Annotated in this window: 57 protein-coding genes (2 of these 57 only partly in view); 19 read left to right on the forward strand and 38 right to left on the reverse strand. The window is 58.8% G+C overall.

Annotated features, from left to right (window positions below):
- The 13 genes from NYR50_RS13510 to phnG all read right to left on the reverse strand — a co-directional run.
- Positions 1-477, reverse strand: the 5' end (the start) of a protein-coding gene (locus NYR50_RS13510; protein ID WP_006309991.1) for an alpha-D-ribose 1-methylphosphonate 5-triphosphate diphosphatase. The gene continues 660 nt to the left of window position 1, outside the view; only the first 477 of its 1,137 coding nucleotides appear in the window; it begins with the start codon at positions 475-477; the stop codon falls past the left edge of the window.
- Positions 474-1,172, reverse strand: coding sequence for a DUF1045 domain-containing protein (locus tag NYR50_RS13515; protein ID WP_418136269.1), 699 nt, complete (start codon positions 1,170-1,172; stop codon positions 474-476). The genes NYR50_RS13510 and NYR50_RS13515 overlap by 4 nt, the downstream gene beginning before the upstream one ends.
- 274 nt (positions 1,173-1,446) lie before the next feature.
- The gene (phnE, locus tag NYR50_RS13520) at positions 1,447-2,796 is read right to left on the reverse strand and encodes a phosphonate ABC transporter, permease protein PhnE (protein WP_006309993.1); all 1,350 of its coding nucleotides are present in this window, start codon (positions 2,794-2,796) and stop codon (positions 1,447-1,449) included.
- The gene (gene phnE / locus NYR50_RS13525; protein WP_418136270.1) at positions 2,796-3,782 is read right to left on the reverse strand and encodes a phosphonate ABC transporter, permease protein PhnE; all 987 of its coding nucleotides are present in this window, start codon (positions 3,780-3,782) and stop codon (positions 2,796-2,798) included. The genes phnE (NYR50_RS13520) and phnE (NYR50_RS13525) overlap by 1 nt, the downstream gene beginning before the upstream one ends.
- Positions 3,783-3,852: 70 nt before the next feature.
- Positions 3,853-4,758 carry a phosphonate ABC transporter substrate-binding protein gene (gene phnD, locus NYR50_RS13530; protein WP_418136271.1) on the reverse strand — a complete coding sequence of 302 codons (906 nt, stop codon included), beginning with the start codon at positions 4,756-4,758 and terminating at the stop codon, positions 3,853-3,855.
- A gap of 85 nt (positions 4,759-4,843) precedes the next feature.
- A complete protein-coding gene (phnC, locus tag NYR50_RS13535) occupies positions 4,844-5,704 on the reverse strand; it encodes a phosphonate ABC transporter ATP-binding protein (RefSeq protein ID WP_418136272.1) in 861 nt (286 codons plus the stop codon).
- 237 nt (positions 5,705-5,941) lie between these two features.
- Positions 5,942-6,559: a DapH/DapD/GlmU-related protein gene (locus NYR50_RS13540; RefSeq protein WP_418136273.1), complete on the reverse strand. Its 618-nt coding sequence runs from the start codon at positions 6,557-6,559 to the stop codon at positions 5,942-5,944.
- Entirely contained in the window at positions 6,556-7,263 is a 708-nt protein-coding gene (gene phnL / locus NYR50_RS13545; RefSeq protein WP_418136274.1) for a phosphonate C-P lyase system protein PhnL, read from the reverse strand. The genes NYR50_RS13540 and phnL overlap by 4 nt, the downstream gene beginning before the upstream one ends.
- Before the next feature lie 4 nt (positions 7,264-7,267).
- Complete coding sequence (phnK, locus tag NYR50_RS13550) at positions 7,268-8,044, reverse strand: phosphonate C-P lyase system protein PhnK (protein WP_418136275.1); 777 nt, start codon at positions 8,042-8,044, stop codon at positions 7,268-7,270.
- Complete coding sequence (locus tag NYR50_RS13555; RefSeq protein ID WP_006310001.1) at positions 8,041-8,943, reverse strand: alpha-D-ribose 1-methylphosphonate 5-phosphate C-P-lyase PhnJ; 903 nt, start codon at positions 8,941-8,943, stop codon at positions 8,041-8,043. Before NYR50_RS13555 ends, phnK begins: the two co-directional genes overlap by 4 nt.
- A gap of 133 nt (positions 8,944-9,076) precedes the next feature.
- The gene (locus NYR50_RS13560; protein ID WP_418136276.1) at positions 9,077-10,186 is read right to left on the reverse strand and encodes a carbon-phosphorus lyase complex subunit PhnI; all 1,110 of its coding nucleotides are present in this window, start codon (positions 10,184-10,186) and stop codon (positions 9,077-9,079) included.
- Position 10,187: 1 nt separating this feature from the next.
- Positions 10,188-10,796, reverse strand: a complete 609-nt coding sequence (gene phnH / locus NYR50_RS13565; protein WP_418136277.1) for a phosphonate C-P lyase system protein PhnH — start codon at positions 10,794-10,796, stop codon at positions 10,188-10,190.
- Complete coding sequence (gene phnG / locus NYR50_RS13570; RefSeq protein WP_174006468.1) at positions 10,796-11,257, reverse strand: phosphonate C-P lyase system protein PhnG; 462 nt, start codon at positions 11,255-11,257, stop codon at positions 10,796-10,798. Before phnG ends, phnH begins: the two co-directional genes overlap by 1 nt.
- A gap of 82 nt (positions 11,258-11,339) precedes the next feature.
- Here phnG and phnF point away from each other — a divergent pair, with 82 nt between their 5' ends.
- Positions 11,340-12,077 (forward strand): phosphonate metabolism transcriptional regulator PhnF, encoded by a 738-nt coding sequence (phnF, locus tag NYR50_RS13575; protein ID WP_418136278.1) that lies wholly within the window; start codon positions 11,340-11,342, stop codon positions 12,075-12,077.
- Positions 12,078-12,086: 9 nt separating this feature from the next.
- On the opposite strand, the gene dapB is transcribed toward phnF, so the two are convergent.
- The 4 genes from dapB to mepA all read right to left on the reverse strand — a co-directional run bounded on the left by dapB (position 12,087) and on the right by mepA (position 15,643).
- Positions 12,087-12,914, reverse strand: coding sequence for a 4-hydroxy-tetrahydrodipicolinate reductase (dapB, locus tag NYR50_RS13580; RefSeq protein ID WP_418137307.1), 828 nt, complete (start codon positions 12,912-12,914; stop codon positions 12,087-12,089).
- Between the two features lie 140 nt (positions 12,915-13,054).
- Positions 13,055-14,077 (reverse strand): glucokinase, encoded by a 1,023-nt coding sequence (locus NYR50_RS13585; RefSeq protein ID WP_418136279.1) that lies wholly within the window; start codon positions 14,075-14,077, stop codon positions 13,055-13,057.
- A 27-nt stretch (positions 14,078-14,104) separates the two neighbouring features.
- Entirely contained in the window at positions 14,105-14,488 is a 384-nt protein-coding gene (locus tag NYR50_RS13590) for a methylglyoxal synthase (protein WP_174006482.1), read from the reverse strand.
- 99 nt (positions 14,489-14,587) lie between these two features.
- Complete coding sequence (mepA, locus tag NYR50_RS13595; RefSeq protein ID WP_418136280.1) at positions 14,588-15,643, reverse strand: penicillin-insensitive murein endopeptidase; 1,056 nt, start codon at positions 15,641-15,643, stop codon at positions 14,588-14,590.
- 202 nt (positions 15,644-15,845) lie between these two features.
- Here mepA and NYR50_RS13600 point away from each other — a divergent pair, with 202 nt between their 5' ends.
- The 7 genes from NYR50_RS13600 to NYR50_RS13630 all read left to right on the forward strand — a co-directional run bounded on the left by NYR50_RS13600 (position 15,846) and on the right by NYR50_RS13630 (position 25,901).
- The gene (locus NYR50_RS13600; protein WP_418136281.1) at positions 15,846-17,690 is read left to right on the forward strand and encodes an extracellular solute-binding protein; all 1,845 of its coding nucleotides are present in this window, start codon (positions 15,846-15,848) and stop codon (positions 17,688-17,690) included.
- Positions 17,691-17,831: 141 nt separating this feature from the next.
- Positions 17,832-18,926: a microcin C ABC transporter permease YejB gene (locus NYR50_RS13605; RefSeq protein WP_080811168.1), complete on the forward strand. Its 1,095-nt coding sequence runs from the start codon at positions 17,832-17,834 to the stop codon at positions 18,924-18,926.
- Between the two features lie 29 nt (positions 18,927-18,955).
- Entirely contained in the window at positions 18,956-20,071 is a 1,116-nt protein-coding gene (locus NYR50_RS13610) for an ABC transporter permease (RefSeq protein ID WP_373371958.1), read from the forward strand.
- Between the two features lie 5 nt (positions 20,072-20,076).
- Complete coding sequence (locus tag NYR50_RS13615; protein ID WP_418136282.1) at positions 20,077-21,717, forward strand: ABC transporter ATP-binding protein; 1,641 nt, start codon at positions 20,077-20,079, stop codon at positions 21,715-21,717.
- A gap of 99 nt (positions 21,718-21,816) precedes the next feature.
- On the forward strand, positions 21,817-23,064 hold the full coding sequence (locus NYR50_RS13620; protein WP_418136283.1) for an NAD(P)/FAD-dependent oxidoreductase: 1,248 nt from the start codon (positions 21,817-21,819) through the stop codon (positions 23,062-23,064).
- Positions 23,065-23,236: 172 nt separating this feature from the next.
- Positions 23,237-24,598 (forward strand): glutamine synthetase family protein, encoded by a 1,362-nt coding sequence (locus NYR50_RS13625; protein ID WP_174006506.1) that lies wholly within the window; start codon positions 23,237-23,239, stop codon positions 24,596-24,598.
- Between the two features lies 1 nt (position 24,599).
- Positions 24,600-25,901: an NAD(P)/FAD-dependent oxidoreductase gene (locus tag NYR50_RS13630; RefSeq protein WP_418136284.1), complete on the forward strand. Its 1,302-nt coding sequence runs from the start codon at positions 24,600-24,602 to the stop codon at positions 25,899-25,901.
- Here NYR50_RS13630 and NYR50_RS13635 read toward each other — a convergent pair.
- The 7 genes from NYR50_RS13635 to rirA form a co-directional block, all read right to left on the reverse strand.
- On the reverse strand, positions 25,898-26,386 hold the full coding sequence (locus tag NYR50_RS13635; protein WP_174007583.1) for a gluconokinase: 489 nt from the start codon (positions 26,384-26,386) through the stop codon (positions 25,898-25,900). The genes NYR50_RS13630 and NYR50_RS13635 overlap by 4 nt on opposite strands.
- 108 nt (positions 26,387-26,494) lie before the next feature.
- Positions 26,495-27,235: an ABC transporter permease gene (locus NYR50_RS13640; protein WP_418136285.1), complete on the reverse strand. Its 741-nt coding sequence runs from the start codon at positions 27,233-27,235 to the stop codon at positions 26,495-26,497.
- Positions 27,232-28,170 carry an ABC transporter ATP-binding protein gene (locus NYR50_RS13645; protein WP_418136286.1) on the reverse strand — a complete coding sequence of 313 codons (939 nt, stop codon included), beginning with the start codon at positions 28,168-28,170 and terminating at the stop codon, positions 27,232-27,234. The genes NYR50_RS13640 and NYR50_RS13645 overlap by 4 nt, the downstream gene beginning before the upstream one ends.
- Complete coding sequence (locus NYR50_RS13650) at positions 28,167-29,333, reverse strand: ABC transporter permease (RefSeq protein WP_418136287.1); 1,167 nt, start codon at positions 29,331-29,333, stop codon at positions 28,167-28,169. The genes NYR50_RS13645 and NYR50_RS13650 overlap by 4 nt, the downstream gene beginning before the upstream one ends.
- An 83-nt stretch (positions 29,334-29,416) precedes the next feature.
- Positions 29,417-30,328 carry an ABC transporter substrate-binding protein gene (locus tag NYR50_RS13655; RefSeq protein WP_418136288.1) on the reverse strand — a complete coding sequence of 304 codons (912 nt, stop codon included), beginning with the start codon at positions 30,326-30,328 and terminating at the stop codon, positions 29,417-29,419.
- A gap of 146 nt (positions 30,329-30,474) precedes the next feature.
- Positions 30,475-31,521 carry an AbrB family transcriptional regulator gene (locus NYR50_RS13660; RefSeq protein ID WP_418136289.1) on the reverse strand — a complete coding sequence of 349 codons (1,047 nt, stop codon included), beginning with the start codon at positions 31,519-31,521 and terminating at the stop codon, positions 30,475-30,477.
- Between the two features lie 168 nt (positions 31,522-31,689).
- Positions 31,690-32,160, reverse strand: a complete 471-nt coding sequence (gene rirA, locus NYR50_RS13665) for an iron-responsive transcriptional regulator RirA (protein WP_006310047.1) — start codon at positions 32,158-32,160, stop codon at positions 31,690-31,692.
- Positions 32,161-32,333: 173 nt separating this feature from the next.
- Between rirA and NYR50_RS13670 the strand changes: the two genes are divergently transcribed.
- The gene (locus tag NYR50_RS13670; protein ID WP_418136290.1) at positions 32,334-33,383 is read left to right on the forward strand and encodes a Fe(3+) ABC transporter substrate-binding protein; all 1,050 of its coding nucleotides are present in this window, start codon (positions 32,334-32,336) and stop codon (positions 33,381-33,383) included.
- Between the two features lie 24 nt (positions 33,384-33,407).
- On the opposite strand, the gene NYR50_RS13675 is transcribed toward NYR50_RS13670, so the two are convergent.
- The 3 genes from NYR50_RS13675 to NYR50_RS13685 form a co-directional block, all read right to left on the reverse strand.
- Complete coding sequence (locus NYR50_RS13675) at positions 33,408-34,478, reverse strand: M48 family metallopeptidase (RefSeq protein WP_418136291.1); 1,071 nt, start codon at positions 34,476-34,478, stop codon at positions 33,408-33,410.
- On the reverse strand, positions 34,468-35,538 hold the full coding sequence (locus tag NYR50_RS13680) for a YjgN family protein (RefSeq protein WP_418136292.1): 1,071 nt from the start codon (positions 35,536-35,538) through the stop codon (positions 34,468-34,470). Before NYR50_RS13680 ends, NYR50_RS13675 begins: the two co-directional genes overlap by 11 nt.
- 228 nt (positions 35,539-35,766) lie before the next feature.
- A complete protein-coding gene (locus NYR50_RS13685) occupies positions 35,767-37,263 on the reverse strand; it encodes a CoA-acylating methylmalonate-semialdehyde dehydrogenase (RefSeq protein ID WP_418136293.1) in 1,497 nt (498 codons plus the stop codon).
- A 198-nt stretch (positions 37,264-37,461) separates the two neighbouring features.
- On the opposite strand from NYR50_RS13685, the gene NYR50_RS13690 reads away from it, so the two are divergent.
- From NYR50_RS13690 to pncB, 8 genes are all read left to right on the forward strand, one after another.
- Positions 37,462-37,752, forward strand: coding sequence for a putative quinol monooxygenase (locus NYR50_RS13690; protein WP_035256082.1), 291 nt, complete (start codon positions 37,462-37,464; stop codon positions 37,750-37,752).
- Positions 37,749-38,630: a LysR family transcriptional regulator gene (locus tag NYR50_RS13695; RefSeq protein ID WP_010970728.1), complete on the forward strand. Its 882-nt coding sequence runs from the start codon at positions 37,749-37,751 to the stop codon at positions 38,628-38,630. The genes NYR50_RS13690 and NYR50_RS13695 overlap by 4 nt, the downstream gene beginning before the upstream one ends.
- Before the next feature lie 116 nt (positions 38,631-38,746).
- Positions 38,747-39,673, forward strand: coding sequence for a DMT family transporter (locus tag NYR50_RS13700; protein ID WP_174019720.1), 927 nt, complete (start codon positions 38,747-38,749; stop codon positions 39,671-39,673).
- A gap of 291 nt (positions 39,674-39,964) precedes the next feature.
- Positions 39,965-41,071: a DUF475 domain-containing protein gene (locus NYR50_RS13705; protein ID WP_174006530.1), complete on the forward strand. Its 1,107-nt coding sequence runs from the start codon at positions 39,965-39,967 to the stop codon at positions 41,069-41,071.
- Positions 41,072-41,433: 362 nt separating this feature from the next.
- Positions 41,434-41,778: a MarR family transcriptional regulator gene (locus NYR50_RS13710; RefSeq protein WP_174007585.1), complete on the forward strand. Its 345-nt coding sequence runs from the start codon at positions 41,434-41,436 to the stop codon at positions 41,776-41,778.
- Between the two features lie 18 nt (positions 41,779-41,796).
- Positions 41,797-42,648, forward strand: a complete 852-nt coding sequence (locus NYR50_RS13715) for a C40 family peptidase (RefSeq protein ID WP_418136294.1) — start codon at positions 41,797-41,799, stop codon at positions 42,646-42,648.
- 95 nt (positions 42,649-42,743) lie between these two features.
- The gene (locus NYR50_RS13720) at positions 42,744-43,103 is read left to right on the forward strand and encodes a hypothetical protein (protein ID WP_418136295.1); all 360 of its coding nucleotides are present in this window, start codon (positions 42,744-42,746) and stop codon (positions 43,101-43,103) included.
- Between the two features lie 191 nt (positions 43,104-43,294).
- On the forward strand, positions 43,295-44,599 hold the full coding sequence (gene pncB / locus NYR50_RS13725) for a nicotinate phosphoribosyltransferase (RefSeq protein WP_092770165.1): 1,305 nt from the start codon (positions 43,295-43,297) through the stop codon (positions 44,597-44,599).
- 58 nt (positions 44,600-44,657) lie between these two features.
- Here the strand turns inward: pncB and NYR50_RS13730 are convergent, their stop codons facing one another.
- Positions 44,658-46,052, reverse strand: coding sequence for a leucyl aminopeptidase family protein (locus NYR50_RS13730; RefSeq protein WP_418136296.1), 1,395 nt, complete (start codon positions 46,050-46,052; stop codon positions 44,658-44,660).
- A gap of 256 nt (positions 46,053-46,308) precedes the next feature.
- Here NYR50_RS13730 and NYR50_RS13735 point away from each other — a divergent pair, with 256 nt between their 5' ends.
- Positions 46,309-47,019: a tetratricopeptide repeat protein gene (locus tag NYR50_RS13735; protein ID WP_174007587.1), complete on the forward strand. Its 711-nt coding sequence runs from the start codon at positions 46,309-46,311 to the stop codon at positions 47,017-47,019.
- Between the two features lie 81 nt (positions 47,020-47,100).
- On the opposite strand, the gene NYR50_RS13740 is transcribed toward NYR50_RS13735, so the two are convergent.
- The 10 genes from NYR50_RS13740 to NYR50_RS13785 all read right to left on the reverse strand — a co-directional run bounded on the left by NYR50_RS13740 (position 47,101) and on the right by NYR50_RS13785 (position 56,451).
- Positions 47,101-48,087, reverse strand: a complete 987-nt coding sequence (locus tag NYR50_RS13740; RefSeq protein WP_418136297.1) for a type II secretion system F family protein — start codon at positions 48,085-48,087, stop codon at positions 47,101-47,103.
- A gap of 9 nt (positions 48,088-48,096) precedes the next feature.
- Entirely contained in the window at positions 48,097-49,101 is a 1,005-nt protein-coding gene (locus NYR50_RS13745; protein ID WP_418136298.1) for a type II secretion system F family protein, read from the reverse strand.
- A 15-nt stretch (positions 49,102-49,116) separates the two neighbouring features.
- Positions 49,117-50,592 carry a CpaF family protein gene (locus tag NYR50_RS13750; protein WP_174006549.1) on the reverse strand — a complete coding sequence of 492 codons (1,476 nt, stop codon included), beginning with the start codon at positions 50,590-50,592 and terminating at the stop codon, positions 49,117-49,119.
- A 33-nt stretch (positions 50,593-50,625) separates the two neighbouring features.
- Positions 50,626-51,909, reverse strand: coding sequence for an AAA family ATPase (locus NYR50_RS13755; protein ID WP_418136299.1), 1,284 nt, complete (start codon positions 51,907-51,909; stop codon positions 50,626-50,628).
- 34 nt (positions 51,910-51,943) lie between these two features.
- Positions 51,944-52,636: a CpaD family pilus assembly protein gene (locus NYR50_RS13760; RefSeq protein ID WP_418136300.1), complete on the reverse strand. Its 693-nt coding sequence runs from the start codon at positions 52,634-52,636 to the stop codon at positions 51,944-51,946.
- Positions 52,637-52,692: 56 nt separating this feature from the next.
- Positions 52,693-54,276 carry a type II and III secretion system protein family protein gene (locus NYR50_RS13765; RefSeq protein ID WP_418136301.1) on the reverse strand — a complete coding sequence of 528 codons (1,584 nt, stop codon included), beginning with the start codon at positions 54,274-54,276 and terminating at the stop codon, positions 52,693-52,695.
- Entirely contained in the window at positions 54,273-55,079 is an 807-nt protein-coding gene (gene cpaB / locus NYR50_RS13770) for a Flp pilus assembly protein CpaB (protein ID WP_418136302.1), read from the reverse strand. The genes NYR50_RS13765 and cpaB overlap by 4 nt, the downstream gene beginning before the upstream one ends.
- A 122-nt stretch (positions 55,080-55,201) precedes the next feature.
- Positions 55,202-55,714: an A24 family peptidase gene (locus NYR50_RS13775; RefSeq protein ID WP_418136303.1), complete on the reverse strand. Its 513-nt coding sequence runs from the start codon at positions 55,712-55,714 to the stop codon at positions 55,202-55,204.
- A gap of 124 nt (positions 55,715-55,838) precedes the next feature.
- Complete coding sequence (locus NYR50_RS13780) at positions 55,839-56,027, reverse strand: Flp family type IVb pilin (RefSeq protein WP_418136304.1); 189 nt, start codon at positions 56,025-56,027, stop codon at positions 55,839-55,841.
- A gap of 70 nt (positions 56,028-56,097) precedes the next feature.
- Positions 56,098-56,451, reverse strand: coding sequence for a hypothetical protein (locus NYR50_RS13785; protein ID WP_418136305.1), 354 nt, complete (start codon positions 56,449-56,451; stop codon positions 56,098-56,100).
- A gap of 20 nt (positions 56,452-56,471) precedes the next feature.
- On the opposite strand from NYR50_RS13785, the gene NYR50_RS13790 reads away from it, so the two are divergent.
- On the forward strand, positions 56,472-56,770 hold the 5' portion of the coding sequence (locus NYR50_RS13790; RefSeq protein WP_010970742.1) for a pilus assembly protein N-terminal domain-containing protein. It continues 85 nt past the right edge of the window; the window shows 299 of its 384 coding nt (coding positions 1-299); it begins with the start codon at positions 56,472-56,474; its stop codon lies beyond the right edge, outside the window.

A 56,770-nucleotide genomic window follows, 5' to 3' on the forward strand; every position in this document is an offset into this window, starting at 1 on the left:
CCGCACGCGCGGATCGGTTTCGAAGTCTTCGAAATGCTCAAGCACATCGGCAGAAGCCACTTCGCAGCGCAGATGCAGCAGGTGGTCTGCGCGCAGGCGGTTCTGATCCGCCGCCGCCTCGATGGCATCAGCCATTTCCCGCATTTCGCCCTTTTTGAAACCACCATCCTCATCCGAGCCAAGCCGTAGGCAATCAAAAACGGTGGTGATGCCGGACGATGCAACCTGTGCATCATGGGCCTGAATGGCGGCGATCTTATCCCAGATCACGCCGGGACGTGGTGAGTAGTGCTGTTCAAGATGGTCGGTATGCAGTTCCACCAGACCGGGGATCAGGAAATCGCCTTCGAGGTCTTCTCCGGTTTTGGAAGCGCCTTCGCTGATATCGGCAATCTTGCCATCACGGATCAGAACGGATCCCAGAATAATATCGTCTTCCAGAACGATACGGGCATTGGACAGGGCGTGCTCGGTCATGGGTTCGCATCTTTCTTTGGCTGCTGGCCAAGCGGGTGCCAGCTATGAACGGTAAATGGCGCGCCGCGCGTTTCTTCAATGAACAAAGCGAGGCCGGAAATGGTGAGGGGCCGGTCGGTGAATTCAGCAAACCGGGTCGAGAGAACCTCTTGCATGGCGGGCTGCGCGTCTTCGTCGATACGGCCGGTCAGCGTCATGTGAAAACGGAAGTCGTCCATGACATGCGGATAACCCCAAAGAGAGAGATTTTGTCGCTGGCTTTCCGTCAGCATTTGCGGCCGCCGGCGGGCAATATCGGTCTCGGACAGGGGCGCGCGGAACCGATCGAAGTGATCAACGACCTCCGCGGCAAAATCCTGCAGCGGCTGGTAAACGCGATCCGGGACCAGCGCGAAAAACGGCCCAAGCGCGCCGACGACGACGCGTGGAATCTCGAAGGCGGACTGATTGGCCGCGAAATCTTCGACGGCTGCGAGCAGCTCGGCCTCGCTGTATTTTTCGGCGAGCTCGAAGGGAGCTTTCAGGGTCGCATGAAAACCGTAACGGCGCGGTTCCTCCGTCAAATCGGCATAGTCGTCGTGGTCGTCATGCAACGTGCCGGAAAACGCATTGCGCCCCAGCCAGCGCGACGCTGCTTCGGTCAGCGGATGATCTTTAGCCGGAGAAAAATAGATGGCGTAGCGCACGGCAAGCACTCTTCGGTGTCATGAAAACCAGGGATGAGAAGCTATTTGGCGTGACTCGCCCGCTTCCCGCAAGGTCAGGAGTGCGAGGTAATCGGTTTCCGTGACAGAATGATGATGCAGATGGAAAAAAGCGCATTCGAAACGCGACAAATCCTCCAAAAACGCTGAAGGCGCAGACGGAAATTGTGAGGAGATATGGCCGGCGTAAATCAAGACTGCGTGAGCGTGCGCGGTGCGGGATAACGAACGTCATCGCGACTTTCGTTATCCCGCCCGCTTGGGCCTAGTGCTGTGTTTTACCGATCAGGCGCGAACGCAGCGAATTGGAAATATGGTCGAACAGGAAGACGACGAAGAGAATGAGCAGGACCATATAGGCGACCTTGTCCCAGTCGGCATTGGTCCCCATCGCTTCCAGTAGTTTCAGGCCGATGCCGCCGGCACCCACCGCACCGATGATCGTGGCGGAGCGGGTGTTGCTTTCCCAGAAATACAGCGATTGGGAAATGAAGACCGGCAACACCTGCGGCAACACGCCGAAGCGGTTGACCGCGATCGGGGATGCGCCGACCGACTTGACGCCCTCGCGCTGCTTGTCGTCGACATTTTCCAGCGCCTCGGCATAGACCTTGCCGAGCGCCCCGGTATCGGTGAAGAAGATCGCGGCAATGCCAGGGATCGGTCCGGGGCCGAAGCTGCGGGTGAAGAACAGCGCCCAGATCAGCATGTCGATGGAACGCAGGAAATCGAACAGGCGCTTCATGCCCCAGTTTGCCGCCCTGTTGGCGGTAATGTTGCGCGCGGCGATGAAGGCGAGCGGCAGGGCAACGAGTGTGCCGAACAGCGTGCCGACAAATGCCATCACCAGCGTCTGCATCAGCTTGGACAGGATATCGGCATGTTGCCAGACGCTGTTGTCAAGGAAATCATCGACCATATGGCCGATATTGGAGCGCGCGGGATCGAGCCGCTCTCCCCAGAGCGCGAGAGCCGCAAGCTCGCCATAACCCTTGCCCCAGAATTCCGATTTGGTGTCGAACAGGAAGTTCGCCCATCCAAGGAAGCGGCGCTGTACATAGACCTGGCTGGTGCGGATTTCCGCCTGGCCGGCAAAACCGTAATGCACGAGAACCTTCTTGCCGTCCTGCTGGATTTCGTCGGGCAGGCCCTGCGGCGCGACAACAGCATCGTCGTTGATGATGACGGGGTAGTTCTTGCCGTCGACATAAACGTCCACCCGGGTCGGCGTTATATCGAGGCGGTTTTGTGTGCCCGCATAAACGACGCTGTAACCGCCATCCGGCAGGGGCTGCAGCCAGTCGATCTTCGCATCCGCGGGATATTGACCGCGGCTCGACCATTGCGGCGCGACCTTGCCGTCTTCGAAACGCAGGCGCGGTTGGGCGCGCCAGGAATACCAGTCCTGAATATAGCTGGAAGCGCGATCCCACCGGCCTTGCATGAAAGCCGGGCCGACATTGAAGAAGAAAAAGCAGCCGATGAGATAGGCGGTGGCGACGAGAAGGCCGACGAGCAGACCATATCGTTGCATGAAACTGCGGTTGAACACCTGCGGATGTGCAGCCGTCAGCCTCTCGCGCTCGGCGGTGTTGAGAATGAAGCTGGACGACATCAGGCCGCTCCCCGTCCGAATTCGAAGGATTGTTGGCCGATCAGTCTGCGGCGCAGCCAGCTGGAGAACTGGTCGACGGCGATGATGGTGATCAGCAGAAGGATGATGATGGCGTAGGTCTTCGAGGCGTGATCGTTACCGATCGACAGGCGGAAGACTTCGCCAATGCCGCCGCCGCCCACAGCGCCGATGATGGTGGAGGCGCGCACGTTGATTTCGGCGCGCAGCAGCGCATAGGAGACGAAATTGGGCAGAACCTGCGGCACGATGGCAAAACGCACCCGCTCCAGCCAGTTGGCACCGGCGGCACGTAGGCCTTCATCCGGCTTCATATCGGCATTTTCCACGACTTCGAAGAACAGCTTGCCCAGCGCACCGATCGTATGGACCGAAATCGCGATGATAGCGGCGATCGGTCCGATCGAGAGGATGGCGGTCAGCAACCCGGCGACGACGATTTCGGGAAAGGCGCGCAGCACTTCCATCACCCGGCGCACCACCCAGCGCACGAGACCGGCGCCGACGAGATTGGTGGAGGCAAAGAAGCAGAGCACGAAGGCGAAACTTGTGCCGATGATTGTCGAGACCAGGGCGATATTGAGCGTGATGATCAGCTGGTAGATGAAGTGCGGGATGTAGAAACCGTCGGTGATGTAAACGCGATCCGCGACGTAGTTATATTTCAGCGAACCATCCGCGTAAGGTGACGGCAGGTCGAACATCGCCCGGAAGATTTCGAGCGGACTATCGGGGACGAAGGTCCTCATAAAATCGAAGAAATAGGGCAGGCGCTCGAAAAACTTGCCTGAATTGGCCGCATTGGCGAAATTCAGGGAGGCGGCGAGGATGACGAGAAAGATCACGAGCGAAATGACTGTATAGATCCGTCGTGTCGCAAGCTGCTGTTGATAATGGCGCATGACCGTCCGGGACGATGCGCTCAACCCCTCGGGTGAGAGGGTACCATTGTGCAGTGTGGTCGCCATGCCGCTTTTCCTTTATTGGCAAAAGCGGCGGCGCCGCAAGGCACCGCCGCTTCCGGGTATGATCTGCGGATCAGCCGCCGATAACGGACTTACGGGCATCGATGATCGTCTGGTAGAAGGACGGATCGACCTTGATGTAGGCGGTGTTCTTGCCCTGGGTGAAGCCCTGGAAGCATGCGAGGTCCTTCTTCGGCAATTCCATGAAGAAGTCTTCGACCTTCTGCTTCATCGTGTCGCCGATCTTGTTGGAAACGAGAAGCGGGCCGTTCGGGATCAGCGGCGACTTCCAGACCTGAACGATATCGTCCATGTCCAGATTGCCCTTCTTGACCATCTGGTGAAGGTTGCCACCGGAGTAACCTTCTTCCCACTTGCCAACGCCCGAACCAAAGGTGGTGCCGACATCGAACTTCTTGTCGAGAACGGCGAGAACGAGGTTCTCATGGCCGCCGCCGAAACCGGTTTCGGAGAAGTATTCCTTGACCGGAACGCCGGTCTCCTTCGGGATCGCAACGTTCGGGATCAGGAAACCGGAGGTGGAGTCGGGATCGGCGAAGCCGATCTTCTTGCCCTTGGCATCAGCCAGCGTCTTGATGCCGCTGTCCTTGCGGGCAACCATGATCGTATAATAACCGCTGGAGCCATCAGAGCCGGTGTAGGTCAGGACCGGATCAACGGCCTTGGGGTCTGCGATGGCGATCTTGGCGTAGGAGGATGCGCCCATGGAGGCGATGTCGATGGTGCCGCCGAGCAGGCCCTGGATGACGCCGTTATAGTCCGGCGACGGGAAAACCTGAACTTCGGAAACGCCGGTTGCAGCCTTGAGGCCATCGGCAACGCACTTGGTGTTGCGGATCTGGTCGGCTTCGTTTTCGGAACCGTCGAGACCGATGCGCAGAACCTTGACGTCCTGAGCCATGGCGGAACCGGCCAGAACGCCAAGGGCGACTGCCGAAAGAAGGACTTTCTTCAACATGGACTTTCTCCTGTTTCCCGGCGAGCCGGAGTTTGTTGTGAAATGTTGGCCCTTGACGCGGGCGGAAACGATGCTGAGCGGTTCCTCAGAGCCCGGCCAAAGCCAGCGGTTCGGGACCGGCAGATTGCTGAACCGGGCGCGCGGCAAGCTGCGCGCCGGGAATATTGATGCTGGTCGAGGTCATGGTCTCGTCGATGCCGGAGCCTTGAGAATCGGTTCCGTAAATCTCGGTAACGGCGGTAGCCGTCAGCTCGGCGGGGGTTCCATCAAAGACGACGCGGCCCTGAGACATGCCGATGATGCGTTCGCAATAATTGCGCGCGGTATCCAGCGTGTGCAGGTTGGTGATGACGGTGATGCCTTCGCGCTCGTTGATGTCGCGCAGCGCGTCCATCACGATCTTGGCATTGAGGGGATCGAGCGAAGCGATCGGCTCATCGGCCAGCACCATCTTCGGAGACTGCATCAGTGCGCGGGCAATGGCGACGCGCTGCTGCTGGCCCCCGGAAAGCGTGCCTGCCGCCTGCATGGCCACATGCTCGATGCCGAGGCGCTCCAGCGCGGCGATCGCCATCAGCCGTTCCTCATGGCTGAAGATGTTGAACAGGCTCAGAGCCGTCGAACGGTGGTTGAGGCGGCCGAGCATGACGTTGGTAAGCACGTCGAGGCGCGGCACCAGATTGAACTGCTGGAAGATCATGGCGCAGTCGCGCTGCCAGTTGCGCAGCGCCGCACCCTTCAGTGACGAGACTTCCGTATCGTTGAAATGAATGGAACCCGAAGACGGATCGACGAGGCGGTTGATCATGCGCAGCAGCGTCGATTTGCCGGCGCCCGAGCGTCCGATCACGCCGACCATCTGACCCTGCGGTATCTCGACATCAACGGAATCGACCGCAGTGTGCTTGCCGAAACGGCGCGTGACTTGCTTCAGGTGAAAGCTCATTTCCCCGTCCAATCTTCTTTTGACGGGGTTCGACGTAACAGCGGTGCGTGAAGCGGGAGTGTCAGTTTGATGAAGAAAATATTACATAATTCGCAGATACGACACCCGGGGGTTCGTCGACAAACCTTTCGTCAGGCTTGTCATGTGGTGGAAATCCCGCCTGGCATATCAGGAGCCGACAAGCAGAAATCCCGGGACATGGCCCCGGGACTGCAATTGCTTCAGTATAAGCGGAGTTCACCCGCCATATTTCGCCACGAAATCCTCGGCGGCGAGTGCGCGGAAATCATCCAGCGCGCTGCGCAGCCTCGCATGGTCCCAATCCCACCAATTCAGATCATCCATGCGCTTGCCGAGCTCCGCGGGGAAACGCTCGCGGATCAGCCGGGCGGGCACGCCGCCAACAATTGTGTAGGGCGCAACATCTTTGGAAACGACCGCCCCGGCCCCGATGACTGCACCGTTCCCCACCGTGACGCCGGGCAGGATGGTCGCACCATGGCCGATCCAGACATCGTGGCCGATCACCACCCGTTTGGCGCGGCGCGCGGCAAAGAAGTCCGTCTCGTCTTCGGCGTCGTCCCAGTAGCTGCGGGCGCGATAGGTGAAATGGTGCAATGTGGCCCGCTGCATCGGATGATTGGTGGCGTTGATGCGGACGGAAGCGGCGATGTTGACGAATTTGCCGATGGTGGCGCACCAGATGGCGCCATCTTGCATGACGTAGGAGTAGTCGCCCATCTCGACCTCCTCGAGGCGGCAGCGCTCCGAAATTTCGGTGTAGCGGCCGATCGAAGAATTGGTGACGCGGGAACTTTGATGGATGACGGGTTCGAGACCGACCTTGACACTCATGCCGCTGCCTTTCGGGGCGAGAATTGCGAAACGTCGAGAATGCGGTCAGCCACGGCTTCGCGCACCTCCTCGTCGTGGAAGATGCCGAGCAGGGCCGTGCCTTTCTCTTTTTTCTCCCTGATCATGTCGACCACCACACGCCGGTTGGTGGCGTCGAGCGAGGCAGTCGGCTCGTCGAGAAGCAGGATCGCATGACCGGTGATGAAACCGCGGGCGATATTGACGCGCTGCTGCTCGCCGCCCGAAAAGGTCGCGGGCGGTAGCGACCATAATTCCCGTGGCAGGTTGAGTTTCGAAAGGAGCATGGCTGCCTGCTCACGCGCATCTTCAGCGGCAACCTTGCGCGCCAGAAGCGGCTCGGCAACCACGTCGATGGCCGCGACACGCGGCACCGTGCGCAGGAACTGGCTGACATAACCGATGGTGCGGTGGCGAATATCGAGGATCGTGCGCGGAGAGGCATTGCCCATATCGATGACCTCACCCTGATGGCGGATGAGGATCTGCCCGCTGTCTATGGCGTAATTGCCATAGAGCATTTTCAGGATCGAGCTTTTGCCGATGCCGGAAGGGCCGCCGAGCACGACGCATTCGCCGCCGGAAACGGAGAAATTGACATCGCGGACCACAGGCAACTCAATGCCGTCGCGAAGATGCATGGTGAAGCTTTTGAAGACTTCCGAAACGATAAGAGGCGTCGTCATAGCGTCAAACCTGCAAGATGGAGGAAACAAGCAATTGCGTGTAGGGCTCGCGCGGATCGTCCAGCACCCGGTCGGTGAGGCCGTGTTCGATGACGTCGCCGCCCTTCATCACCATCATGCGATGGGATAACAGCCGCGCCACCGCCAGATCATGGGTAACGACGACGACCGCAAGGCCGAGATCGTTGACGAGACCGCGCACGAGATCGAGCAAACGCGCCTGTACCGAAACATCGAGGCCGCCGGTCGGTTCATCCATGAAGACGAGGCGGGGGGAAGTGACCAGATTGCGGGCAATCTGCAGGCGCTGGCGCATGCCGCCGGAAAAGGCGCGCGGCTGGTCGTCGATACGGTCGGTGCCGATTTCCACCCGCTCCAGCCATTCGCTGGCCGATTGCCTGATATTACCGTAGTGCCGGTTACCCACGGCCATCAGCCGCTCGCCGACATTGGCGCCGGCAGACACCGCCATGCGCAATCCCTCCGCCGGGTTCTGGTGCACGAAACCCCAGTCGGTGCGCATCAGAAAACGCCGTTCGGCCTCGCCCATATGATAGAGATCGCGCACCGAGCCGTCGCGCATGCGATATTCCACGCTGCCCGCCGTTGGCATCAGCCGGGTGGAAATGCAGTTGAGCAGCGTGGTCTTGCCGGAACCGGATTCACCGACGATCGCCAGCACCTCGCCCGGATAAAGCTCGAAGGAGACGTTGCGGCAACCGGCGCGGTCGCCGTAATATTTGGAAACGTCCCGGACTTTCAGAAGCGGTGTGTCGCTCATTCTGCGGCCTCCTTCACATCCGCCAGCAGATGGCCCTTGTGGCCATGGGCACGGCGGTCTTCGCAATGGTCGGTATCGGAGCAGACGAACATGCGTCCGCCCTTGTCATCCAGTACCACCTCGTCGAGATACACATTCTCCCCGCCGCACAGGGCGCAGGGCTTGTCGAAGCGCTGGATTTCGAAGGGGTGATCTTCGAAGTCGAGGCTGACGACGTCGGTATAGGGCGGCACGGCGTAAATTCGCTTTTCGCGCCCGGCGCCGAACAGTTGCAGGGCGTCCGACATATTCATTTTCGGATTGTCGAATTTCGGTGTCGGCGACGGGTCCATCACGTAGCGCCCGGCCACCTTCACCGGATAGGCATAGGTGGTGGAGATGCGGCCGTTGCGGGCGATGTCCTCGTAGAGCTTGACGTGCATCAGGCCATATTCCTCCAGCGCGTGCATGACGCGGGTCTCGGTCTCGCGCGGCTCTAGGAAGCGTAGGGGCTCGGGGATGGGAACCTGATAAACGAGCACCTGACCCGAATGCAGTTCTTCCTCCGGAATGCGGTGCCGCGTCTGGATGATCGTCGCGTCCTTCGTACGGGTGGTGACGGCTACATCAGCCACCTTTTGGAAAAAGGCGCGGATGGAAACCGCATTGGTCGTGTCGTCGGCGCCCTGGTCGATAACCTTCAACACATCATCAGGGCCGAGGATGGAGGCGGTCAACTGCACGCCACCGGTGCCCCAGCCATAGGGCATGGGCATTTCACGGGAAGCGAAGGGAACCTGGTAACCGGGAATGGCGATGGCTTTCAGGATCGCCCGGCGGATCATCCGCTTGGTCTGTTCGTCCAGATAGGCGAAGTTGTAGGCAGCCAGCCCGTCGTCAAATGAAACTTCTTTAAGCATTGCGCGTTAGCCTTGTGAAAAAAGGAGTACAAGCTCATGGAGATTGGAATTCTTGCAGCCGTGTTCTTTGCTGTCTTTGCAGCATCGACCGTCTTTTGCGCCTTCTGGTTTGGCGAGCAGCACAGCCGCTGAGCTATTCGGCCGCATCGCTCATCCATTCCGCGCCATTGGCGTTGATTGCCTCGAAATCGGCGCGCATCTTGCGCACCAGACCGAGTTCGGCCTGAAAATCCACGTAATGCGGCAGTTTCAGATGCTCGACGAAACCTGTCGCCTGCACATTGTCTGCATGTGAGATGACGAATTCCTCGTCCTGCGCGGGGGCGACGACATCTTCGCCGAATTCGCCAGCACGCAACGCCCGATCGACCAGCGACATCGCCATCGCCTTGCGTTCGCTCTGGCCAAAGACCAGACCGTAACCGCGGGTGAATTGCGGCGGTGCCTTGGCCGAACCCTTGAACTGGTTGACCATCTGGCATTCGGTGACCTTGATATCGCCGAGCGAGACGGAGAAGCCGAGTTCCGGCACTTCAAGCTCGACTTCCACCTCACCGATGCGGATTTCGCCGACGAAGGGGTGGGTGCGGCCGTAACCGCGTTGCGTCGAATAGGCGAGCGCCAGAAGGAAACCTTCGTCGCCGCGCGCCAGCGATTGCAGGCGCAGGTCGCGCGGCATGGGAAACTCCATCGGTTCCCGTGTCAGGTCGCCGGCAATATGATCGTCCGGCATGTCGCCGTCGCTTTCGATCAGCCCCTCCTGGGCAAGGATATCGGAAACGCGCATGACGTATTCCGGCTCACCTTCCCGCTGGGTAGCGGTTTCGACGCCCTCGTCTTCGAGGAGGGAGGGATCGAGCAGCCGGTGGGTGTAGTCGAAGGTCGGACCCAGCAATTGCCCGCCGGGCAGATCCTTATAGGTCGCGGAAACACGCCGCTGCACCGCCATGTCGGCGGTATCCACGGGAACCGAATAACCGAAGCGCGGCAGCGTGGTGCGATAGGCGCGCAGCAGGAAGATGGCTTCGATCATGTCGCCGCGCGCCTGCTTGACGGCAAGGGCTGCGAGCGAAGGGTCATAGAGCGAGGCTTCCGCCATCACCCGGTCGACGGCGAGCGACAGCTGCGAAATGATCTGCGCCACGCTCATGGCGGGCAGGTCGCGGTCTCCGCGCCGCTGGTCGGCCAGCAGCCGGTGGGCGTTGGCGATGGCGGTCTCCCCGCCTTTGACAGCAACATACATCTTATGCCTCCACGGGTTTGATGCGCGTCGTGCGCGGCAGGCAGACGAATTTATCGCCGGCCGTCAGGATGACATCGACGCCGCGCGGGAAGATGGCGTTGTTCTCCGCCCAAAGCATTGGGAAAATATCCGGCAGGCCGGAAGGGCTGACGATGTTGACGTGGCGGATGCCGGGGCCGGAGAGCAGCAATTCCCGCCCGCCGTCCAGATCGGACAATTCGATGATGAGTGTCGTGGAGCGGTCGGGATATTCTTGGCTGCCTTGGGCGAAAAGACCTAAGGACGCGATGGCGCTGCCCGCCTCGATAACGGCGAAATGCGCAGCCGCTTTTTCTTCCGTTGCCGGTGCGCCGGTGTGAAATCCGATCCAGCCCGGCACCGCGGTCTTTCGCAATGCGCCGTTCAGCCAGACCGGTGTATCGTGGTCGCAGAGAGCCAGCAGAACCGCACCGGTGGCGGCGGCAAGCGGCAGCGGCGGGGCGACCGCCGTTTCGATTGTCTGCGGTGTGCCTGGACGGGCCATGCCGTCCATCAGCTTCTTGAAAATACGCTGGGAATCGAAGACGGCGCTGGAAAAGCCGCCCGTCAATGCTTCGGCTTTCACACCCATCAATCTTCTCCTCGAACCATGGTGAAGAAATCGACCCGCGTGGCTGCGGTTTCTTTGGTTTTCCGTTGCTTCTCTTCGCTCAGTCTCTTTTCGACCGGTGAAAGAAGCTCGGTCTCGATGAAGTCCCTGGTCGGGCTTTCCTGCCAGAGCGCGTCGAAAACGGCGGCATACCAGGCCTTCTTGCGGCCGGTGCCGAGAACATGCGCATGACCGACGGTTCCCGAGGCCAGCCTGACGGTCGCGCGGGTGACTGTGGTCTCGCCGAGATTAAAAGGCGCACCGCCGCCGCCGATACGGCCCTTGACCATGACGAGGCCGGTTTCCGGCCCCCGCACGTTTTCCGTCTGCGGGCTGGCATCCTGCCGGCTCCAGACCGTTTCCAGTTCCTGAACGGTGGCACGGGCAAGAAGCGCCGCCACCCGTTTCCTTTCACTGTCTATATTCGCAGCTTCGTTATTCATCGCTTGACCTCTAATGTCTATTGATATAGACAACTATACAACATAAGCTACAATTAACGTCGATGAATGACAAGCGTGTGACATGAGCCCTGCAGCAGCGATGAAAAGAAAGAACGGCGTGGCGCTCTGGCGGCAGATCGCCGACCGGATCAGAGGCGAGATTGCGGCTGGCGATCACGATGAAACCGGCATGTTGCCGCCGGAGATGACGCTGGCCGAAAAATTCGGTGTTAACCGCCATACCGTCCGGAGTGCGATCGCCGCACTGGCGAGCGAAGGCATTCTTGAGCCGATGCAGGGGCGCGGCACCATGATCGCCCGCAAGGAGCGTCTGAGCTTTCCGATTTCGCTGCGCACACGGTTCACGGCTGGCATCGGCGACCAGGTGAAGGAAATGGAGGCGCTGCTTCTTTCCCACACGACCGAGCCGGCAAGTGCCGATCTTGCAGCGCGGCTGCAATTGCCATCAGGGGCGCCGCTCGTTCGTCTGGAAACCCTGCGCAAGGCGGACACCCGCCCTGTGTCGCGTTCGACCACATGGTTCCCGGCGGATCGTTTCGCCGGAATAGGTGAGGCCTATCAGAAAAGCGGCTCGATTACGGCCGCTTTCAAAGCGCTTGGCGTGGCGGATTACGTGCGCATTTCCACCGTCATTTCTGCTATTCACGCGGATACGCAGGATCTGGCCGATCTCGAACTATCGCCCGGGGCCATCCTGCTTGTCACCCAGGCTCTGAATGCCGATATGGACGGCGTGCCGGTGCAATATGCCGTCAGTCGCTTTTCCGCCGATACGGTCGAATTCACAGTGGAAAATTAGAGCACGGGCTCACGCCGGCTGCGAAAGTCCGAGCACATCCAGCATGGAATAAAAACCGGGCTTCTTATCGAAGGCCCAGACCGCTGCCGTGATCGCGCCGCGTGCGAAGATGGAGCGGTCGCCGGCATAATGGGAAAGCTCGACGCGCTCGCCTTCGCCGGCGAAGATCACCGAATGTTCACCGATGACCGAGCCGCCACGCAGCGTGGCAAAACCGATGGTGCCGGCCTCACGCGCGCCTGTGTGTCCATCGCGCACGCGCACGGAGGAGGCGGTGAGATCGACCTTGCGGCCGGCGGCAGCGGCTTCGCCCAGCAGCAGCGCCGTGCCCGAGGGCGCATCCACCTTGTGCTTGTGGTGCATTTCCAGAATTTCGATATCCCAGTTCTGCGCATCCAGCGCCTGCGCCGCCTGTTGGGTGAGAACGCTGAGCAGGTTGACGCCGAGGCTCATATTGCCCGACTTGACGATGCGGGCATGGCGCGACGCCGCCTTGAACTTTTCCTCGTCTTGCGGCGAGCAGCCGGTCGTGCCGATGACGTGTACGATGCGGGCCTGCGCGGCAAGGCCGGCAAAGGTGACGCTGGTTGCCGGTGAGGTGAAATCGATCACCCCTTCGGCATGCAAAAATGCCCGTAAGGGATCACTGGTGATTTCGACGCCGATGGGGCCAAGACCGGCGATCTCGCCAGCATCGCGGCCAACAAAAGCCGAACCTTCACGCGCGACAGCGGCATGCAGCTGAACGCCGGGTGTCTGGTGAATGAGGCGGATAAGTGCCTGTCCCATGCGGCCCGCCGCGCCGACCACCACCAGTTTCATGCCGCTGCTGCCCATGTTTTCACTCACTTTTCATGTCAGGCGGATCGGAACCCGCCGGTATCGGTCGATTGATGTTTGCAGCAGCGACGTTAAAGATCGTCCGCCCGCTTCGCAAGCATCACATGGGAAGGGTAGCCCCTTTGAGAGGAGAGCGATCAAGCTCTCCAGCGCCGCCCGTCCAGCGCCAGACCGAAATCGGCAGGCGTTCTCGCATAGGTGGCGAGGCCGGAAAGGGCCGCCTGAGGATGGGTGACGACGAATGTCGGAATGGTCCGCATCAGGGCGCTGTGCGGCGCCTTGTCTTCGAACGCGGCCCGGAATTCCGGGCTCTTCAGCGCAGGGATGATCTTTTGTGAAATGCCGCCGGCCAGATAAACGCCGCCCTTGGCCATGAAGATCAGCGCAACGTCGCCGGCCACGCGGCCGAGATAGGTGCTGAACAGCGACAGCGTTTCTTTTGCCTGCGCGTTCTGGCCCGAAAGCCCCTGTGAGGTAATATCAGCCGGATCGGAGAAGACAGGCTCGATGCCGTCGGCCTTGCAGACGGCGCGATAAAGATTGACCAGCCCGCGTCCGCACAGGATCTGTTCGCCGGCGACGCGGCCCTCGATGGTTTCGATATGCGGGAAAACCGCATAGTCGCGCGCGCTTCTCGGGCCAATATCGATATGCCCGCCTTCGCCAGGCACCGGAAACCACATATGGCGGGCATAGACCAGCCCGGCGACGCCAAGCCCCGTGCCCGGTCCAAGAACGACGCGCGACGCCAGAATGTCCTTTTTGCCGGAGCCGATAGGCTCCCGGTTGTCGTCGTCAAGAGCCGCAATCGCCAGAGCCTGCGCCTCAAAGTCGTTGATGACGATGACGTCCTTCAGGCCGAGCTTGGCCAGCATGTCCTTCGGCTTGACGATCCAATCACAATTGGTCAACGGAATCTCGTCGCCTTCGATCGGGCCGGCAATTGCAAGAATGGTGGAGACCGGCTGAAGCGAGGTCTTGTCCAGAACCGCCTGCTGGATCGCGTCATCGATACCAGGATATTCCGCCGTCTTCACCGTGGTGAGGTGCACCGGTTCCGCAAAGGAATCGATCAGGATGGAAAAGCGGGCATTGGTGCCGCCGATGTCGCCAAGAAGGATCGGAAAGGACAGATATTCGGTATCGGACGTCTTCGGCATTGCCTGTTCCATTGTGGTGGGTTCGGGTCAGTCGGCGGAATTGAAGTCGATGAGGTTTTCTGCGGTGGCGCGGTTGAGCGCCATGGGAATGTCATAGACCGTGGCAAGGCGCGTCAGCGCCTTCACGTCAACATCATGTGGCATGGCAGTCAGCGGATCGGTAAAGAAGATCAGCATGTCCACTTCGCCAGTGGCGATCATCGCGCCGATCTGCTGATCGCCGCCAAGAGGACCGCTTTTGAGGCGGATGACCTCAAGCCCCGGGCAGGCTTCCTGCACACGTCCGCCGGTGGTGCCGGTGGCGACGATCCTGAAACCGGCAAGCACTTTCTGATGGTGACGGGCGAAATCCGCCATATCGTCCTTTTTCTCGTCGTGAGCGATGAGCGCGATACAGCGTTGCCCTTCCATGGTCCCAGCCTGTCCTCAAAGAATTAAATCGATTTGAAGCCTTCTATAACAGCTTGCCGCCATTTGAAAAGGGAAGCTGTTCAATGCCTCATTTCTGTTTCAGTTCAATGTCGGACGCTGGGTCGGAAGCGGAATATCGGACGGTGGTTGGATCGCCGGGGCGTTTTGAATGACCTGTTCTACATTCTGCTGACGCACGGCCTGGGCAGGGGAGGAGGAATAGGCCTGAGCCGCAATCCCCTCGGGATTGGCGGAAGGAGCTGCCGCAACAGCAGCGCAGGCCGCCGGCAAATCCGAGACCATGACCTGGCGCGGTTTCACCGGCTTGGCATTGGGGTCCTTTTTCGGCGGCGCCCATGGTTCCTTGGTGAACCACCAGGCAAGCGACTTGTCGCAGCCGTCGCCTTTGCCGACCTCCGCCTGCGGTTTGCAGTTGGGCGCGCCCGGCGGGCATTCGAGACGGATGTGGAAATGTTCGTCATGGCCGTAGATCGGCCTGATCTTGCCCATGAAGGTGCGGTCGCCGGTCCATGTCTGGCAGAGCTTCTGCTTGATGGCCGGGTTGACGAAGACACGCTCCACCTGCGGGTAACTTGCCGCCATCATCACCAGACGGGCATTGAGCGGTGACCATTTGCGGTCGTCGACCGTCAGGAACTTGCTCTTGTCCAGCATCGAGATGAATGGCACCGTTTCGCGCTGCTCCACCGTCAGCCGGGGGTTAGGCATCGGCCGCCACCACACATCGACATCGAGGCCGATCTGGTGCGAGGCATGGCCTGATAGCATCGGGCCGCCGCGCGGCTGGGAAATATCGCCAAGTAGCAATCCAGGCCAGCCGATCTTCTGCGCATCCTGCGAAAATCGCTCGAGGAAGGAAATCAGCTGCGGCTGGCCCCAGCGCCGGTTGCGCGAAAGGCGCATGGCCTGCCAGCCGGGACCGTCGGTCGGCATGGCGATGGCGCCGGACTGGCAGCCCTTGGCATAGGAGCCAATCGGTTGAGAGGCCGCCGCCGAAGGCAGGGCCATGTGACCAAACACCTCTTTCGCGGGCCGGTCTTCGGCCGACGCGGTCTCGATCTGCAATTGCAGCGCCGAAACGACCGACATCGCCAGCATGGCCGCTTTGAAAATTCTCGATGATCCCGCCGTCATATAGCCGTGCCCGTCCGATCAGGTGATTCTCTTGCCCCGAGAATAAACTGGAACGGGATTTTGTTGAAACCATGTTTCCCCTGGCCCTCGCAAAGCGGGGATAAAGACGCCGATAAAGAGCTTGTGAGTCAGCACATCTGTTTTTTGCCAATGTTTCTTTTATGCTCTCTCCAGCAAGCACAAAAACAGGGACATCGACCCGATGATATTGGCACCACTGAAATCCCGTATCCTTATCGCTCTCGCCGCATCCGCCCTGCTGATCCCGGCGGCGGCTTCCGCCCAGTCGGCGGATGTCTGGCGAAAGGGGATTTCGACGGTCGGGGAGCTGAAGCACCCTGATGGCTTCGACCATTTCGACTATGTGAATACCAAGGCCCCGAAGGGCGGCACATTGCGCCTGTCGACATCAGGCACTTTCGACACGCTGAACCCACTGCTCGCCAAGGGTGAGAAGGCAACGGGCCTTTCGCTGGTTTACGATCCGCTGATGAAATCGACGGAAGAGGAACTGTCGGCCTCCTATGGCTTGCTGGCCGAGGGCGTGAGTTATCCCGACGATATTACAAAGGCGACGTTCCGGTTGCGGCAGGACGCCAAATGGGCTGATGGCAAACCGGTAACGCCTGAGGATGTCGTCTTCAGCTTCGAAAAAGCGAAGGATCTGAGCCCGCAACTCGCGACCTATTACACCCATGTCACCAAGGCAGAGGTGAGCGGCGAAAGGGACATTACCTTCACCTTCGATGAAAAGGACAATCGCGAATTGCCGCAGATCGTTGGGCAATTGCTGATCGTTCCCAAGCACTGGTGGGAGGGCACCGGTCCCGATGGCAAGCCGCGTGACATATCCCGCGGTACGCTGGAGCCGGTCATGGGTTCCGGCCCTTACAAGATTGCGGCCGTCTCTCCCGGCTCGTCCGTCACCTATGAGCGCCGCGACGATTATTGGGGCAAGGACGTGAACGTGAATGTGGGGATGAACAATTTCAAAACCATCGCCTACACCTTCTTTGCCGATCAGGACGTGGAGTTCCAGGCTTTCAAGTCCGGCACGGTTGATTTTCGGCAGGAAGCCTCCTCCAGCCGCTGGGTCACGGGTTATGATTTTCCGGCTGTCAAAGACGGCCGTGTGAAGAAAGAGGAACTGCCGAATATCTATCGCTCCGTCGGCATCATGCAGGCCTTCGTGCCGAACATGCGGCGGGAGAAGTTCCAGAACCCGAAACTGCGCAAGGCCCTGAACTATGCCTTCGATTTCGAGGAACTGAACCGCACGCTGGCCTACGGCCAGTTCCAGCGCATCAACAGCTTCTTCATGGGCAGCGAACTGGCTTCCTCCGGCCTGCCGACAGGCCGCGAACTGGAAATTCTTCAGGAGCTGAAGGATCAGGTCCCCCCGGAGGTCTTCACGACGGAATATCGCAACCCGGTGGCCGGCGATCCCACCAAGCAGCGCGACAATCTGCGCGAAGCGGTGAAGCTGATGAAGGAGGCTGGTTACGAGCTGCGTGGCAACCGCATGGTCAATGCGGCAACCGGCCAGCAGCTGGATATGGAGTTTCTGATCGATTCCTCCGGCATGGAAAGAACCATTCTTCCCTACGTCCAGAACCTGAAGAAGATAGGTATCAACGCCACCATCCGCACCGTCGATGCCTCGCAATATACCAACCGTACCCGCAGCTTCGATTTCGACGTCACGATCAAGCTCTGGGCGACGTCAGCCAATCCCGGCAACGAACAGGCGGATTTCTGGGGTTCGACTGCGGCCGACCGGCAGGGGTCCAACAATCTCGCCGGCATCAAGAACCCGGCCGTCGATGCCTTGGTCCGGAAGGTCATATTTGCGCCCAACCGGGATGAGCAGGTGGCCGCCGCCCGCGCGCTCGATCGGGTGCTTCTGGCAAACAGCTACGTCATTCCGCAATTTTACCGTGGCGAGATGTTCATCGCTTACTGGAACACCCTCATCCGCCCTGAAAACCTGCCTGAATATGGCATAGGTTTTCCGGATGCGTGGTGGTCCGGCAAGGCCGGGAACTGAGGCCGGCCTTGCTTTCGTGGCGAAGGCTTGATTCACATAGGGCGAGACGAATCGCTTGGAGCGCACGTAAGGCGCTTTCACGAAAGGACCGGGTTTGACTGAAACGAAAACCGCTGGCGTAACGGCCGGGAGCAGAGGCTGATGGGCGCCTATATCCTCAGACGTCTGGCACTGATGATCCCGACGATCGTCGGCATCATGGGCATTTCGTTTCTCGTTATCCAGTTCGCGCCGGGCGGGCCGGTGGAACAGGTCGTGGCGCAGCTGACCGGGCAGGGCGACAGCGCCTCCGACCGGCTCTCGGGCGGCGGCGATCTCACGGGCCAGTCCGGTGGTTTCGATGAAAGCGGCTCGAAATATCGCGGCGCTCAGGGTCTTGATCCAGAGCTGATCAAGAAGCTCGAAAAACAGTTCGGCTTCGACAAGCCACCGCTCACCCGTTTTCTTGAAATGATGTGGAATTACATCCGCTTCGATTTCGGCGACAGCTTCTTCCGCAATTCGTCGGTGATCGATCTCATCATCGACAAGCTGCCGGTCTCGGCCTCGCTCGGCTTCTGGATCCTGATCATTTCCTATGTGATTTCCATTCCACTCGGCATCAAGAAGGCCGTTTCCGATGGCTCGACCTTCGATGTCTGGACATCGGGCATCATCATCATCGGATATGCGGTGCCGAGCTTCCTGTTCGGTATCCTGCTCATCGTGCTTTTCGCCGGCGGTTCGTTTTTCGACTGGTTTCCGCTGCGCGGTCTGGTCTCGGATAATTTCGACCAGCTGAACTGGTGGCAGAAGATCATAGACTATTTCTGGCACCTGACCCTGCCGTTGATCGCGCTTTCGCTTTCGGCCTTCGCGACGACGACGCTCCTCACCAAGAATTCCTTCATCGATGAGATCAAGAAGCAATATGTCGTCACCGCCCGCGCCAAGGGTCTCTCAGAACGCAGGGTTCTCTACGGCCATGTCTTCCGCAACGCGATGCTGATCGTGATCGCCGGTTTTCCGGGCGCCTTCATTTCGGCATTCTTCACCGGTTCGCTGCTGATCGAAAATATCTTCTCGCTGGATGGTCTCGGTCGTCTCGGTTATCTCTCGGTGGTCAACCGGGATTATCCGATCGTCTTCGGCACGCTGTTCATCTTCTCGCTGATGGGCCTCGTCGTTGGCCTGCTATCCGACCTTATCTACACCTGGATCGATCCGCGCATCGATTTCGAGCGGAGGGATGTGTGATGTCGCTTGCCCATCCCGCCGGAACCGAGATGCTGGTAAAGCCGAAGCGCCCATGGTTTTCGCCGACGACCAAGCGCCGCTGGCAGAATTTCAAGGCGAACCGCCGCGGATATTGGTCCTTCTGGCTGTTCCTGATCCTGTTTTTCCTGAGCCTGATCGCGGAATTCATCGCCAATGACAAGCCGATCCTCGCCTCCTACAAGGGCGAGATTCTCGTGCCGGTCATGGTCGATTATCCGGAAGAAAAATTTGGCGGTTTTCTTGCCCAGACCGATTACAAATCCTCCTTCATTCAGGACGAGATCAACGCCAATGGCTGGATGATCTGGCCGCCGATCCGTTATTCCTACCAGACGGTCAATTCCAACATTCCGCATTCGGCGCCTACGGCCCCCTTCTGGCTGATGGATGAAAAGGAACGCTGCTCGGCTTACCCGCAAGGCAATGCCGATCCCGGCTGTACGCTTGGCAATCTCAACTGGCTTGGAACCGACAATCAGGCGCGCGATGTCACGGCACGCATGATCTACGGTTTCCGCATTTCCGTGCTGTTCGGCCTGACACTGACTATCGCATCGGCCCTTGTCGGCGTCACGGCTGGCGCCATTCAGGGGTATTTCGGCGGCTGGACGGACCTGCTTCTGCAGCGTTTCATCGAAATCTGGTCGTCCATGCCGGTGCTTTATATCCTGCTGATCATCGCGGCCATCCTGCCGCCGGGGTTCTTTGTGCTGCTTGGCATCATGCTGCTGTTTTCATGGGTCGGCTTCGTCGGCATTGTCCGCGCCGAATTCCTGCGGGCCAGAAATTTCGAATATGTCCGTGCTGCCCGTGCGCTTGGCGTCGGCAATTGGACAATCATGTTCCGGCATCTTCTGCCCAATGCCATGGTGGCAACGCTGACCTTCCTGCCGTTCATCCTCTCCGGGTCGATCACCACGCTCACCTCCCTCGATTTCCTCGGCTTCGGCATGCCGCCGGGATCGCCGTCGCTGGGTGAGATGATCGCGCAGGGCAAGAACAACCTTCAGGCGCCCTGGCTCGGCCTCACCGCCTTCTTCACCATGTCCATCATGCTCTCGCTATTGATCTTCGTGGGTGAAGCGGTGCGCGACGCCTTCGATCCACGCAAGACGTTCCGGTGATCGCCATGAAGGAAACAAATACCCAGCCGCTTCTTTCCGTCCGTGATCTCTCCGTCGCCTTCCATCAGGGTGGTGCAACCAGCGTCGCTGTCGATCACGTTTCCTTCGACTTGATGCCGGGCGAAGTCGTCGCTCTCGTCGGGGAATCCGGTTCCGGCAAGTCGGTGACGGCGAATTCCATCCTCAAATTGCTGCCCTATCCGGCGGCGAGCCATCCCTCGGGCAAAATTCTGTTCGACGGCAAGGACATGCTGACGCTGCCGGAACGGGCGCTGCGTGCCGTGCGCGGCAACGACATCACCATGATCTTCCAGGAGCCGATGACCTCCCTCAACCCGCTCCACACCATCGAGCGGCAGATCGGCGAGATACTGGAACTGCATCATGCCATCACCGGGGCTGAAGCACGCGGACGCACGCTGGAACTGTTATTACAGGTCGGCATCCGCGAGCCGGAAAAGCGCCTGAAGGCCTATCCGCACGAATTGTCCGGCGGCCAGCGGCAGCGCGTGATGATCGCCATGGCGCTCGCCAACCGGCCAAAACTGCTGATCGCCGACGAGCCGACCACTGCGCTCGACGTGACGGTGCAGGCGCAGATACTGGAACTGCTCGGTGATCTGAAGACACAGCACGGCATGTCCATGCTGTTCATCACCCACGATCTCGGCATCGTCCGCAAATTTGCCGATCGCGTCTGCGTCATGACCAAGGGCAAGATCGTCGAGACCGGCACGGTGGAGCAGGTATTTACCGATCCGCAGCACGCCTATACCCGCCATCTGCTGGCCGCCGAGCCGAAGGGCGAGCCGCCGCATTCCGATGCCAGCAAACCGGTGGTCATGCAGGGCGACGACATCAAGGTCTGGTTCCCCATCAAGGCGGGGCTGATGCGCCGGGTAGTCGATCATGTGAAGGCGGTTGATGGTATCGACATTACCCTGCGCGCCGGCCAGACCGTAGGCGTGGTGGGCGAATCCGGCTCCGGCAAGACGACGCTTGGTCTCGCTCTCTCGCGGCTGATTGCCTCGAAGGGTCGCATCAGCTTCATCGGCCAGTCGATCGACAGCTATTCCTATGAATTGATGAAGCCGCTCAGAAACCGGCTGCAGGTGGTTTTTCAGGATCCCTACGGTTCGCTCAGCCCGCGCATGTCGGTTGGCGAAATCATCGCGGAGGGCCTGAAGGTTCATGAGCGGTCTCTCTCTGCCAACGAGCGCGATACGCGGGTTGCCACGGCACTGGAAGAGGTGGGCCTCGATCCGGCCACGCGCTGGCGGTATCCACATGAGTTTTCCGGTGGCCAGCGCCAGCGCATCGCCATTGCCCGCGCCATGGTGCTTAAACCCCGTTTCGTCATGCTGGACGAACCGACATCGGCACTCGACATGAGCGTGCAGGCGCAGGTGGTCGACCTGCTGCGCGATCTTCAGGCGAAACATGAGCTGGCCTACCTCTTCATCAGCCATGATCTGAAGGTGGTGAAGGCGCTCGCCAACGACCTGATTGTCATGCGTCACGGCAAGGTGGTGGAGAGCGGTCCGGCGGTTGAGATTTTCGCCAATCCGCAGCAGGATTACACCAAGGCACTGCTGGCAGCGGCCTTCAATATAGAGGCGGTGGAAACAAAGGCGGTCAGCCAGTAAGACACATCATCTTTCCATTAAGGCAATGATTTTTTGTTGCTTTGCGGAAAACGCCGACCCATGTTGTGATCAGCGTGACACGGAAACGGATTGATTGCGATGGCAGCGGATGTGGTCGTTTTGGGAGCGGGGATCATCGGGGTCTCTGTCGCTTTGCAACTGGCCCGCAGGGGCAAATCGGTAGTGCTGGTGGACCGGCGCGGACCGGGCGAAGAGACCTCTTTCGGCAATGCCGGTCTGATCCAGAGAGAGGGCGTGGTGCCCTATGGCTTCCCGCAGGACCTTGCGCTGCTGCTGCGCTATTCACTGAACAACAGGATCGATGTCCGTTATCGCCTCTCGGCCCTGCCGAAGATTGCACCTTTCCTTGGTCGCTACTGGTATAATTCCGCAGCCAGCAGGCATGCCGCGATTGCCCGCGCCTATGCGCCGCTGATCGAGCACTCCGTGTCCGAGCACAATATCCTCATCGATGAAGCGAAGGCCGTCGATCTGATCGTGAAAAATGGCTGGATGGAGGCCTATAGAACCGCCGAAAGGCGGGATGCTGACTATGCCTTTGCTGAGCGTCTTTCGCGCGAACACGGCATTTCCCACACCAAACTTGACGCTGAAGAGCTGGCGACGGCAGAACCGCATCTCAGTCGTGATTTCGTCGGCGGCCTGAAATGGAATGATCCTTGGTCAGTACGCGATCCGCACGCGCTGACGCTTGCTTATGTCAAACTGTTTGAAAGCCTCGGTGGAACCTTTGTTCGGGGTGATGCCTCCACCCTCAGCCAGACGACAAGCGGCTGGACGGTGCGTACCGAGACGGGGGCGGTGGAGGCCGAACAGGCCGTTGTGGCACTTGGCCCGTGGGCGGACGCGGTGACGGAAAGGCTGGGCTATCGCTTCCCGCTTGGCGTGAAGCGCGGCTATCACATGCATTATGCGCCGCAGGAAGGCACAAAGCTCAACAACTGGCTGATCGATGCCGAGCGGGGATACTTCCTGGCGCCGATGCGCAAGGGCATCCGCCTGACAACCGGTGCCGAATTTGCCGAACGCGATGCACCGAAATCCCCCGTGCAGATCGAGCGGGCGGAACGGGTTGCCCGCACAGTCTTTCCCCTTGGCGGCCGGCTGGATGCGGAACCTTGGATGGGTGCCAGGCCCTGCACGCCTGACATGATGCCGATCATCGGCAAGGCGCCGCGCCACAGAACCTTGTGGTTCGCCTTCGGACATGCCCATCACGGACTGACGCTTGGTCCGATTACCGGTCGTGTTCTGGCGGAAACCATGCTGGGAGAAGCGCCTGTTATCGCCATCGATGCCTATCGTCCGGAAAGGTTCAATCCCTGATAACCGAATCCGCTGGCCTTCCTGTGACAGCCCACGTAACATGATCATATATAAAGGGAAAAAGGGGCAAACGTCATCATGGTGGCGAGGTTTCTCATCTATCAGCAGCAGGACGACTTTCGTTAGCGAAACTCGCTGCGCATGAAACGAGATGGAAACGGCTTACTGGTGCATGATGTATGATATTGAAAACGCAAAGAAATTTTTCGCTGATAATCCCGATATCGAAATTCTCGAAGCTTTCGTCATAGACGCGAACGGCGTCCCGCGTGGCAAATGGATTCCGCGTGAGAGGGCAATCGACGTGCTTGAAAAGGGAATGGCGATCCCGCGATCCGTTTATGCGCTGGATATCTGGGGCCGGGATGTGCACGCCGCAGGTCTTGCCGAAGGCACGGGTGATCCCGATGGTTTCTGTTTCCCCGTTCCCGGCACGCTGTCACGGGTGACATGGCTTGGCCGCCCGACGGCGCAGGTTCTGCTGGCGATGAAAAACGCGGATGGAACCGGCTTTTATGGCGATCCACGCCATGTTCTGTCGCAGGTTCTGAGCGCCTATAAAAAGGCTGGCCTCACGCCGGTCGTGGCGACCGAGCTGGAATTCTACCTCATCGATCCCGTCCGCTCGGCGCTTGACCCGGTGCGCCCGCCGCACAGCCGCGAAGGCCGCTGGCACACTGGCCAGACGCAGGTTCTGTCGATTTCCGAATTGCAGGATTTCGAGGATGTCTTCCATGATATCGCGACAGCCTGCCGCGCACAGGGTGTGCTTGCAGATACGACGCTGCGGGAGAATGGCCCGGGACAATATGAGATCAACCTCAACCATGTGCCGGATGCCCTGCAGGCCGCCGATTTTGCCGTCTTCCTGAAACGCATCGTCAAGGGCGTGGCGCGACGGCACGAACTCGACGCCACCTTCATGGCCAAGCCCTATGGGCTGCAGGCCGGCAACGGCATGCATGTGCATTTTTCCGTTCTCGACAGGGACGGCAGGAATATCTACGCCGGGGAAAACGGCCCGTCGGATGCGCTGATGCATTCGGTCGGCGGCCTGTTGGAAAACATGGGGGAGAGCATGGCGATCTTCGCACCCCATGCCAACTCCTATCGCCGCCTGACCCCCAGCGAACACGCACCGACCTATGCCTCGTGGGGTATCGACAACCGCTCGGCAGCGGTCCGCGTCATCGTTGCCAGCAAGGCGGCAACCCGCATCGAACACCGCGTCGCCGGCGCCGACACCAATCCCTATCTGGTCCTCGCGATGATCCTGAGCGCCGCTATCGCCGGCATGAAGGAGAAGCGTCAGCCCGGCGGAGCGATTGCCGGTGACAGCCACGCGATCAATCACGAACCGCTGCCCACCAACTGGGACTATGCATTGCAGCGCTTCACGCGTTCGAGCTTTGCCTATGCGACGCTCGGCCAGAAGTACCGCACGCTGTTTTCCGCCTGCAAGCAGCAAGAGCTTTCCGAATTTTCCCTGCGTGTAACCGACGTCGAATATGACGCCTATATCAGGACGGTGTGAGATGGCTGAGGTAACGAGCATTCCCAATCCCGGCCACACATCGTCGTGGTATGCGGCCTCCGCCAATGTCAAATCCGTGCGACCGACGCTTGAGGGCGCGCTGGAAGCCGATGTCTGCATCATCGGCGGCGGTTTCACCGGCATTTCCGCCGCGCTCGAACTCAGTGAACGCGGTTATGCCGTCATCGTTCTGGAAGGCGTTCGGGTCGGCTTCGGTGCTTCCGGCCGCAATGGCGGCCAGATCGTCAATGGCTATAGTCGTGATCTCGAAACCATCGCCCGACGTTACGGCCACGAAAAAGCGGTAAAGCTCGGAGAAATGTCGCTGGAAGGCGGCGCGATCATTCGCGGTCGTGTCGCCAAATACGGCATCGACTGCGATCTGGTCGACGGCGGCTTCTTCGCGGCCTTTACGCCGAAGCAAATCCGGGAAATGGAAGCTCACAAATCCCATTGGGAAAAACACGGCCATGGCGGCCTCGAAATGGTCTCCGAGGCGGATCTCGGTCACTATGTGAAGACGGACCGTTATGCCGGCGGCATGATCGACCGCTTCGGTGGTCATATCCACCCGCTTAATCTGGTGCAGGGCGAAGCGGCGGCGGCTGAAAGCCTGGGAGCCCGCATATTCGAGAATTCGCGCGTCATCGCGGTGGAGCAGGGCGTCAATCCCGTCGTGCGCACGGCAATGGGCAGCGTGAAGGCGAAATATGTTCTCGTCTGCGGTAATGCCTATCTCGGCACCTTATTGCCAGAAATCGGCGAGCGGATGATGCCGGTCTCAAGCCAGGTCATGGCGACGGAGCCGCTTGATGCGGACCTTATCAAGGCTCTTCTGCCTGCCAATTTTTGTGTCGAGGATGCCAATTACATTCTCGATTATTACCGCCGCACCTCGGATAACCGCCTGCTTTATGGCGGCGGTATAGGGTATGGCGGCAGTGACCCTACCGATCTGACGGGTGTGATCCGGCCGAACATGCTGAAGACCTTTCCGCAGCTGGAAAAGACCAAGATCGAATTCGCCTGGAGTGGAAATTTCGCACTGACGCTCACGCGCATCCCGCATATGGGCAAGCTCTCGGATAATATCTATTTCTCACACGGCGACAGCGGCCATGGTGTGACGACCACCCATCTGCTCGGCAAGATATTGGGCGAGGCCGTTGCCGGCCACGCAGAACGTTTCGATATCTGGAGCTCGCTGCCGAATTACCCGTTCCCAGGCGGTAAGACGTTCCGCGTGCCGCTGACCATGCTTGGTGCATGGTGGTACGGTTTGAGGGACAAGCTCGGCCTTTAGAAAGTTATTGTCTTCAGGCCGGCCAGCGCATTCGCTACGATCTCATCCGGTGTGGAATCGATGCTGACCGTGACGACACCCGGTTCCCCGGTCGGCACTTCCAGCGTGGCAAGCTGGGTCTGAAGCAGCGAGAGCGGCATGAAATGACCCTTGCGTTCACCCATGCGCCGGCTGAGAAGCTCCAGGCTGCCATCAAGATAAACGAAGGTGAGTGGGCCACCGGTCGCGTCACGAAGGCGGTTGCGATAGATTTTCTTGAGGGCGGAGCAGGAAACCACGATACCCTTGCCTTCACTGCCATTGCGCAGTTCCGCACCGATCAGATCGAGCCATGGCCAGCGATCATCGTCCGTCAGCGGAATGCCTTCCGACATCTTGTCGACGTTGGATTTCGGGTGCAGCTTGTCGCCTTCAATGAAGGCGATACCCAGCTTCTCCGCCAGTCCCTCTGCGACCGTGGACTTGCCAGAGCCGCTCACTCCCATCACGACGATTGCCTGTGTCACCCGAACCTCTGATGTTTCTGTTTCGACGGTCAGCCCCTACCATGTGCGGCGGGTGCCGGGAACCTTAAATTTGGGCGGCTCCGCATGTCAGTGCCCGGTTTTGCGGGCTGCGGATCTTTCCAGTGCGGAAAAGCCAGCGTGGATCAGGATCGCCAGTGCAGCAACGATCAAACCGCCCTGGAGAATGAAGGCGAGATTGTTGGATTGCAGGCCGGCGATGATCACTTCGCCGAGCGTGCGGGCGGCAACCGTGGACCCAATGGTCGCGGTAGAAAGGCTGATGACCGCCGAAAGCCTGACACCGGCGAGAATGGCCGGAAGGGCAAGCGGCAGCTCCACTTTGGTGAGCCGCTGCCAACCGGTCATGCCGCTGCCTCTGGCGGCATCCATCACCGTGGCTGGCAGGGTGGTCAGACCCGTCAGCGTATTTTCGAACACCGGCAGAAGCGCATAGAGAAACAGGGCGATGAGCGTGGGTTTCTCGCCAAACCCGATCATCGGCACGGCCAGCGCCAACACCGCCACCGGCGGAAAGGTCTGGCCGATATTGACGATGCTGCGCGACAGCGGCAGGAAATCCGCCCCGAAAGGCCGGGTGACGAGAACCGCAAGCGCCCCTGCCGTGAGCGTGGCCAGGCCGGTCGCGATCGCAACGATGGTTAGATGCGACAGCGTCAGGGAAAAGAGATTGGCCTGCGTGTAGATGGCCGGCGCATTGGCCTGCACGAGAGGGCGGAAGATCGGCGCGAAGATTTGCGGCGCGGCAAGAAAAATGATCAGCGCCAGCACAAGAAGCCCGAGAGAGAAAAAAGAAAAGGCGTTTTTCATGGGGCGCCAGTGGCACGCTGAAGGAGAACATCACGCCGCACCCGGCCGATGGGTTGCCCATCGTCCTTTATGACAGGCAAGACATCGCAGCCCGCCCATAACATAGCCGACAGGGCATCGCGTTGGCTGGTGCCTTCGGTGAGCGGCGCACCTTCCGCACTTCCCGGCTCCACGATGTCGGCGACGGTCAGAACCGAAAGCAGTTTCAATGCGCGTTCGTTTTCGCCAATCATGGTGCGGACGAAATCCGTCGCCGGTTTCAGCACCAGCTCGGCCGGCGGACAATCCTGCACGACGCGGCCCTTGTCCATCACGGCAATGCGATCCGCCAGATGGAAAGCCTCGTCCATATCGTGCGTGACGAGGACGATGGTAACACCAAGTTTCTTCTGGATATCGAGAAGGTCGTTCTGGGCCTTGGCGCGGATCACCGGGTCCAGCGCGCCGAAGGGTTCGTCCATCAGGAGAATATTCGGTTCCGCGGCCAGTGCCCGGGCTACGCCGACACGCTGCTGCTGGCCGCCGGAAAGCTCATGCGGAAAACGATCCGCATAAAGCGCGGGATCAAGCTGGAACAGATGCATGAGCGCATCGATCTTGGCCTTGATGCGCTGGCGATTCCAGCCGATCAGCTGCGGCACGGTCGCGATATTTTCCGCCACGGTCCGATGCGGAAAAAGTCCATGGCCCTGAATGGCGTAGCCGATCTGGCGGCGCAGTTTGAAACCCGGAATGGCGCTAATGTCTTCGCCGTCGATACGGATCGTGCCGGAGGTCGGTTCCACCAGTCGGTTGATCATGCGCAGCAGGGTGGTTTTCCCCGATCCTGATGTGCCGACGATGACGGTCACGGTGCGCGGCGCGACGGTCAGCGAGACCTGGTCGACAACGGTCGTATCGCCATATCGTTTCGTGATGGTGTCGATTTCGATCATGGCTTCTGCCTTCCGCCTGCGCTGAAGAGATTGCCCTCTATGAGGGCGTCGAGTGTGATCGCGGCGGCAAAGCCGAGGAGAACGGTCGGCACGGTGCCGAGCAGCACGAGGTCCATGGCCGTCTGCCCGATGCCCTGAAACACGAAAACGCCAAACCCGCCGCCACCGATCAGCGCGGCGATTGTCGCGAGCCCGATATTCTGCACCAGCACGATGCGGATACCGGTGAGGATGACCGGCATGGCAAGCGGAAATTCCACCCGCAGCAAACGCTGAGTTGATGTCATGCCAAGCCCGCGCGCCGCTTCCCGAACTGCCTGCGAAACGCCGGCAAGACCGACCACCGTGTTGGAAACGACCGGCAGCAGCGAATAGAGAAACAGCGCCACGAAGGCCGGCGCCATGCCGATGCCGGCAATGCCGATCCTCGCCGCACCCGGCACGGTGGCCGCAATCCATCCGAGCGGCGCGATCAGAAGGCCGAACAGGGCGATGGAGGGGATGGTCTGGACGATATTGAGACTGTTCAGAACGCCTGCCCGCAGCCGCTCGACCTTGTAGCAGAGGATGCCGAGCGGAATGCCCGCGACGGTGGCCGCGATCAGCGACCCGATGGCGAGCTCCACATGCCGCACGGCCTCGGTCCAGAATATGTCGGCCCGACCGGTATATTCCTTGATGATGGAGAGATCGTTCCAGAGGCCGCTTGCCAATATCGCGGAAAGTGCCGCGATCGCCAGCAGCAACAGTAAGATCCGGATGGCGGGTTTCGGCTCCAGACGCGCGATACAATCCGTGGCGAGCAAAGCTAGCCCGACAAAGAGCAACCAGAAACCGCTGGACGGCGAGACGCGAGCAAAACTATTCCCTTCCGGCGTGAGAAAGGAGGCTGCCTGTCCGACGAAAACGGCGAGCGCCGCGAGACCGGCCAGCGCCGCTGCGAGTTTCCACCATGCGGGAAAGCGGAAAAAGGCCATGAAGGCCGCAAGAAGAATGATGGCCGCAAGGAGCGTCGCGGCCGTTGATGGAAGGGCCTCGAAGATCGTTCGTGTTTCCCCCTGAACGATCCTGTTGGCGCGAAACGTCATGAATGGCGACGCAAAAAGTGCATAAAGAAGCAGGCACGAAATCAGCACGCCCACCTTGTCAGGCCATTTCGTCAAATCCTGCTCCCCTGTCCCCTCGGTTGGGATCGGATGATGAGAGCGCTTCCGTTCTCATGATCCTCTTCCCGCGCCATGAGCCCCTACTTGGCGAAACCGTTCTTTGTCAGGAAGTCCATCGCCACCGTCTTCGCCTGCTCGCCGCCCACCTGCACGCGGGCATTCAGATCCTGCAGGGTGGCGAGATCAAGCTTTTCGAACACGGGCTTCAGAAGCTCCTCGATATTGGGGTGCTTTTTCAGAACCTCTTCACGAATGATCGGCGCGGGCTGATAGACTGGCTGCACATGCTTGTCGTCTTCCAGAACCACAAGGCCGGAAGGGGCAATGCCGCCATCCGTGCCATAGACCATGGCGGCATTGGCATTGTTCGTCTGGTTCGCGGCGGCGGCGATCGTCGCCGCGGTGTCACCGCCGGAAAGCGTAATCAGCTGATCCGGCTTCATGGTGAAACCATAGGTCGTCTGAAAGGCGGGCAGGGCAGCGGCGGAATTGACGAATTCGGAGGACGCGGCGAGAACGACGGTGCCACCACCGGCGACATATTTGCCGAAGTCGGAAAGCGTCTTCAGATTGTTCTTGTCGGCGACATCCTTGCGCAGCGCGATCGCCCAGGTGTTGTTGGCAGGCGACGGCGCAAGCCAGACAATCTTGTTGGCGTCATAATCGAGCGTTTTTGCCTCTTCATAGCCTTTGGCGGCATCCTTCCAGAGCGGGTCATCTGCCTTGGAGAAAAAGAAGGCGACATTGCCGGTATATTCCGGATAGATGTCGATCTCGCCCGCGGTGATCGCTTTTCTGACGACCGGGGTAGCGCCGAGCTGGATGCGATCCGTCGTCTCGATCTTGTTCTGGTTGAGAACGGCGAGAATGATGTTGCCGAGAACGCCGCCCTCGGTGTCGATCTTCGATGACACCACCACCTGCGCCTGAGCGATGGAAACAGAAAAAGCAAGCGCGAGTCCGGCGCCCGTCAACGTCATCAAGCGGTTCATGAATAGTCCTCCGGTGGGTCAGCCTGCCGAACAGGCGAAAAATCGCCGCCGCAATTGCGGCGAAGCATCAACGGCCGGACGGAAAAAAAGTTGCACGCCATCCGCATTTTCGCGTCGATGGCTCCTGTTGGCACAAATGGCCAGCGCTAGGTGTCGCCGTCCCGCTTGCGCGCATCTTTGCCCATGACGAGCGGCATCAGCACGGACAGGAAGAGAAGCCGGATGACATGATGCGAACCGACATAGGCAGTATCGGCATGCATCATTACCGCCATGGCCGCCATGGTTTCGAGACCGCCCGGCGCATAGGCGATCATGACGGCATTGAGCGGAACACCTGTCACGCGTGAAATCAGCCAGGCAATGGTGCCGGCAATCACCATCACGGCAATGGTGACCACGAAGCCGGCCAGAAAGCCCTTGCGCACTTCCATCAGCGAGACATTCGAAAAGCGCGTGCCGATGAGGCAGCCGATCAACACATAGACCGGCAGGCTGAGCCAGCTGGGCACGCCACCTTCGGTGAGGCCGGTAATATGCGTGCCGATGGAGATCGCAACGCCACCAAGCAGCAGGGCGGCGGGAAATTTCCAGCGCAGGAAAAGCCATCCGGTCAGAAGCGAGGCGGCGATGGTGAGCGCCAGCGTAAAAAGGCCCATTGGCGGATTTGTGATCAAGGGTTCTGTGCTGACCAGGTCGAAATATTCGACGATCAGCGGCACGGAAAGTGTCAGCGCCAGGACGCGCACGCTCTGCACGATGCTGACGGTCGCAAGGTCGCTTTTCGTCTCGGCGCCGAGGCTGATGATGTAGCTGAGATGGCCTGGGGAAGCGCCGAGCATCGCCGTTGTCCGGTCGTAACCGAAACCGTAATGCAGGATCCAGTAAGCGACGTAGAGCATGATCACGACGGCGACGAGCACGACGACAAAGCTCACTGGCCATGTCTTTGCGGCATCGATGACCGAGGGCGTGACGCTCGTTCCCATGGAAATGCCGACGACGACGAAACAGGCATTGCGGATGAAGGCGGGAATTCCGAGCTTTACGCCCGCCAGTCCGGTAATTGTTACCGCGAGCGCCGGTCCCGAAAGAAAGGGGGCGGGAATGTGCAGCAGGCTGGCAAATAGTGCGCCCATGCTGCCGACAAAGGCGGTAAGCGCAAATGTGTGGAATTCAGGCTTGATGATCATTGCGACGCTGGTTGGTTGCTTGAAAAAGCTCGCGACCAAATGCGCCGCTTCCTTCCGTGACGTCAACACATGAGACTGAAAATATTACGTTTCACGCGTTTTCGATAAAAGAAAAGCCCGTGACCTGTGGCCACGGGCTTGGCGATTGCCGGATAGGTTATGGAGCGATCAGGCTGCCGGAAGTGCGGCAATCTTCGGCATTTCCGTATCGATCCCGAGCAGGAAGTTGATCTGCGGGCGCGCCTTGACGAGATCATCGATCGAATATTCCGCCAGTACATCGAAGAAGGCATTCAACGCCTTGCGCAGCGCCGAGTTCAGGCCGCAGCTGTCCACGAGCGGACATTCCACGGCGCCGTCCTCAAAGCACTCAGCCATGGCGAAGCTGTCTTCGGTTACACGCACGACGTCAAACAGGCTGATTTTTTCGGCAGGTTTGCCAAGGCGCACGCCGCCATTGCGGCCACGCACGGTTTCCACGAGGCCCGCCTTGTTGAGCGGCTGCAGGATTTTGAAAAGGAACAGCTCAGACACGCCGTAAGCCCTGGCGATCTCCGGAATGCGGCTCAGCTTGCCTTCATTCGCAGCGCAGTACATCAACATGCGAACGGCATAGTTGGTCTGTTTGGTCAAACGCATGCTGGTCTCCTAACTCTCAATGTGGAGTTATATAGTCTCTTTTTCAGTTTAGAACAATTCCAGAAACTGAAAAAACTGGCATCCATCCGATATTTCTCGAACAGCCTTGTTGACCGCCCTCATGATTCATGAACAAACAAGTCAAGAATCGGAATGTAATGGAGGCATTCATAATGGCAAGCTTGAAATCATGCTTTTCCGCTGCCGTTTTTTCAGGGCTGACGATCCTTTCCTTCGCGCCCGCCGCTCTGGCAGAGGGGGAGGTTAACGTCTATTCCTATCGCCAACCTGAACTGATCCAGCCGCTGCTCGATGCCTTCACGAAGGAAACCGGGATCGAGACGAACGTCCTGTTTCTGGACAAGGGTCTGGTGGAACGTATTCAGGCAGAGGGGGTCAATTCACCTGCGGATCTGCTGCTGACGGTCGATATCGCCCGTCTCGTCGAGGCGAAAGAGGGTAAGGTCACACAGCCGGTCCTCAATGATCCCGTCATCGAAAAGGATATTCCCGCCAACCTGCGTGATCCCGAGGGCGAATGGTTTGGCCTTACGACGCGTGGCCGGGTTGTCTATGCTTCGAAGGAGCGGGTGACCCAGCAGGATATTACTTATGAGGAGCTTGCCGACCCGAAATGGAAGGGCAAGATCTGCATCCGCGATGGTCAGCACTCCTACAATATCGCGCTGATTGCCTCGATGATCGCCCATCACGGCGTCGATTATACACGCACATGGCTGACGGGCCTGAAGAATAATCTCGCCCGCAAGCCTGATGGAACCGACCGCAGCCAGGCGAAATCGATCTTTTCCGGCGAATGCGATGTCGCGCTCGGCAATACCTATTATGTCGGCCTGATGCTGACCAATGATCAGGAGCCGGAAGAAAAAATATGGGCGGGTTCGGTGCGGGTGATCTTCCCGAATGCTGGCGATCGCGGCACGCATGTGAATATTTCCGGCATGGCCCTGACGAAATATGCGCCCAACAAGGACAACGCGCTGAAGCTGATGGAATTCCTCGCCTCGCGTGAAGCACAGGAAATCTACGCCAAGCAGGTCTTCGAATATCCGGTGCTGCCAGGCGCGGAGCCGTCCGACGTCGTTAAAGGGTTCGGCCCCATCAATCCGGACAAGCTGCCGCTGACGGACATTGCTGCTCATCGCAAACAGGCTTCAGAGCTGGTGGACGAAGTGGGTTTCAACGACGGCCCGACCAACTGACGCCGTTTTCGCAATACCGGCGGGTCAGTTGCCCGCCGGCTTGTTATCCAGTGACGCATTGTAATCAAGGATAGCCTTGCGCCTTTCCGGCGTTCCGGGGTGGGTAGAGATGATGCTGGTGCCGCCCTTGTCGCTGAGTTTTTCCTCCAGCAGCGCGAAGAAACGTTCGATGGCGGTGGGGTCGAGATCGGCCTTGCGCATCAGCTCGACTGAGCGCTGATCCGCCTGCCGCTCGGCATCGCGTGAATGCGAGAGCGCCAGAAGACCCCCGCCCTGGGTGAGAATATCTTCCATGGCTGAACCGACATCGCCGGCAATGAGCATGACGAGGCCGGCGACACCGGCGGCGCGGTAAAGCTGCCGCAGGCTGTGTTCATATTCCACATGGCCGATTTCATGCGCGAGAACCCCGGTGATCATCTGCCTGTCCTCGCCTGCCAGCTCCACCAGTTCATCCGTCAAAACCAGCGTCCCGTCCGGCAGCGCGAAGGCATTGGGGCCGATATAACCGCCCTTGCGGAAATTCAGCTTGTAGTCCTCGGGCGAACCTTCCGCATGGGCAGCGATCCGGGAAAATTCCGAACGGATGGCGTCCTGCTCTTCCTGCGGCAGCTCACTTGGGGAGAATACCGTCTTGTCGAAGGCCTGCATGGTACTGGCCGACATGATCTGCGGAACGATCGGCGGGGTGACAGCGACCGCTAGTTCGACGAGCGCGGGAAGCGCCAGCTTGTAGGTGCCATAAGCCAGAAGAACGGCTGCCGTGGTGATGCCGATCAATCGCGGGCGGAACTGTTCCAGCCAGTGCACGACGCCGGTACGTCTGGCGATATGCGCGTGCAGCAATCTGTCCACGCCGTCATTGTCACGTGTTTCGAACAATGACCCATCGGGAAAATGCAACTCCCGGGGGATGGCGCCCACCCGATGGCTGATCTCCACCGTTTTTATTTCTGCCTGGGTTCTGACGTGATTATCCTTCGCGTCAAGCACGAGAAGGACCGTACCACCAAGCTTTAGCCTGGCGGCGTTGGAAAGGTTGGAACGAGCGGTGTGCCACTCGCCCGAAACGGTTTCTCCGGTATCAGAAACCAAATTCGAAACCTTCCATATCCATATATTCGGCGCTGACGGCGGCACCGGTGGCTTCCATCGACGAAAGGACCTCGCCGACATCGCCGTTAAAGCGGATCGCCGTGCGCTCCACGGTGTAGCGCGCCTCGCGCACAGCTGCCCATGGCCGCATCAGGCCCAGCGTGAAAACGGTGACAACAAGGTTGGAGATGACGATCCAGAGGTAGCGCCCGCGATGCAGGTTGCTGTGCAGGTCATGCTTTCCATCCAGCAGCATGGACGAAATAACGACGTTGCGAACGCCAGTGCGATAGACGACGCCCGCGAGGCCATAAACCAGAAATGCGCCGAAAACGCCGATATAGAGGGAAGCGAGCGCGGTAACCATGGCGGCCGTCTCGTCTTCGAGGATCGCACTATTGGCCGCAAAGGCGGCAATGCCGAAGAAACCGACCACGATGCTGCCGATCACCACCATGATCGCAGGAATGATCCAGACCCGGTAAAGTGCGCTGATCTTCGGATCGGCGCTAAACGGACGATCACCATAGCGCAGATTGCTGAAAATATAGCGGTTCGCCCACCGGCTGGATAGCGGCGCCAGAATGCCGAAGGAGAAAAGCGCGACGAGGCTGCCGAGCAGAATGGAGACAAAGGCGCCTCCCGCAGTGCCGACGAAATCGAAACGGACATTGCGGTAGCTTGTCACCCGCGTATTGAAACGAATGCTGCGCGTGATGAGCCAGGGAAAGAAGATCATCAGCAGGATTGCCGGCACGAAGACCAGAAACGGATGGATAAGGCCAACAAGCTGCGAGACGACGATGAAGGCAAAGGCGATCAGCCGACCCTTGAAGATTTGCCCGCCGGTGGCGTGATAACCGAAAGCGCGGCCGGCCAGCACGGTGTTGCCATTGAAATAACGCTTGCGGCGCACCTTTGCCCAGGCGGAATAGATACCGATCGTGACGATCGTCAGCAGAATATTGACGATCCAGATGCCAAAATATTCCTTGGCATTTCCACTGAACGAGCCACGTTCGAGCGCGCGCTGATCCGCGCTGACTGAGATTTCACTCATAATAGTCCCTCATGACATGCCCTTCTCCGGGCAGATTGAGTTTGCAGGCTTCCCCGTAATCGTCGATTGGCAGCGTCCCCACGCCGCAGCGGCTCTCTTACGCGATAACAGCTTTAAGTGGAATTATTTTGACGAAAGAAACTTGATTTTTTTAGTAATCTTTTTAATCAAAAAAAGCCTCGCTGTTTTCGCAGCGAGGCTTTTTGTTTTGGTTGCTGGCTTTTCGGTTTATTTCATCGTCGGCATGACGAATTCGGCACCGGACTTGATGCCGGACGGCCAGCGCGAGGTGATCGTTTTGGTTTTCGTCCAGAACTTGATCGAATCCGTGCCGTGCTGGTTGAGATCGCCGAAGCTCGAGGCCTTCCAGCCGCCGAAGGAGTGATAGGCGAGCGGAACCGGGATCGGAACGTTGATGCCGATCATGCCGATATTGATGCGGCTTGCGAAGTCACGGGCGGCGTCGCCGTCACGGGTGTAAATCGCGACGCCGTTGCCGTATTCGTGCTTCATCGGCAGTTCCAGCGCGTCTTCGTAGTTCTTGGCACGAACGACGGACAGAACCGGTCCGAAGATTTCCGTCTTGTAGATGTCCATGTCAGGGGTGACGTTGTCGAACAGGCAGCCGCCGACGAAATAGCCGTCTTCATAACCCTGGAGCTTGAAGTCACGGCCGTCGACCAAAAGCTTCGCGCCCTGTTCGACGCCGCTGTTGATCAGTCCCTGAACGCGAGTCTGCGCTTCCTTGGTGATAAGGGGACCCATATCAGCCTTGTCATCGGTATAGGGGCCGATCTTCAGCGCTTCGATCTGCGGGATGAGCTTCTCAACAAGACGATTGGCCGTCTCTTCACCGACCGGAACCGCAACGGAAACGGCCATGCAGCGCTCGCCGGCCGAACCGTAACCAGCGCCCATCAATGCGTTCACGGCCTGATCGAGATCGGCGTCCGGCATGATGATCATGTGGTTCTTCGCGCCGCCGAAGCACTGCGCGCGCTTGCCGTTCATGGCGGCGGTGCCATAGACATAGCGGGCAATCGGCGTCGAGCCGACGAAGGAGACCGCGCCGATATCCGGGTCGGTCAGGATGGCGTCGACAGCACCCTTGTCGCCGTTGACGACGTTGAGGATGCCGGCCGGAAGACCGGCTTCGATCATCAGTTCGGCAAGGCGGATCGGCAGCGACGGATCGCGCTCGGAAGGCTTGAGGATGAAGGCATTGCCACAGGCGATCGCCGGTGCAAACATCCACATCGGGATCATGCCGGGGAAGTTGAACGGGGTGATGCCCGCGCCGATGCCGACCGGCTGGCGGATCGAATACATGTCGATGGCAGGGCCGGCACCCTCGGTGAACTCACCCTTCTGCAGATGCGGAATGCCGCAGACGAATTCGCAGACTTCGAGGCCGCGGATGATATCACCCTTGGAATCCTCGACGGTCTTGCCGTGCTCGCTGGAGAGAAGAACCGCAAGCTCGTTCATGTCGCGGTTCAGAAGTTCGACGAACTTGAAGAAAACGCGGGCGCGGCGCTGCGGGTTGGTGGCGGCCCACTTCGGCTGTGCCGCCTTGGCGCTTTCCACGGCGGCGCGCAGTTCGGCGTCGCTTGCAAGCGCGACAGTTGCCTGCACTTCGCCGGTTGCCGGGTTGTAGACATCAGATGTGCGGCCGCTGGTGCCCGGCACATGTTTGCCATTAATGAAATGACCGATTTCCTTCATGGATATTCCTCCGCGATTTTTTGATGGATGCAGCATCGCACTTGAATTTGTACAAATCAATGAACTCGGATAAGAAACCGTTGTGCGTAAATTAAAGCACGATAAGTGTTTTGAGACGTTTCCTGATGTCCGATAGCGGCGAGTTCGCCGATCAAAAAGAAAGTCAAAAAATTGGCGAGCGATGAACGCGTCGTGAGGATGGCTGAAATAGAGATCGATCCGACCCATCTGGAAGCCTATCGCAGATTGCTTGCAGAGGAAATCGAGGCTTCGGTCCGTCTTGAAAATGGCGTGCTTGCGTTAAACGCCGTGGCGATCAAAGGCAGCCCGGAAAAGCTTCGCATCCTCGAAGTTTATGCGAACCAGGCGGCATACGAGGCTCATCTGCAGACGCCGCACTTCCTGAAATACAAGGAGGGTGTGGCGGGAATGGTGACATCGCTCACTTTGATCGAGGTTGAACCCGTAATGATGCGCAGCAAGCCATGAATTGGGATGACGTCCGCATATTCCTTGCCGTTGCCCGTTCCGGGCAGATACTCGCCGCATCAAAACGGCTTGGACTCAACCATGCGACGCTTTCGCGGCGATTGACGCTGCTGGAGCAGGCGCTGAAGACCCAGTTGTTTATCCGTCGGACGAATGGCTGCGAAATGACCGAGGAGGGTCAGCGGTTTTTGGGTGCCGCCGAGCGCATGGAAACCGAAATGCTGAATGCCCAGGCAAATCTCGGCCGCGTCGATACGGCGGTAGCGGGAACGGTGCGCATCGGCGCGCCAGATGGCCTCGGCGTCTCCTTCCTTGCGCCAAGGCTCGGCCGGCTGACGGCCCGTTATCCCGACCTGAAAATCCAGCTCGTGCCCGTGCCGCGGTCCTTCTCTTTGTCGCAGCGCGAGGCCGATATCGCCATCACCATCGAGCGGCCGGAGCAGGGCAGGTTGATGTTTTCGAAACTGACGGATTATTCGCTGGGCCTCTATGCCTCCGCGGATTATCTGGCCGACCACGGAACGCCTGACGATGTCGAGGCGCTGAAGCGCCACCGGCGGATCGGATATGTGGAGGATTTGATCTTTTCACCCTCACTCAATTATACCGGCGAGATCATGCGCGACTGGGACGCGGCCTTTGAAATCTCCAGCGCCACCGGCCAGACGGAGGCGGTGCGGTCGGGGGCGGGGATCGGCATCCTGCACAATTACATCGCCGGACAATATCCCGAACTTATGCGGATCATGCCACATCTCGGTATCAGCCGTTCCTACTGGACGGCCTATCACGAATCCGCGCGCCAGCTGGTCCGTGTCCGCACGGTGGTGGATTTTCTCCAGGAACTGGTCGCGGAAGAGCGGCGCATCTTCATCTGACATCCGCCTGCCGATCTATTAGTACTATTAATTGCTGATGGCAGGTCGTTCCGGGCTTGACAAAGGGCTGCTGGCTGGACGACCAATGCAGCCATTGGGAGAAATCGGAATCTGACATGTCGACTATGATAAGAAAGCTTTCGCCGACTGGCCTCGGCGTGGCCGTCATGCTGCTTGGAATGCTGCTTTTTGCATTGAACGACGCCATGGGCAAATGGCTGGTATCAACCTATAGCCAGGGTCAGGTCATCCTGATCAGAAGTGCGGCAGCACTTGTCATTCTCGTTCCGATCGTCTGGAGAGCCGGCCTTTCCGGCCTCGTGAATGTCGAGCGGCCCGGCCTTCAGGTTGCGCGTGTGTTCTTCTCGACGGCCGAACTTTTCTGTTTCTATTTCGCAGTGGCGAGCCTGCCGCTGGCGGATGTCATGACCTACTGGCTGGCGGCCCCCATTTATGTGGCCGCGCTGGCGCCGTTTCTGCTCGGAGAGAAGGTCGGCTGGCGCCGCTGGACGGCCATCGCCATCGGTTTTGTCGGCGTTCTCATTGCGCTCAAACCCAGCTCGGCAAGCCTCACCTCCGCAGCACTCTTTTCCATTCTCGGCAGCGCTGCCTTCGCCTTCATGATGTTGTCCGGCCGCCAGCTGCGCAACACGCCGGATACCGTGCTGGCTTTCTGGCAGATCATCGGCGCAGGGCTTGCGGGCATCGTTGCGGTATTCATGACCCCATCTGGCTGGCTACCGGTCCAGTCCAGCTTCGACCTGGCGTTTCTGAGCCTGCTCGGCGTGGTCGCCATGGCGGCGCATGTGCTGGTCAACCGGGCCTTGAAGCTTGCCGACGCCGCCACCGTCGCGCCGCTGCAATATACCCTGCTGCTCTGGGCGGTGATCTTCGGCTGGCTGTTCTTCAACGATGTGCCGCAGACCAGTATCGTTGTCGGTGCAGGCCTGATTGTTCTTTCCGGCCTTTATATTTTCTTCCGCGAAAATACACTCAAGCGACGCCGCGACGCGGCCGACAGACTGGCTGCGGAGCAGGTTTGATCTTTCTAGTTGGTCTTGGTCACAATCACGGGACTTGACGAAGGCGTGATCTTCAGGAAGTAAGAGAGGGCCCTGCGATAATTTGTCTCGTATGGGCAGAGGAAACAAAGGTGCCGGGCCCCTCTGGCGAGAGTTTTACGGCGCTCTCGTGATGTCGGTACCGCCTGCAAAATTGGCCGGCGGATTAAAAACTATGAAAAACCTGAATGTGCTTCGCGCGCGTGCTTTTTGCGTGCGGCCTGACGCCCTGCGTCGGTCCGTGAACCTCCTCGTCATCGCAGGAGACCGGACATGAGCGCCGCCCAGAAAACCACGCTTTCCTACTTCAAGTGGGCATTTATCGTCACCGTCGTTGGTCTGATCCTCGGCGGTTACCTCGGCTGGGAAATGACCGGCACGATCGGCGGCACAGCGACGATCTTCTTCATCTGCGCGGTGCTTGCCGTGCTGGAAATCTCGCTGTCCTTCGACAATGCCATCGTCAACGCCAACAAGCTAAAGGACATGACACCGGTCTGGCAACATCGCTTCCTGACCTGGGGTATTCTCATCGCCGTTTTCGGCATGCGTATCGTCTTTCCGCTTCTCATCGTTGTCGTTGCCGCCAATGTCGGCCCCTGGACGGCACTCGTCATGGCGGCCACGCAGCCGGAGCGTTATGCGGAAATCATGCGTGACGCCCATCTGCCGATTGCGGCTTTCGGCGGCACCTTCCTGATGATGGTGGGTCTCAATTTCTTCTTCGACCATGAGAAGGACGTGCACTGGGTGCGCTGGATCGAGGAAAAGGCTGCGACCTATTCCTCCGTCAAGGGCATCGAGATCGCCTTCGTGCTTATCGTCATGCTGGTGTTTTCGCGTATCATCGGTGCCAGCGACAACCCGGAACTCGGTCCGGTTGCTGCCAACACCTTCTTTCATTCGGCGATCTGGGGTCTTTTGACCTTCCTGCTGGTGGAAGTTGTCGGCGGTATTCTCGATCGCAGCCAGGAAATGCTGGAAGGCGCGGCCAAAGGCGGTTTCGGTGCGTTTCTTTACCTCGAAGTGCTGGATGCCAGCTTCTCCTTCGATGGCGTGATCGGTGCTTTTGCGCTGACGCAGAACCTCTTCATCATCGCCATCGGCCTCGGCATCGGCGCCATGTATGTGCGCTCGATGACGATCATGCTGGTGGAGAAGGGAACGCTGGCCGAGTATCGCTATCTGGAACACGGAGCTTTTTATGCGATCCTGATCCTTTCGGTTATCATGTACGTGCAGACCATGTTCCATATACCGGAGGTCATCACCGGTCTTGGCGGTGCGACCCTGATCGGTATTTCGCTCTGGTCGTCGATCCGGCATAACCGGCAACAAAGTGCCGGTGCCGCAGATGCGGCGCGCGGTGCGGAAATCTGATCCACAACCATCCCTGCCTTCCGCCACTGCGGCGGAAGGCAGTTTTTAAGCATCATATCTCCTGTTGCCTGTTTTTGTTGCTGTTTTCTCCTTGAGGGAAATCTGCCCATAAAAGCGGATATTCGTTCCAAGGGACTGTTTTCATTGAATTTTGTGCGTTGCAACAAAACTGGCACGCTTCCTGCATCTCATCTGGCAAGTCCAGAGGGGACGTAAAAGCCCGGAAAACGGGTCTATAATGCCGCCGCGCCGCGCGATCTTAAGGTCTGCGCCGCGCGGCGGTTTTGTTTGTGCAGTTGGTTCTTGAGTTTTCCATTGCGTTGCATGAAAACAGTGGAATAACGACGGGAAGGGTCACTTGCTTGCCTGCACAATTGTCACCAACGGAGGCCCTGGGTCTCTGGCACCGTGTATCCACGGCGCAGGTCATTGACGATCAGCCGGATTTGAGCTTGCGTCAGACGGCCATCCTGCTGCAGATTTATCTCGTGCCGCCGCCGCACACCGTTCGGGGGCTCGCCGCCACGCTGGGGGTCACCAAACCGGTCATCACCCGCGCACTCGACAGCCTCGGGGCGCTGGGATTAGTCGACCGGGTTCGGGATGAGCGGGACAGGCGCAATGTCGTGATAAAACGCACCGTGGCCGGTGCGCTTTATCTGGAAAAATTCGGTGATCTGATTATTGATCAGGCGCGCAAGATCTAACCTCTGGATGTGAAACCCATGATGCTCGACCGCCGCCTGAATGTCTTCCGGCCCGATCTCGCCGATGCGAAACTGCAGGGTGTGGTAGAGGCCGAACGTTTCGTCAGCGGTTCGCCCGCACAGGTCACCGCACCGGTCATTGGCCTGCGGCCGACGCCTGACCTTGCCACCGGTATAGACACCGAGCTGCTCTGCGGCGAAACGGTGCGCGTTTTCGACAGGGCAAATGGCTGGGCCTGGGTGCAGGCTGATGCCGATGGTTACGCCGGTTATGTGCCGGAAACGGCAATCGGCGACGTAGCCGCCGCCACGCATCAGATCATCGCGCCGCGCACATTCCTTTATCCTTCGGCCGAGTTGCGCAAACCGCCTGTCGCGGCGCTGTCCATTGGCAGCCTGATCCGCATCGTCGGCGAGGCGGAGACACGCGGCACCCGCTACCTGATGACCGAAAAAGGCGAGGGCATCATTGCCGCCCATTGCCGGGCCGTGGATGCGGCGCTTGAAGAAGACTATGTGGCAGTGGCTCTGCGTTTTATCGAAACGCCTTATCTCTGGGGCGGGCGCTCCGGCTTCGGTATCGATTGTTCGGGCCTCGTGCAGCTTTCCATGGCGATGACCGGCCGCCGGGTTCTGCGCGACACGGATATGCAGGTAAAGTCGCTGGGCGTGGAAATCGAGCGTGATGAGTTGCGACGCGGCGATTTCGTCTTCTGGAAGGGCCATGTCGGCCTCATGGAAAACGAGGAGACGTTGCTGCATGCCAATGGCCACACGATGAATGTCGCCCGCGAAAATCTCGATGCGGCCATCGAGCGCATCGGCTGGCTTTATGAAAAGCCGACGGCTTTCCGCCGCCTGGAAGGCTGAGACGGCGGCTTTCACGACATTGTGCCCGCCCGGCCCTTTGTGCGAGAGCCCCCGACGGCCTACATCGGTTGGATGATGGTACGGGACTGGCACGGATGAAGACGAGAACGGCGACACGATTGGCAGCGATCCTCACGGCGGCCTTGCTGAACACATCGGCCGAGGCACAGACCGTTTTCCAGAATGGTTTTGCCCCTGCGCCGGATGCCTATGCAAACCTGCCCGGCGTCAAGGACCCGCGAACGCTGCAGCCCAAGGTCCGTTATAACTGCCATAGCGAACTGGGCGTGACGGGATACTCCCGAGGTCCATACCGGGATGTTTTCGGTAGCCGTGGGCTTCCTGTTCAGGGGTATCGCTGCACCGATGAAAACGGTATTTCCAGTTTCGGCGGCAGAAATCCGATCTCCAAGGACTGGTATCCCGGCATCAACCCTGTCGATCCGACCTTCTGAAGCGGGTTTGCCCAGCTGCGTTTGTGGAAAATCGTCCATCAGGAATGACAGGAAGCATTTGCCGCTGCCGGCGCTCTGGACTTGTCGTCGCTTTTTCAGATAAATCTTCCGCGTGACAGGTTGATACCTGCCGGGGTGCGGAGTGACATCGGCTATTTTTTGACCTTTGGCCGATATTGGGGAATGCAAGTATGACGAAGACCGATATAGCCACCCGTGTCCACAATCATACTTGGAAGCTAGACCCGATCGTCCGCAGCCTGATCGATACGGATTTCTACAAGCTGTTGATGTTGCAGATGATCTGGAAACTTTATCCGGAAGTCGACGCGACGTTTTCCCTGATCAACCGCACGAAGACTGTGCGGCTGGCGGAGGAGATCGACGAGATGGAACTGCGCGAACAGCTCGATCATGCGCGCACCCTGCGTCTCTCCAAGAAGGAAAATATCTGGCTTGCGGGTAATACGTTTTACGGCCGCTCGCAGATTTTCGAGCCGGAGTTTCTCTCCTGGCTTTCCAGCTATCAGTTGCCGGAATACGAGCTTTTCAAGCGCGACGGGCAATATGAGCTGAATTTCCATGGCCGCTGGATGGACACGACACTCTGGGAAATCCCGGCGCTGTCTATCATCAACGAGCTGCGCTCGCGCAGCGCCATGCGTTCGCTCGGTTATTTCACGCTGGATGTGCTTTATGCCCGCGCCAAGGCCAAGATGTGGGAAAAGGTCGAGCGGTTGCGGGAACTGCCGGGCCTGCGCATCTCCGATTTCGGTACCCGCCGCCGCCATAGCTTCCTCTGGCAGCGCTGGTGCGTCGAGGCGCTGAAAGAAGGCATAGGCCCCGCCTTTACAGGCACGAGCAATGTCCTGCTCGCCATGGATTCCGACCTCGAAGCCGTCGGCACCAACGCGCATGAATTGCCAATGGTGGTTGCGGCACTGGCGCAGACGAATGAGGAACTGGCGGCCGCCCCCTATCAGGTTCTGAAGGACTGGAACCGGCTTTATGGCGGCAACCTGCTGATCGTGCTGCCCGACGCCTTCGGCACGGCTGCGTTTCTGCGCAACGCGCCGGAATGGGTGGCTGACTGGACAGGCTTCCGCCCGGACAGCGCGCCGCCGATCGAAGGTGGGGAAAAGATCATCGAGTGGTGGCAGAAGATGGGCCGCGACCCGCGTAAGAAGATGCTGATCTTTTCCGATGGTCTCGATGTCGATGCCATCGTCGATACCTACAGGCATTTTGAAGGCCGCGTCCGCATGAGCTTCGGCTGGGGCACCAACCTCACCAATGATTTTGCCGGCTGCGCGCCGAAGACCATTGCCAGCCTCAAGCCGATTTCCATCGTCTGCAAGGTGAGCGACGCCAATGGCCGCCCGGCGGTGAAGCTCTCGGACAATCCGCAAAAAGCCACTGGCGATCCGGCCGAAGTGGAGCGTTACCTGAAGTTCTTCGGCGAGGAAGACCACAAGGAACAGAAGGTTCTGGTTTAAGGCGAGGGGCGCTCCGGTTGAGGAAGCGCCCTTCGAACCTGATCTTGGTTCAGGAAGATTACTTCGCGAATTGATGGGCGATGTAATGGAACAACGCGCGGATACCCTGCGCTTCCCCGCCGATCGATGAATGGTGACGCTCGCTGAGCGACCAGCCGTAAATATCGAAATGCGCCCAGCGCTTGGTTTTGGTGACGAAGCGCTTCAGGAACAGGGCAGCGGTGATTGATCCACCCATGCCGCCCGAAGGCGCATTGGTGATATCGGCCGCGCGCGAGCGGATATCCTTGTCATATCCCATGTAAAGTGGCATGCGCCACAGCGGGTCATCCGTATCGATGCTGGCTTCCGCGACATCATGCGCCAGATCCTCGTCATCGGTGTAGAAGGGTGGCAGATCGGGACCCAGAGCCACACGTGCCGCACCCGTCAGCGTCGCCATGTCGATCATCAGGTCCGGCGCATCCTCGTCCGCATAAGCAAGCGCGTCAGCCAGAACGAGACGACCCTCCGCATCGGTATTGTCGATCTGTACCGTCAGCCCCTTGCGGCTCTTATAGATATCGCCGGGACGGAAGGCATTGGCGGAAATGGAATTCTCGACCGCCGGCACGAGAACGCGCAGATCGACCGGCAGCTTCGCATCCATGATCATCAGCGCGAGGCCGAGAACATTAGCGGCGCCACCCATATCCTTCTTCATCAAGGCCATCGAGGCCGCAGGCTTGATGTCGAGACCGCCGGTATCGAAGCAGACGCCCTTGCCCACCAGTGTCAGCCGCGGATTGCCCTTCTTGCCCCAGTTCATCTCCAGAAGGCGCGGTGCGCTTTCACTGGCGCGGCCAACGGCATGGATGAGCGGGAAATTCTCTTTAAGCAGATCATCGCCGGTGGTAACGTTCACCTTGGCCTTGTAGTGGGCGGCAAGCGCTCGGAAGGCAATCTCGAGCTCGTCCGGCCCCATGTCGTTGGCCGGAACATTGATGAGGTCGCGCGCGAGGAAGACACCTGCCAGAACGCGCTTGATCTCGCCATCTTCGGCGTCCTGCGGAATGAGAAGCTTTGCCCCGCTGGTCTTGGTGGTCTTGTATTTGTCGAAGCGGTAACTGCCGAGGCCGAAACCGAGCGCGAGGCGATTGGCCGTCAGGGGCGCGGTTTCGATGTGCCACTCGCCCTCCGGCAGCTCACGGGCGAGTTTCCCGGTGATGAAGGGAACTTCGGAAGGATTGCCCCCAAGGCCGAGCAACACACCGCCCAGCGATCCATCGGAGGAGGGAACGAGCAGGACGGCGCCCGCTTCCGCCTTGAACCCCGCCTTTTTCGCCCAGTCCAGAGCGACCGGGTCTATGGCACCCTGTTCGATATGGGCTGGCGTGACGGCAAAAACCGGCAATGTGCTGCCGGCCTTCGAGCTAAAAGGGGTGGGGCGTTCGATGAACTGATAGGGCGCCATGGTATGCTTCCGTAAATGTCGAGAATCGGTGCGATTAACGCTCTGTTAGGGTTAACAGATTATTGCTTAAGCGAAAGTTGCGTCATGTGAGTCTTTCGTGTGTCGGGCGCAAGATCGATCATTCTCGGGCGGGGGCGCTGCCATGACTGCATTTTCTTTGGGTGAGACACGCCGGACAAGGTTGTTGCGGGGGGCATGTCTCGCAGCGCTGGTTTTGGCTGTTTCCGGATGCGCGAGCACCAACAAGCCGGATCGCATGTCCACTGGCTCCATTCCCGCCGCCACGCGTTCTTATGACCACCTGAACATGGAGCAGCTTCGGCAGGCGGAAGAGACCGCCGGAAAAGCCTATGAACGCAACCCCAAGGACAGGTCCGTCGGCATGAATTATGCCAGCGTGCTGATGATGACCGGCAAGAATACGCAGGCTCTCGCCGTCATGCAGCAGATCGCCATCGCCAATCCGGCCGACCGTGAAGTGCTTGCAGCCTATGGCAAGTCGCAGGCGGCTGCCGGCCAGCTGGAGCAGGCGCTTTCGACCATCCAGCGCGCGCAGACGCCTGATCGTCCAGACTGGCGGCTCTACTCCGCCGAGGGCGCGGTGCTCGACCAGCTCGGACGGTCGAACGAGGCGCGTTCCAGATATCGTCAGGCGCTCGACCTCAAGCCGAACGATCCGAGCGTCCTGTCCAATCTCGGCATGTCCTATGTCCTGTCGAGCGATCCGCGCACCGCTGAAACCTATCTGCAATCGGCCATTGCCCAGCCGGGCGCCGATAGCCGCGTCCGCCAGAACCTTGCGCTCGTGGTTGGTCTGCAGGGCCGCTTTGCTGAAGCCGAACGCATTGCGGTTCAGGAACTCTCTGCCCAGCAGGCACAGGCTAACCTGACGTATCTGCGTGCAATGCTTTCGCAGCAGAATTCCTGGCAGCAACTGGCGAAAAAAGACGGCAAGCCGGCTGGTTAACGGGTTTTCTGAAACACTTATAGTGCGGCCCGGCGGATAAATGATTGCTGCTGTGCGTAAATTCGCGATGCTTTTGCTACATTAGAAAGTATCGGCAACGCGAATGCCAGCTGGCCCGAGAATGACCGCAATGAGGACCGGCAGGAAAAATATGATCATCGGCACGGTCAGTTTCGGCGGCAAAGCGGCAGCTTTTTTCTCGGCTTCATTCATACGCTCGTCTCGGCCTTCCTGCGCAAGAACACGCAGCGCCTGAGCGAGCGGGGTTCCATACCGTTCTGCCTGGATAAGAGCCTGCACCACACTTTTGACGCCATCCAGTTGGGTACGCATACCGAAATTCTCTAGAGCCGTGCGCCTGTCCTGCAGAAAAGACAGCTCCGCCGTCGTCAGGATCATCTCCTCCGCCAGTTCAGGTGATTGCTCACCCATCTCCTCCGCCACACGACGCATTGCCGATTCCATTGACACGCCAGATTCGATGCAGATCAGCATCAGGTCGAGCGCATCCGGCCATGCCCGCTTGATCGAGGCCTGCCGCTTGGTCATGCGGTTAGAAACATAGATATTGGGGGCGTAAAAACCGATATAGCCGAAAACAAGCACGGCCATCAGTCGAACGACAAAAGCCTTGTCGGCCAGATTTCCGAGCACGAAAACCCAGGTGAATGCCACCGCCAGGAAAATGAACGGCAAGACGAACCGGGCGGCAAGAAATGTATTGAGCGCGTTCTGTGAACGGAAACCGGCGGCACGCAGCTTGTTCATCGTGTTCTGGTCGGCAAGCGCTTCACGAAGATTGAATTTTTCCACAATGCGCCGCGCGGATTTATTATTGTTGCCGCGAAGGGATGTTCTGCCGTCGCGGGTCACAGTCGCTAGGCGCTCGCGTTCACGGCTGCGAATGAGTTCCCGTTCTGACGAAACGGCTTTCATGCGCTTGGCGAGGTCTTTCCGCTCCAGGAAAGGCATGATCAGCGTATAGAGGGTCGCGAAAACCGCCAGCGTCACAAGAATGGCGATGATCGTCTGCGGATCCGTCAGGCGGGAAATGAGATTTCCTGTCATGGTCGCCCCTCAAATATCGAAATTGATCATTTGACGCATGATGAAAATCCCGATGAGCATCCATATTGCGGACGCCCCCAAAATGATGTGTCCGCGCATATCTGTGAAAAGAACCGAAAGATAGTCAGGTGATGTAAAGTGCACCAGCATCATCACGATGAAAGGCAATGCGCCGATGATGACGGCGGATGCTTTCGCCTCCATGGACAGGGCGTTCACCTTGGCGCGCATCTTCTTACGGTCACGTAACACCCTGGACAGGTTGGACAATGCCTCCGAAAGGTTGCCGCCTGCCTGTGCCTGGATGTTGATGACGATGCTGAAGAAGCTTACTTCGAAAAGCGGCATGGTCAGCATCATGCGCTCGATCCCCTGAGGAATGCCGATGCCGACCTGCTGCGCATCGACAACCCGCTGGAACTCCGTTTTCACCGGTTCCTGACCATCCGAAGCGATCAGTCGTACAGCGTCGTTCAGCGGCAAACCTGATTTGATCGAGCGGCACATGACGTCAAGCGCATTGGGAAACTCCTCAAGAAATTTTTTCTGTCGGCGCTTGAGGAGAAATGCCAATACCCAGCGCGGCAGTCCCAAAGCCGCGACGACGGCTATGGGAACAGCGGTCAATAAGGACAGACCATAGATAAGTGAAATTAAGGCGGCACATGCCGCCGCGGCGACGCTCAGAAGGTGGAACTGCCGAACGGAAATTGCCAGCCCTGCCTGCACGAGTTTATCACGCAGGCTGACATTCTTTGCTTTTTTTGCCTTCTCATTCTGTTTCTTTTCCATATCCCGCAGGCTGTCCTGCATGGATTTGCGGCGCTTGCTGAGTTCCTGGACCCGGTCGCGCGCAGCCTTGATATTTGTATGATCCGTCTCTGCGGCCTGCACGCGCTTGAAGCGGCTGGTCGTCTTTTTCTCGACCTCTATCTGCTGGAAAAGAAAGGCATAGGCGAGCGCTCCTGCCGAGATGGCGACGAGTACGGCCAGTAACACTATTGTCGGGTCCATGGCGGTCGCTTTCCCTTAGGAGCTCTTTTCCATCTCATCGAGCGCGGCCGCCAGACGCTTATCTTCGCCGTAATACCGTGCACGGTCCCAGAAATGCGGCTTGCTGATACCGGTCGATACATGCCTGCCGATCAGCCTGCCTTGCGCATCCTCGCCTTCGATCTCGTATCGCATCAGATCCTGGGTGACGATGACATCGCCTTCCATGCCGATCACTTCGGTGATCTGCGTTATCCGCCGCGAACCGTCGCGCAGGCGGGCCGCCTGAATGACGACATCGATCGAGCCTGAGATGATTTCGCGCACGGTCTTGGCCGGCAGCGTGAATCCCCCCATGGCGATCATCGATTCGATACGGCTGAGGCATTCACGCGGCGTATTGGCGTGCAGCGTTCCCATTGAGCCGTCATGGCCGGTGTTCATGGCCTGAAGCAGGTCAAAAACCTCCGGTCCGCGCACTTCGCCGACGACGATACGCTCAGGCCGCATACGAAGGCAGTTCTTGACGAGATCGCGCATGGTGATTTCGCCTTCGCCCTCGATATTCGGCGGACGCGTTTCAAGCCTCACCACGTGCGGCTGCTGAAGCTGCAATTCGGCGGTGTCTTCACAGGTGATGACGCGTTCATCCTTGTCGATGAAGCTCGTCAGACAATTGAGGAGCGTGGTCTTGCCCGAGCCGGTGCCGCCAGAGATGACGACATTACAACGAACGCGACCGATGATCTTGAGCAATGTCGCGCCTTCGGGCGTGATCGCTCCGAAACGCACGAGCTGGTCGAGCGTCAGCTTGTCCCTCTTGAATTTTCGGATCGTCAGCGCGGGTCCGTCGATGGCGAGCGGCGGTGCAATGACGTTGACACGCGATCCGTCCGGCAGGCGGGCGTCGCATATCGGGCTCGATTCATCCACGCGTCGGCCGACCTGGCTGACGATGCGCTGGCAGATGGAGAGCAACTGCGCATTGTCGCGAAAGCGGATATCGGACTCGATGGTCTTGCCGCCGACTTCGATAAAGGTCTGGCCGGAACCATTGACCATGATATCGGCAATGTCGTCGCGCGCGAGAAGCGGCTCCAGCGGCCCGTAGCCCAAGACGTCGTTACAGATGTCCTCGAGCAGCTCTTCCTGCTCGGCAATCGACATGGCGAAATTTTTGATCGTGATGATATCGTTGACGATATCACGAATTTCCTCGCGCGCACTTTCCGCGTCGAGCTTGGCGAGCTGCGAAAGGTCGATGGTATCGATGAGGGCGGAAAATACCTGGCTTTTGGTATTGTAATAGTCTTCCGTGCGGGCGCGTTTTTTCTGAGCGAGTGGTGCGCCCGTCGTCACCTGGCGCGTAACGGGTGATTGGCCGGGCTCGAGCGTATCAGTGGCAGGAGAACGAGGCTCAGACGCTGTCGCCACCTGCATGGATACGGCAGGTGCAACAGGTTCCGGCTTCGTGCTTCTGGCTGGGCCTTCAGGCCCGCGTTTTCCGAACATCGGCGTTTCCGTCTAAGGGCGCTGGCAGAAGACCTACTTGCGCTTGAGAATATTCTTCAGTTTTTCCAGACCGCCGCGCCGGTTTTTGCGCAGCACGGAGCGACCTGTGATGGTGTGTGCGATCTGCGAGAAGGTTTCCGCAGTCTGGGATTTTTCGTCCATCTCGCTGATCATACGGCCGCTATTGGCGGCATTTCCGAACAATTGTGCGTCGAAGGGGATGATCGCGATCGGCTCGATTTCCAAGGGCTCAAGAAAATCCGTCGGCGTAATTTCCGGACGTTTCGGCATACCGACCTGATTGAGAACGAGATGCGGTAACTTGTCGTTGGGTCTGAGCTTGATCAGCGCATCAAAGAGGTTCTTTGTGTTGCGCAGATTGGCAAGATCGGGAACCGCCGTAATGACCACCTCGTCGGCTTCCGCAAGGACTGCCCGGGTCCAGTCGCACCATTGGTGGGGAAGATCGAGAACCGCAATCGGCGCGCTTCGCTGCAAGACCTCGAGGATCGGCAGAAACGCCTGACGATCGAGATCATAGGTCCTGTCGAGAAGAGACGGTGCTGCCAGGAGCGACAGGTGGTCGGAACATTTTGTCAGAAGACGGTCGAGAAACACCTCGTCCAGTCGTTCCGGTGAAAAGACAGCTTCAGCCATGCCCTGGGCGGGGTCCTGATCGAAATCGATATTGGCCGTTCCATAGGCAAGATCCATATCCGCCAGAATGGTTTCCGTGGAGAAGAGGCTCGAAATACCGAAAGCGCAATTATGCGCGATGGTGGAGGAACCCACGCCGCCCTTGGCGCCGATGAAGGCGATGTTACGGCCGAGCGGTTCGGCTTCCGGATCGACGAAGATCGCGGCGATCGAACCGAGCAGATCAGCCATGTTGACCGGTGCGACGAGATATTCGGAAATACCGTTGCGGATGAGATCGCGATAAAGCGTGATGTCGTTGTGCCGGCCGATAATGATGACGCGGGTGGAAGGATCACAAACCTCCGCCAGCGGCGCGAGATCGTTCAGCAGTGAGGCAGTCGAGCTTGCCGTTTCGAGAATGATGAGATTGGGTGTGGGCGATGCGGAAAACATCGTCGCCGCCGCATTGATATCACCCTTGGTCACCCGCAGGGTGACCCTGCTCATGCGCCTGTCGCTCGACAGGGCTTCCATGACGGCCTGCATAGTGTCGCTGACGCAGAAGGCGTGGATGGAGATACGGGGCAGGGGCCGCAGGCGATCCATATCCGAAGCGCGCAGCGGCGGTTCGGCTTCCGCGCCACCGCTCAGCTTGATGTCGTATTCTACAGCGCTCATCGTTTTTCCTGCCGTGAGAAATGGTGGACCTGCATCAGTTTGTCGGTGCCGTCGAAGTACCGCTGCGATAGGTATCGATGACCACCGCCCGGCGTTCGGCATCAATCGGGCTCATGCCGCGCGGGCCGACCAGATCCATGGGATTGGCGATCTGCGCCGCGAGATTGCTCTGTGAGGCGCATCCAAAATTATACCAGTTCTTGTTGGCGAAGGTGTTGTCCGAAAGATCCTCAGGCCACTGGCCGCATTGGCCGGTCATCGCGGTAACGGCGACATAGCTCAGGCGGATGGGCGCGGAGTCGCCATTCGGAGAAGCAGCATAGCGCGTTTCCATGATCTTGCCTTGAGCGACACCCGCGCCGGAAAGCGTGGAGCGGATCTGTTTCGCCATTTTCGCTGCCGTTGCCGAATTGGGCGATCCCGAAGGCGTCTGAATGTTGACGATACCCGTCGACATCGACGCATAATTCTGGGCAAAGCCACGGACATTGTCAGCCATGGCCGTGGTCAAGCGGCTGTCGCCGGCAGAAACCGGAATATCAAGCGAATGCTCGGCTTCCGACAGGGTAATCGGGTGGCGCGTGCGATAATCGTCGGGAATGGCGTTGGTGGTCATCGGGTCGCGTGCGCAGCCCTGCAGCAGGCCGGCAGCTAGCGCCGCCACGGCGAGGAGGCTGGCCCTTCTTCCGGGCAAATGGAGGGAAAAGGCGGAAGAGTTTTCCTGCATGACGTTTCCTGCCCGGATCGGGCTCGCTGTGGAGAGGGGACTGGGTGCGCGCGTCGTCATTTGTAGATGAACCCCACTGATCCCTGATAGGGGGCCGCCTGAACCTGATCCTTGCGACCATAGACCTTGTTGACGCGGTTCATGAAATACATCGCCGCATCGTTTTCCGGGTTGAAGTTGTCATCCGGCCGGGCGATCTGGTTGCGGGCAACGGGCCGCACCAGATAAGGCGTCGCGATGATGACAAGTTCCGTTTCGTTGCGCAGGAACTCCTTGCTGCGGAAAAGCGTGCCAAAGATCGGGATTTTTGACATGCCGGGAAGCCCGGACATCGCCTGCCGCACATTATCCTGGACAAGACCCGCAATCACGATCGATCCGCCGGAGGGAAGCTCAACCGTTGTGGAGGTCTCGCGCTTGCGCACCGACATGTAAGTTGAACCTGGGATCGTTCGACCCCCATTTCCGGTTACAACGTTGCCTTCATAGGTAGGCTCGGAAACATTGGTCTCAATCTTGAGACTGATGCGGCCGGGCGAAAGCACGACAGGCTTGAAGTTCAAAGTGATGCCATAGTCGACTGTATTAGTCGTTCGTGTAATCGTCGGCCGCCCGGTTTCCTTGTCGATGTCGACTTCCTGCTCTGCGGCAAGCCTGAAATCACCTCCGACATAGAACTTCGCCTGCTCTCCGGAAATAGCAGTCAGGCTCGGCTCCGCCAAGGTGCGCATGACGCCGGCCTGCTCCATGGCGTTGAGGTATGACGCAAATCTGAGCGAGCCCGAGCCAATTGCGCCGCTTGCAATCCTCGACGCGCCATCGATCGCATTGCCAAGATTAGACGGATTTGCAAATTCGAACCCATTGCCGCTTGTCGAACTGCTGATCGAGCCGTTAAATCCGAGCTGCTTCAGAACCTGTCTGCTGACTTCCGCGACAGTGACTTTCAGCGTTACCTGATCCTCGCCTTCGATCGTCAGCATGTTGACGATTTGCGATACCTGCCGGCGCTCGGCAAAAATTGCCGCATCGCCGCCATTGTTGCCGCCCGTGAGCGATATGTTGCGTGTGGTGGCCTCGCCGCCCTTCAGAAAGGCGTCGGCAAGTTGCACCGCGCGTGCGGAATCCTGCGGCGTGCGCACCGATCCGGTTAGAACGATGTTGTCCGAGACGATTTCCACCTTGATGTCCGACTCAGGGATAAAGCGGCGGATATTCGCCTCAAGCCCCGAAATGTCGCGCTCAACTTCGAGATCGAGGCTGACGATTTCCCGACCACCGTCACCAAAAATGAAGATGTTGGTCTGTCCCACCATTTTCCCGAAAAGGTAGATGCGTCTCGATGTCCGGGTCACAGCGTCGGCGAGGCTCGGGTCGGCAACGAGAATGTCATGCGCATCTTCCGGCAGGTCGATGACGAGCGCCTTGTTCAGCCCGAGTTTAAGGCGCTTGCGAATGCCCGTGCCACTTTCGGTGATCCGAACGATGCTTGCGCTTTGCGCTTCCGCCTCGCTGGTGCGCAGAAAATCGGGAGAATGCCGGCCGGGAACGCCTGAAAAAGCCAGGCAGAATGCAAGCCCGCCTGCCATCGACGAGCGCAGATGGTGTTTGAAGCGTTTTGTCATGAGCCCCCCGGTCATTGTGAGGCTCCTTGACCGCTCTTCACGATCGAGCCGGATTTGATCACCTGAATTTCCGGCTGGCCGGAACTTCCGCTGAGAAGATGGCCGGCCGAAAGCGTATCGTTTTCCTGCGCATCTGCGACTGAACGCAAGGCGAGCGTGAGACGGTCCGCCATCTGTTGCGCCACGGTTATGATCTTTGCCTGTTCGGGGGTCAGTTCGAGCGTCGCGGTGGCACCGACCACGGCCGCCATGCCGTCTTCGCCTTCCTTGATCTGCTGGTCGATCGCCAGAACACGGACGTTGTTCAAAACATTTTCGGTCAGGAAGTTACCATTCTCGCCCTTGCGGACCATGATGACATCGACCCGGTCGTTCGGCAGCACAAAGCCACCCGCACCGGTCGAGACGGAAATCTCGGTCGCGACGGCGCGTTTGCCGGCGGGCAAAAGCGAAGACATGATGCGGTTGCTGGAATCGACCACTTTTTCCGGCCGGATCGGCTCACCTTCGAACAGGGGCAACCGCACGACCGTGCCCGCGAGCTCGGTGATGGCGTCGGGCCTTTTCGCTTCCGTTATGAAACTGTCGACCACATTGCCCTGTGGCCAGGGTGTCCAGCGCACAGAGCTGTCGTTCAGACGGCTGCCGACGGGCAGATTGACTGAGGAGACGAGAACGTTGACCGTTGGTTCTTTCTGGATGATCGTTTCCGCTTTTTCGATAACCTGCTTCGCGCCGGAAATCTGCATGGCGACAAGGCCGGCAAGACCGGCGGCCACCAGGGCAACGGAAAGAATGACGATACGCGACGGTTTCATGCTCGATCCTTGAGGGAATCAGATTCTGCTCCCGTCAGGATGGTGCTCGATTGGTATAATTATGGTTAATATTGTTCTTGGATTCGTGGTTAACGCGACTTTAATGACGCACACAATCTGGTTCAGGAAAGACTGACGATGGCAGCTTTCACAAGTGGTGCTTCACCGTAGGTCAACAGCCCGGCTATGGCGATGCCAATGCCATAAGGGATTTTTTTTGCAACCAGCAGAGAATCTGGAATGGGAATACCGATGGCCATGATTTCCTGTGATCGTGATCGCAGGAGAAGAATTCCGAGAGTCAACACGCCTCCGATCAAAGTCACTGCAAGCAGAAACTCAGCAAGGGCAGTATTGAAACCGAACCACACTGCAGCGGCCGTGAGTAGCTTGGCATCACCTCCACCCATTACATTGGCTGCAAAGAGTGCGAAACAACCGAAAAAGACGATCGCCGCGGCGACGAAGCTCATTGCAAAAGACTGCCAGTCCATACCCGACAAGGGTGCTACCACCACGAAAGACAACAGCAGAATAAACGATATCCTGTTGGGTATCGTCATGCTGAAAAGGTCATTAAGTGCGGCAAAGGCGAGGCACAGAGGTAAGATCAGGAAAATTGCTGCTACGACCATGTGGTTAATTCCTGTCAAGGATTTCGCATTTATTCGGTGTGGCAAACAATGGAATAAGGATATCAGAAAATGATAAGATGGCCGCTCGTTTCACGAGCGGCCATCGAGAGAAATCCAGTAGTATTTAATTTGCCGCTGAAGTCGCTGCGGTCGTCATCTTGGCGCCAAGGCTGACGAATAATGCGTTAAGGCGAGTGCCGACAGTCGTTGCGCCGCCGATGATTGCAACCGAAAGCAGGGCAGCGATCAAGCCGTATTCGATGGCGGTCGCGCCGGATTCATCCTTGAGGAAACGAGCGAAAATCTTGGTCATGAGGTCTCTCCTAAATCTTGTTTGGTTCAGCACGCCGACAACTGTTCTCCGTTGTTCGGTTGCGTTCAAACTACAGCCGAGCGATTTCCAAGCGCTTAAAAAAAACGATTAATTCAAAGTAAACGGCAGGATGAGTTTCTCTTGGTAAATAAAAATGAAAAGTATTTTCTGCATTTTTATATTTGCGGATAAGTAAGTGTATTTTGAGCCTTATCACTTTTCTCTTTTTTAGAATTGCTGCTTCAGGGAGACGCATATGTTCAGTTTTGAGGCGATTGAAGAGTGATGAAAATACCATCTTGTTACACATGGCGATCATCCGCATTGCGGGATTCGTGCCATTTAACGCTTCATTCACTAAAACCGCGCATTCTGTGGCGCAATAAACTGTGCTGATAGTGAGCAAGGGCCAAACGCGTGTCATCCGGAAAACTGGCGAAAATCATGGTCGGCTTGTCCGTCTTCCTCGGGGCTGCGGCGCAGCCGGTTTTTGCCCAGGACGATATACTGCGCGTTTCGATGAATCACGCCCGCGTTCTCCGCCTCGATCGTCCCGTGAGCAAGGTTATCGTCGGCAACTCCAAAGTCGCCGATGCCACGGTTGCCGATGCAACGACCATCGTTCTAACCGGGCGCAGTTTCGGCACGACCAACCTTGTGCTTCTTGATGCCGAAGGCAATCCGATCGTGGATGAACGCATTCTCGTCTCCATCGATGAGGGCAATACGGTTCGTGTGTTCCG

The organism is Agrobacterium sp. El2ro-1b, from assembly GCF_048298475.1.
GTDB classification, from domain to species: Bacteria; Pseudomonadota; Alphaproteobacteria; order Rhizobiales; family Rhizobiaceae; genus Agrobacterium; species Agrobacterium fabrum.

Coding starts and splice junctions, on each gene's coding strand:
- phnE (WP_006309993.1), bottom strand. CDS start 2,796: ATGTCGTCCAGCTTCATTCTCAACACCGCCGAGCGCGAGAGGCTGACG.
- phnE (WP_418136270.1), bottom strand. CDS start 3,782: ATGGCGACCACACTGCACAATGGTACCCTCTCACCCGAGGGGTTGAGC.
- phnD (WP_418136271.1), bottom strand. CDS start 4,758: ATGTTGAAGAAAGTCCTTCTTTCGGCAGTCGCCCTTGGCGTTCTGGCC.
- phnC (WP_418136272.1), bottom strand. CDS start 5,704: ATGAGCTTTCACCTGAAGCAAGTCACGCGCCGTTTCGGCAAGCACACT.
- NYR50_RS13540 (WP_418136273.1), bottom strand. CDS start 6,559: ATGAGTGTCAAGGTCGGTCTCGAACCCGTCATCCATCAAAGTTCCCGC.
- phnL (WP_418136274.1), bottom strand. CDS start 7,263: ATGACGACGCCTCTTATCGTTTCGGAAGTCTTCAAAAGCTTCACCATG.
- phnK (WP_418136275.1), bottom strand. CDS start 8,044: ATGAGCGACACACCGCTTCTGAAAGTCCGGGACGTTTCCAAATATTAC.
- NYR50_RS13555 (WP_006310001.1), bottom strand. CDS start 8,943: ATGCTTAAAGAAGTTTCATTTGACGACGGGCTGGCTGCCTACAACTTC.
- NYR50_RS13560 (WP_418136276.1), bottom strand. CDS start 10,186: ATGTATGTTGCTGTCAAAGGCGGGGAGACCGCCATCGCCAACGCCCAC.
- phnH (WP_418136277.1), bottom strand. CDS start 10,796: ATGGGTGTGAAAGCCGAAGCATTGACGGGCGGCTTTTCCAGCGCCGTC.
- phnG (WP_174006468.1), bottom strand. CDS start 11,257: ATGAATAACGAAGCTGCGAATATAGACAGTGAAAGGAAACGGGTGGCG.
- phnF (WP_418136278.1), top strand. CDS start 11,340: ATGAGCCCTGCAGCAGCGATGAAAAGAAAGAACGGCGTGGCGCTCTGG.
- dapB (WP_418137307.1), bottom strand. CDS start 12,914: ATGGGCAGCAGCGGCATGAAACTGGTGGTGGTCGGCGCGGCGGGCCGC.
- NYR50_RS13585 (WP_418136279.1), bottom strand. CDS start 14,077: ATGCCGAAGACGTCCGATACCGAATATCTGTCCTTTCCGATCCTTCTT.
- NYR50_RS13590 (WP_174006482.1), bottom strand. CDS start 14,488: ATGGAAGGGCAACGCTGTATCGCGCTCATCGCTCACGACGAGAAAAAG.
- mepA (WP_418136280.1), bottom strand. CDS start 15,643: ATGACGGCGGGATCATCGAGAATTTTCAAAGCGGCCATGCTGGCGATG.
- NYR50_RS13600 (WP_418136281.1), top strand. CDS start 15,846: ATGATATTGGCACCACTGAAATCCCGTATCCTTATCGCTCTCGCCGCA.
- NYR50_RS13605 (WP_080811168.1), top strand. CDS start 17,832: ATGGGCGCCTATATCCTCAGACGTCTGGCACTGATGATCCCGACGATC.
- NYR50_RS13610 (WP_373371958.1), top strand. CDS start 18,956: ATGCTGGTAAAGCCGAAGCGCCCATGGTTTTCGCCGACGACCAAGCGC.
- NYR50_RS13615 (WP_418136282.1), top strand. CDS start 20,077: ATGAAGGAAACAAATACCCAGCCGCTTCTTTCCGTCCGTGATCTCTCC.
- NYR50_RS13620 (WP_418136283.1), top strand. CDS start 21,817: ATGGCAGCGGATGTGGTCGTTTTGGGAGCGGGGATCATCGGGGTCTCT.
- NYR50_RS13625 (WP_174006506.1), top strand. CDS start 23,237: ATGATGTATGATATTGAAAACGCAAAGAAATTTTTCGCTGATAATCCC.
- NYR50_RS13630 (WP_418136284.1), top strand. CDS start 24,600: ATGGCTGAGGTAACGAGCATTCCCAATCCCGGCCACACATCGTCGTGG.
- NYR50_RS13635 (WP_174007583.1), bottom strand. CDS start 26,386: ATGGGAGTGAGCGGCTCTGGCAAGTCCACGGTCGCAGAGGGACTGGCG.
- NYR50_RS13640 (WP_418136285.1), bottom strand. CDS start 27,235: ATGAAAAACGCCTTTTCTTTTTTCTCTCTCGGGCTTCTTGTGCTGGCG.
- NYR50_RS13645 (WP_418136286.1), bottom strand. CDS start 28,170: ATGATCGAAATCGACACCATCACGAAACGATATGGCGATACGACCGTT.
- NYR50_RS13655 (WP_418136288.1), bottom strand. CDS start 30,328: ATGAACCGCTTGATGACGTTGACGGGCGCCGGACTCGCGCTTGCTTTT.
- NYR50_RS13660 (WP_418136289.1), bottom strand. CDS start 31,521: ATGATCATCAAGCCTGAATTCCACACATTTGCGCTTACCGCCTTTGTC.
- rirA (WP_006310047.1), bottom strand. CDS start 32,160: ATGCGTTTGACCAAACAGACCAACTATGCCGTTCGCATGTTGATGTAC.
- NYR50_RS13670 (WP_418136290.1), top strand. CDS start 32,334: ATGGCAAGCTTGAAATCATGCTTTTCCGCTGCCGTTTTTTCAGGGCTG.
- NYR50_RS13680 (WP_418136292.1), bottom strand. CDS start 35,538: ATGAGTGAAATCTCAGTCAGCGCGGATCAGCGCGCGCTCGAACGTGGC.
- NYR50_RS13685 (WP_418136293.1), bottom strand. CDS start 37,263: ATGAAGGAAATCGGTCATTTCATTAATGGCAAACATGTGCCGGGCACC.
- NYR50_RS13690 (WP_035256082.1), top strand. CDS start 37,462: ATGGCTGAAATAGAGATCGATCCGACCCATCTGGAAGCCTATCGCAGA.
- NYR50_RS13695 (WP_010970728.1), top strand. CDS start 37,749: ATGAATTGGGATGACGTCCGCATATTCCTTGCCGTTGCCCGTTCCGGG.
- NYR50_RS13700 (WP_174019720.1), top strand. CDS start 38,747: ATGTCGACTATGATAAGAAAGCTTTCGCCGACTGGCCTCGGCGTGGCC.
- NYR50_RS13705 (WP_174006530.1), top strand. CDS start 39,965: ATGAGCGCCGCCCAGAAAACCACGCTTTCCTACTTCAAGTGGGCATTT.
- NYR50_RS13715 (WP_418136294.1), top strand. CDS start 41,797: ATGATGCTCGACCGCCGCCTGAATGTCTTCCGGCCCGATCTCGCCGAT.
- NYR50_RS13720 (WP_418136295.1), top strand. CDS start 42,744: ATGAAGACGAGAACGGCGACACGATTGGCAGCGATCCTCACGGCGGCC.
- pncB (WP_092770165.1), top strand. CDS start 43,295: ATGACGAAGACCGATATAGCCACCCGTGTCCACAATCATACTTGGAAG.
- NYR50_RS13730 (WP_418136296.1), bottom strand. CDS start 46,052: ATGGCGCCCTATCAGTTCATCGAACGCCCCACCCCTTTTAGCTCGAAG.
- NYR50_RS13735 (WP_174007587.1), top strand. CDS start 46,309: ATGTCCACTGGCTCCATTCCCGCCGCCACGCGTTCTTATGACCACCTG.
- NYR50_RS13740 (WP_418136297.1), bottom strand. CDS start 48,087: ATGACAGGAAATCTCATTTCCCGCCTGACGGATCCGCAGACGATCATC.
- NYR50_RS13745 (WP_418136298.1), bottom strand. CDS start 49,101: ATGGACCCGACAATAGTGTTACTGGCCGTACTCGTCGCCATCTCGGCA.
- NYR50_RS13750 (WP_174006549.1), bottom strand. CDS start 50,592: ATGTTCGGAAAACGCGGGCCTGAAGGCCCAGCCAGAAGCACGAAGCCG.
- NYR50_RS13755 (WP_418136299.1), bottom strand. CDS start 51,909: ATGAGCGCTGTAGAATACGACATCAAGCTGAGCGGTGGCGCGGAAGCC.
- NYR50_RS13760 (WP_418136300.1), bottom strand. CDS start 52,636: ATGCAGGAAAACTCTTCCGCCTTTTCCCTCCATTTGCCCGGAAGAAGG.
- NYR50_RS13765 (WP_418136301.1), bottom strand. CDS start 54,276: ATGACCGGGGGGCTCATGACAAAACGCTTCAAACACCATCTGCGCTCG.
- cpaB (WP_418136302.1), bottom strand. CDS start 55,079: ATGAAACCGTCGCGTATCGTCATTCTTTCCGTTGCCCTGGTGGCCGCC.
- NYR50_RS13775 (WP_418136303.1), bottom strand. CDS start 55,714: ATGGTCGTAGCAGCAATTTTCCTGATCTTACCTCTGTGCCTCGCCTTT.
- NYR50_RS13780 (WP_418136304.1), bottom strand. CDS start 56,027: ATGACCAAGATTTTCGCTCGTTTCCTCAAGGATGAATCCGGCGCGACC.
- NYR50_RS13785 (WP_418136305.1), bottom strand. CDS start 56,451: ATGACACGCGTTTGGCCCTTGCTCACTATCAGCACAGTTTATTGCGCC.